Here is a 47,187-nt window from a genome sequence, read left to right on the forward strand (position 1 = left end):
CTTGCCGGCAAAGCCTGGATAGAGACCTATGCCGAATCCCTTCCTGGGTTTTACCCATCAGGAACCTGGAACTGCTCCCATAACATCTGGCTTGCCAATGCCTACCGGGCGGCAGCAGAAATTGGTCATAACGAGGCACACTGGGAGATTCATCAGTATCTCACCGACACCCTTCTGATGAGGGACACCGACCTTGACGGTGGCATTCCGGCAACCTGGACCGACCCAAATACTCAGGACCAGACCTGGGTCTCAACCTATCTTGACTTTATGGGTCTGGATGTGCTGTTTGATACGATTTATCCCAACGACCTATGCCTATATGAGTTTATTTCACCGAGCCCAAGCGGCTTCTACATTGAGGGCGATACTGTCACCCCAAAATTTCCGATAGAGAATGTCGGCTTGACCCCGGTTTCTGGTTATGTCCATTGCCGGGTTGACAGCGGTTACGAAGAACAAAGAGAGATTGCAGGATTTCCGCCCGAGGATCAAGACACCCTATCCTTCCCACCGGTAGCCCTGGAGCGCGGGGTTCGCCGGTTTTGGGCTTACTTTACCGGCGATAGTAACCCCAAAAACGATTCCATATTTGCCAATATCAAGGTCTATGGCAGATTTACCCTTTCCGGTCTTCTCCTTGACTCTGTTTCGTCAATACCAATTCTTGCCTGGGTCAAGGCATACCTTGGGAATGACACAACGGTGTGGGACTCCTGCCTGACCAATCGCTCCGGCGGATTTTCACTCAACCTGATTGACTCAACCTTCAGGGTTACGATTGAACCAGAACCGCCCTATTACCGGCGCTCTTGGACCATCCCCCTTACCGGGGACACAAACATTGTCCTCTTAACCTCACCTGCCGAGGTGATGATTGTCAATAATGATAGCCTTGAAAATTACAGCAGTTATTACACCTCAAGCCTTGACAGTCTAAATGTCTCCTGGTGCCTGTGGAAAAAGCCGAGTCAGGGTCCTGTTCCCTATGACCTGTTTGACAGACTCGAGAAAAGGACCGTTATCTGGTTCACGGGCAACACCAGGACCCAGACCGTTCCTGTTTCCGACCAGGAAAGCCTTGCCAACTTTATTCTGCGGGGCGGTAACCTGCTCTTAACCGGTCAGAACATCGCTGAGGAACTTGCTGGAACCCATTTTCTTGAAAATATCATTGGCTGCCGGTTTGACTCTTCAGGCTATAGCGGGTTTCTTGCCTTTGGCAACCGCTCAGACTCGCTTGGTCGCAATGTCATCGGCACCGCCACTGCAGGTGGTAATGGCGCCAACAATCAGACATCAAGGGACATTATCCTACCCCTTTCCAATGCAACCCTTTTTATGGTTTATGACACCGTCACCAACCTTGGCGCCGGCATCAGAAGAGAAGCCCCCTTCGGTGCCAAGGTCATTTTCCTTGGCTTTGGATTTGAGGCGGTTAACCGCCCGGCATCACGACCCCAATACTGGACCCGAACCCAACTGATGGGTTTGATGCTTGACTGGCTATTTGCCCCGACCGGCATTGCCGAAAAACCTCTAAGTGAAAGTTCGGCGCCCAGATTGACCATTTTACCGAGGGTGTTTCAAAACCATCTCTTGGTCAAAACCGCTACGCCTGTGCAAATAGCCTTATTTGACATAACCGGGAGACAGGTAGCGACCTTTTACCCTGGTTCAGGAACCGCGGTCTGGAATCTATCTTCACTACCTGCCGGTATCTACTTTGCCCGCACACCCGATTCCAAGGCTGTCTCCCTGGTCAAAGTCCGCTAAAACAGAAACCATAGGGGTTTGAGCGGTGTCTAATTAATATGGATGAAGAAAATGTGAAGTTGACTTTTAAAAACTTTTACTTAAAATATAAACGAGAATATGCAGGAAAGGTTTACTGAAAGGGTTCGTAAGGTAATGAACTATGCCCGCCAGGAGGCGGTGAGGCTTCATCACGACTATATCGGCACCGAACATATCCTTTTGGGAATAGTTAAAGAGGGGGAAGGGGTTGCGGCGGTTGTATTAACCAACCTTGGCATCAACCTTGACGACCTGCGCCGGGCGGTTGAAAATGCCGTTCCCACTGGATTTGAAACCCTGGTTTTGGGTGATGTGCCCCTGAACCAGGAGGCAAAGTCAGCGCTTAACTATGCGGTTGATGAGGCGCGGAAGATGAACCACTCCTATGTGGGAACAGAACATCTCCTCCTTGGGCTTTTGCGCGAAGAGCGAGGAGTTGCCTGCCAGGTGCTCCAATCGCTTGGTGTTGACATTGACCTTGTCCGTCAGGAGACAATCAGGCTTTTGAGTGGTGACAAAACGACCGGTGCACCCAAAGGCAGGTCAAAAACACCGGCTTTGGACTACTTCTCCCGTGACCTTACCCAGCTTGCTCGCGAGGACAAACTTGACCCCATCATCGGCAGGGAAAAGGAGATCGAGCGCATCATTCAGATTCTTGCCCGGAGAAAGAAAAACAATCCAGTCTTGATTGGCGAAGCCGGCGTAGGCAAGACCGCCATTGTTGAAGGACTCGCGCAGCGGATTGTTGCCGGTCGTGTTCCCAATGTGTTAAAGAACAAACGGGTTTTGGCGCTGGATATGGCAGCAATTGTTGCCGGCACAAAATACCGCGGTCAATTTGAGGAAAGGCTCAAGTCAATTCTCAACGAGATCCAGCACCATGGTGACTGCATCATCTTCATTGATGAGATTCACACCATTGTTGGCGCCGGTGCTGCTGAAGGTGCCATTGACGCCTCCAGCATACTGAAGCCGGCGCTGGCAAGGGGTGAAATTCAGGTCATCGGTGCTACCACGCCAGAGGAGTATCGCCGCTATATTGAAAAGCATTCTGCGCTGGAGCGTCGTTTCCAGAAGATTATGGTTGAACCGCCGACAGTTGCTGAGACGGTCCAGATTCTCCAGGGTCTGCGGGAAAAATATGAACTGCACCATAATGTTACCTATGAAGACAGCGCACTTTACGCCGCTGCCTATCTTGCTGACCGCTACATCACCGACCGCTTTTTGCCAGACAAGGCGATTGATGTTATTGACGAAGCCGGCTCAAGGGTGAAACTGATGCGTCCGGTAATCAACCCTGAACTTGACGAGATTGAACGCAAGATTGAAAAGATCACCCGTGCCAAGGAGGAGGCGGTTCGGCGCCAGGAGTTTGAGAAGGCGGCGGAGTTGCGCGATGAACAGAAGAAGTTGACTGAGTACCTTAAACGGAAGCGCAAGGAGTGGGAAAAGAAAGGCAGTTTCCCGGTGGTTACCGAAGAGGACATCGCTTATGTTGTTTCCTCCTGGACATCGGTGCCCCTTGCTAAACTTGAGGAAAAAGAGTCCACCCGGCTTTTGAGAATGGAAGAAGAACTCAAGCAGTGGATTGTCGGTCAGGACGATGCCATCACCGCTGTTGCCAAGGCGATTCGCCGCTCCCGCGCCGGTGTTAAAGACCCTCGCCGCCCGATTGGTTCATTCATCTTCCTTGGTCCAACAGGCGTCGGCAAGACCGAGCTTGCCCGTGTCCTTGCCCGTTTCCTGTTTGGTGACGAGGAGGCGCTTCTCCGCTTTGATATGTCAGAGTATATGGAGAAATTTAATGTCTCTCGCCTTGTCGGCGCGCCTCCTGGTTATGTCGGATATGAGGAAGGCGGGCAGCTGACCGAAAAGGTCAGACGGAAGCAGTATTCGGTTGTTCTGTTTGATGAAATTGAAAAAGCACACCCTGATGTCTTCAACATCCTCCTACAGATTCTTGACGATGGCCAGATTACCGACTCTTTGGGCAGAAAGGTCAACTTTAAGAATACGGTCATAATAATGACATCAAACATCGCCTCTACAGAAATCCGCGGACTTTCCGGCATCGGCTTTACCTCTACCACCCCTGAGGTCAACTATGAAAATATCCGCAACAAGGTAATGACCGAGGTCAAACGGGTATTCCGACCTGAGTTTCTCAACCGGGTGGATGAGGTAATTGTCTTCAGACCGCTGGACCGCCCCCAGATGGAGGCGATCGTCGACATCCAGCTACGGGAACTTTCCTCCCGTCTCAAGGAGAAGAAAATAACCATTCAATTAACACCCGCGGCAAAGGAACTTTTGGTTCAGGAGGGGTTTGACCCGCAGTACGGTGCCCGTCCGATAAAACGCGCCTTGCGAAGACTCCTTGAAGACCCTCTCGCTGAGGAGCTCCTCAAAGGAGGGTTTGCCAATAATCCCAACATCCTTGTTGACCGGGATGGGGAGAGGTTGATATTCAAAGAAGCGGCAACTGAAGCAGGCGCGCCGGTTCAGGAATGATGTCATTCCTCCTGGCGCTCCTGCTTACCCTTCAGATTCCAACTGATACTGGTAAAATTGTGCTCTTAAACATCTCTGCCAAAACGAAGCACACCGACGAAAATCTGGTCATCCGCACTTCCGGACTGTTAGAAAGGCAAATCTATACGCCCAGCGGTTTTCGCTCCGCGCTCGCCAGTGCCATCAGAAAAATCTATGAACTGGGTCTGTTCTCGCAAGTTCGCGCTGAAACCACTATGCTTGCTGACGGCGTCAAACTCACCTTTATCCTTGAGGAATATCCTAAACTCAAGAATGTTGGGTTTGAAGGGTATCGTCGGGTAAAGAAAAAGGACCTGCAGACAAAGGTAAAATTCAAGGAAGGGGAAATCCTTACCGCCAAAAAGATATTTGATTGGGAACAGGAAATTCTGAAATTCTACAAAGAGAAAGGTTTTCTGTTGGTTAAGCTCTCCACCAAACAAACGCCTCCTGACTCAACGGGGCAAGTAATCCTGACATTCCAGATTGACGAAGGTGACCCGGTGAGAATTCGCAATATCGAAATCTTTGGCAACGAACGATTTAGCGACCCTCAAATTGAAATTAAACTCACCAACCGCCAGAAAACCTGGTATCGGAAGGGTCTCTTGAAAGAAGAGGAGTTTATTAAAGACCTTGATCGTATTGTCGACTTCTACAAACAGCGTGGTTTCATTGATGCCAAGGTGCTTGATTACGATATGAAGTTCGACCGCGGCTGGGTTGATATTAACATTTACATAGATGAAGGGGAAAAATACTATTTCGGCAAATATCAATTCGTCGGCGATTCAGTAATCGACTCCACCCGCCTGAAAAAGATTGTCCGCTATCGCCCCGGCGGTGTCTATAACATAAAACTTGCTCAGGCAACACTGAGTGAAATTTCCGCTATTTACGCTGAAGAGGGTTATATCTATGCGCAGGTCACCCCAGTTGAAGAAATCGTTGGCGATACCGTCAACATCACCTATGAAATCAATGAAGGCTCACCCGCGCTTGTGCGTCTGGTGAAAATTGAAGGCAATCAGCAAACCTTAGATAAAGTGATTCGCCGTGAAATCAGCTCCCTTCCTGGTTATGTCTTTAAACGCTCTGAAATCCAGCGCTCCCAGCGCGATATCTTTAATCTCGGCTTCTTTGACGATGTCGCAATTGATTATCGACCGGTTGATACATTGGGTACAATTGACCTCATCTATAAGGTTAAGGAAAAAAGTTTCTTTGGCACGATTGGTGCCGGTATCACCTATTCGGCGCAGGACAAACTGACCGGCTACATTGAACTCCAGCAGCCCAACCTCTTAGGCAGGGGCTGGCGTTCCGGACTGAAACTGGAAAAGGGCGGCAAGAAGACCAACTTTGAATTGAGTTTTACTGAACCCTGGCTTTTTGACACCCCGACCTCAGCCGGTTTCGATGCCTCATATCTAACCCGTGACTATGACTACTACAACAAGCAGGAAATCGGCGGCGGTCTATCATTCTCACGCCCGCTTGCCCTTGACTATACCCGAGCCTACCTGTCTCTCAGGCTTAGCGATGGCTATGTGCCGCCCGCTTCAATCAGTTCTGGTTATAAACCCTCAAAACTGTTCAATGTCTATCGCGATACCGTCCATAAAACATCATTCTTGCCATCAGTTACCCTCACGCGCGACTCCCGTGACTACATCTACAACCCGCTCACCGGTTCTGCCATATCGTATACCCTCAACCTCTCATTCTGGGACATCCGCTTTCACCGCCATACAATTGATTTGACCCAGCATCTGCCCCTTTTCTGGAAATTTGGCATAAAAGGCAGGACGCGTTTTGGCTATATTACAGGCTTCACCGCTGCCGATACAATTCCACTTTCAGAGAGGTTTTATCCTGGTGGCACTGGTCCTGATGGTATCCGCGGCTATGGCGAACGAACTGTTGGTCCTTATGATGGCATATATCCTGTTGGTGGCACGATGCTTGCCCTGTTTTCTTTTGAATACCGCTTAAGGCTCAATCCTCAAGTGACATTTCTCGCATTTCTTGATGCCGGCAACACCTGGGACTCACCTGCGCAGTTCAGTCTTTCGGACCTGAAGCGTGGCGCCGGAATCGGTGTTCGTCTTGAAATACCTATGCTCGGTCTAATTGGCTTTGACTTCGGCTACGGATTTGACAAAGCCCGCCCGGGTTGGGAACCACACTTCCAGTTGGGCACGACCTTTTAGCCTGAATTACCGCCTGACAATTACCTTCTCGCCCTTAGGATTGCCCTGAGTAACAACGAAATAAACTCCCGCTGGCAGATGCCTGATATCATTTTTGCCCATAGTAAGCCGCATCCTCATCCTGCCAGTAATATCAACCAGTTCTGCTGATTCAGCACCGCTCAAAGTGATAAAACTATGCACCACTGCCGGGCATAAACCTTGACCGAGGTTATGAGCCGGTTGCTCGTAAACCCCTTGCGGATAGGTCTCAATCGGTCCAATCGGGTCAAGGTTGCGACCAGCCAAACCAGGATAATCAGGCGGATACCTGCGTACTTTAAAAACCGAATTTGAACCACGGGGAAGAACCTGACCCTGCTCTTGTGGACCCCTGCTTGTTACCGGATTAATATATTTCCAGACCAATCTGCCTTCTGAAGTAACCTCAAGAAATGTCCCTTTTCCGGCATCACAGATAAGGGTGTTGCCATTGGGCAAACGCTGGCACCCGGACATAAAGGGCGAATATAAACTTTCCCGGGGTGTGGCGGTATACCGCCAGACCGGTGCCTCTGGTCCGTAGGCAGAGTCCTCACCCAGATGATAAAATCCAAGAGAGTCCATCGGTGGCACAAACTCATCAACACTTGAATACATCCCCATATTCCGACCGGTTCCATTGTTAAAAACCAGCATATTACCAGCGCCGGGAAGGCCTGGTGCAATCCACTGGGCATCATGCTGGACAAAAAGGGTCTGAGGAATCGTTCCCTCCCGACGATAGGAAGCAGGGTTACCCCAGCGATAGAGCAAATCACCGCCCTTGCCATACCTGCCACCGGAATGACTTCGAGACTCTTCTATCGTTGTGCTGTGGTCAATGACCCATATTTCGGAAAGATGGCGTGAACTTATTACCACCTGGTCAAGTTCCGGGTTATAGGCGACACTGTTGCAGTGGTTCCAGTCTGATTGCGGTCCGCCAGGGGTGAAGTTGATATCAACCAATTCAGGATGCTCACGGGGGTTGCCATAATTTGCCTTGGTGGAGTCGTAATCCTGAATCAGATGGTCCCACAGATGCCACTCCCAGACAATTCCATTGTTATCCGGGTCAACCTCAACCAAATGGTCGGGCCAGAGAGCGTTTGGTATCAGTAGATTGGGGTCTCTACCTGCAGCAATTGCTTCGGAGCGTGTCTTCCGCTCCCAGGCAATCATCAGGATATTGCCATTGGGCAGCATTATTGCATCGTGATGCTGGCAAACATTATAATTTGAATAGTTGTAAGACCAGACAACATTACCATCCCAGTCAACCAGTTCAACCCTGCCGCCAAGGGCACCGAAATAATTATCAATAGCGCAGGTGCGCAAAAGCAGCCCGTTTTCACAGAGATTAACCGAAAGACCGGGGTTGTACCTTCCTGTCCAGGAGTGAACAAGCATACCATCCATATCAATCAGATAGGTAACATTATAGTATTGTGGTTGAAATAGCGTATAACCCAATTCTGTAGAGGAGGAATCCCGGTAAATGAGCCCCATTGTCCTTTGGGTATTGGATAATGCCGTGCCGCAAAATAAGGCAAGGGCAATGAAAAGATAGGACAAAGACCTGAACCTCACCGGTAGTTGCATAAACTCCTCTCTTTTACTGTTTTTTACCAACTAAGCAAACTATTGCCTCTTCCACAGAAATTATAACCTGGCAATAATTTAAGTCAACAAAGAAATTTCCAAAGCAGGGTTGAAATAAACATCCGATAAAACTGAGGAGATCAACCAACACCCTAAGGAAAAACCTGTTTCAAGACCCATATGAAAAGGGCTTGAAAAAATCTCTCGAGGGATTACCCCGGGGTTGGGGTCATCAAAAACGAAAAATATCTGTTAATGCATCTAAATACGAAACTTAACCCCGATTTTACCAAACCAATTTTGTATACCTATAGGTAGACAACCTTTGGCGTTACTTCGTTCCTTTATAGAGGATAAACCGGTAAAAATTGGCAAAAAGCCTCTTACCACTTACACCTGACCGCTCAGGATGGAACTGGACACCGTATAGGGGCAGATCAGGATGGCGAATCGCCTCAACCGGACAGGAGGAAGAAACGGCGCCAATTTGCCAGCCAATTTCCTTAATTGATTCTGGTGTAACATACTCTTGATGGCTCTCGCGCATCACCACTTTTCCATCAAAACCATTAAATATCTCCCAATCTTGCACAATCTCAATAGTCTCATCCCTTTCAATAAACCCCTCTCCCCTTTTCACCACAGCGCCAAATGAGCAGGCAAGCAACTGATGTCCAAAACATATGCCCAGTGTCGGAATCTTAATCTTTCTGATAAAACCCTTTAATTCCTCATCCGGCTCATCTTCAGAAATCATCCATTGCGAACCTGATAATACCACCGCATCAAACCCGGTGAGATTGAACCCCGGATTCCAATCCGCAAGTTTCACCTCAAAAATTTCTGAATGCGCTCCGCACATCTCCCGATAAAACTTCATTTTCGGTTCAGAGTCGCGCAGATAGCAGTCAACCAAAAGGGTCTTCAAATCTCAAAACCTGCTGATGTAGGCATAAGCCTCGTGGTGATGGATGGACTCAAAACTCTCCACCTCCACCTCATATCCGGTTATCAAAGGATGGACGTCAAGCCTTTTGGCAACATTGCGCACCACATCCTCAACAAAAGCCGGATTGTCAAAAGCCTGGGCAGTTAAATGCCTTTCATCCTCCCGCTCCAAGAGTGAATAAACCTCACTTGAACCGCACTCTTCAAGGATGTCAATCAAATCCTCAATCCAGAGAAAACCCTTGAACTCTACCACCGCCCTTATCTCTGCCCGCTGATTGTGCCCACCTTTTCCCGACATCTCCTTTGAACAGGGACAGAGCGTCGTCACCGGCACCGCGACACCTAACCGCAGCCGAAACCTATCCTTCAAACTGGCGTTGATCCAGCAGCGATAATCCATCTGCGAACGGACCCCTGAGATTGGTGCCTTCTTTTCCACAAAATAGGGAAAATCCATTTCCAGATGGGCAGAATTTGCACCCAGCCTTTCCCGCATCTCCTTGAGAATAGTTCCTATCTTATGAACATCAATCTCCCGGTGATACCGGTTGAGAATCTCCACAAACCTGCCCATAAATGTTCCCCTTTGCTCCTTGGGGAGGTCAACAAACATACTGATTGTTGCAATCGTGTGCTGCTTACGGTGCGCCTTGTCCAAAAGGACAATCGGATAGCGCAAACCCTTCACCCCAACCTTATCAATCGGCACCGCCTGTTCTGCCTGCTCTTTGCGAATGTCTCCCATTAAAAACGGCTATGCCCCTTGAAGAGGCCAGCCCAACCTTCCCTCCTTGTGCCTTTTACCTAAAGTCTCCAGCATATCCTTGACCATCGCCTTCAGGTCATAATCAGGCTGCCATCCCCATTCCTCCCTTGCTGCTGAATCATCAATTGACTCAGGCCAGGAATCGGCAATCGCCTGGCGAAAGTCGGGTTCATAGGTAACCTCAAACTCAGGGATGTGCCTCTTAATCTCGGCAGCCAACTCCTCAGCAGAAAAACTCATTGCGGTAACATTGAAGTCGCAGTGATGCCTAAGTTTCTCAATGGGTGCTTCAGCCAGCATTATGGTGGCTTTAATACAGTCGGGCATATACATCATCGGTAACCTGGTATCAGCCCGGAGAAAACACTTGTAACTCCTGAATTTTATCGCCGCATAAAAAATTTCCACCGCATAATCGGTTGTCCCGCCACCGGGCAGGGTAACATTGGAGATAATCCCAGGGTAACGCAAGCCGCGCACATCCACCCCAAACCGCCGGAAATAGTAATCGCCAAGAAGTTCGCCAGCAACTTTGGTGATTCCATACATTGTGCGCGGTTTGAGAATGGTTTCGTTTGGTGTGTTCTGCCGCGGGGTCTCCGGTCCAAAAACGGCAATGGAGCTGGGCACAATTACCCTTGCCATATTGTGCTCCCGTGCCACCTCAAGGACATTGTAAAGCCCGTTAATATTCACATCCCAGGCAAGTTGCGGATTCTTCTCACCCGCAGCCGAAAGAATTGCTGCGAGGTGAAAGATGGTATCAATGTTGTGCTTCTTGACCACCTCCTCTATCGTTTCCCGCTTGGTGACATCAATAAAATAAAACGGACCCGACTCCAAGAGCTCTTTACTCGGCTGGGTCTTTCTACCGGTGGCGATAACATTTTCGGCACCATAGCGCTGGCGCAGCGCCAGTGTCAGTTCCGAACCAATCTGCCCTACGGCGCCGGTCACAAGTATTCTCTTAATCTCTCTTGTTTTGGTCATAGAGTTACTCCTTTGATTATAATTTTAAAATAATATTCCCTTACAAGCCAAAGTCAAATGCCGAAGTGGACAAAAAGGCAAATTCCACTATAATAGAAAAAGGAAATTTAATGAGACCAATTGCATCTGGTGAGTGTAGCTCAACTTGGTTAGAGCACCTGACTGTGGCTCAGGATGTTGGGGGTTCAAGTCCCCTCACTCACCCTGAATTTGCGTCCGTAGCTCAACTGGACAGAGCGCCGGGCTTCGAACCCGTAGGCTGCGCGTTCGAGTCGCGCCGGGCGCAGGTTTAAGGAACAATTGTGCGCCCCGCTAGCTCAACCTGGCAGAGCAACGGATTCTTAATCCGTGGGTTGCAGGTTCAATTCCTGCGCGGGGTATTTTAATTTCATTAATGTACGAACTTGTTCACCTCTTACTTATTTTTACTACTCCTGTATTTGTGCGCACCCAGGAGAAAACCGCGCCCCCGAGTACAAAGACCAACAAAGTCTGGGTATTTTTCACTGATAAAGGCATCTACACTCAAGAACAGTATCAGGCAGCAGTTGCCCAACTGGAACAAACTGCAACCGCTGTTCAGTGGCAACGCCGCCAGAATGAGCAGATTAATGGCTATGATTTTGATGACCTACCGGTAAGAGAGGATTATGTCCGTCAGATTGAGGCAATGGGTGCGCGATTACGCACAGTGTCCAACTGGCTCAATGCCGCCAGTTTTGATATGCCCCCAGAAATGGTGCCAAAGGTCTACTGGCTCCCATTTGTTTATTCCATCACGCCTGTAGCGACCAGGTCTGAAACTGAGTTGGATATGACCGTCCCGATAAAACAACCCCAAGCGGCTCGGACTCTGCGCAAGGTTGACAGCGCCGATGCTCACAGATTTTATGGTGCCGCCTGGGATCAGGCACAGATGTTGGGTGTGCCGGAAATCTTCTTTCAAGGCTGGTTCGGCTCTGGGGTTAGACTTGCACTTTTTGACACCGGTCTAAAACTAAAACATACCGCCGTAAAAAACCTGAGAATAATAAAACAATACGATTTCATCTCTGGTGACAATTTCTATATCGCCCAGGGCAATTCAACACCTGAACCAATTAATACTCTCCGCTATCTTGGACTGGTTAAAGATCCGGTATTAAGCCTTAACGGTAATAATGCCATCCTTGCCTTTGTTGCTGACAGTTTCAACTACACTTACAACCTGCCGGTCCGGGCGGTATTCTATTCATTTTCTACCGACAGAGGTGCAAATTGGTCTTCCGCAATACCAATTACCATCTCTCGGCCCTATTACTACACCTATGAAAATCTTTGTATGCGTGTAAAGGATTCGGTTACCTATCTTGCCTTCACCGAAATCGATTTACACCAAGGCGCCTCCCCTACCTGTCACCTTGGTTATCTCATCAATACACAGTGGGCGAATCGGCTGACAATCGGAACTGGTAAACAGCCTTCATTAGCAACCTTTTTGGACACCCTTTATCTCGCCTATCTCAAAAACGACTCAGCCATCGTTTTTCGTAAAGCGGTAATCAATCACCCTGAACCCAACTGGCTTCTCTTCACTGAAATCAATCTCACCGAAACAATAACTGCGCCACAAATAACCGCTGGTCCAGATCGAGAGGTAAACATTTATGCCTGTGCAAAAAATTCAGGCAGAATAATCCATCTCCAATCGGATGACGGTGGCGAGAACTTTACACCCCAGGCGGACATTGTTTCCAATGGTGCTCATATGCCAAAGTTATTTTCACACACCCCAGCCGATTCCATCAAGTTTCTAATTTATCAGGACAAATCTCAATTACCATTTACCAGACTTAAAATTGCTCGTTCCTTTGACTGGGGTAGAAACTGGGATACTGGTTATACCATTGATAGCGCTCTCACAATAGGCAATTACACATTATCTTTAAACTCTAAGATAACAATCATCTATGAATCTGCCGGTATTTTACATCAATTGACCAGTACTGATCTGGGTAGAACCTGGCAGGATAATGGCATCATCGATACCACCGGTTTCTCTTATTCGCCAAACCTCAGTCCTGACAACAGTTTCTGCCTCTGGTTTAAGCGGGGCGATGATAATGTCCTCTGGGAAGAATCAGATTCCCTTAAATTTTCTCCGGAACAACCCAATCATGGCACCAGAATGGCATCAATCATTGCCGGTTACCAGCCCTATTCGCTAATGGGCATCGCCCCTGGTGTTGACCTAATTGTTGCCAAAACCGAGTTTTATAAAACCTCAAGTAGCCGGGCATATGAATACAATATGGAAGAAGACACCTATATTCAGGCCCTTGAATGGGCAGAGAGATGCGGTGCTGATGTTGTTTCTACCTCACTGGGTTATCGCGGCTGGTATCGGGATGAGGAGTTTGATGGGAGAACCGCTCCCATATCAATTGCTTGTGACCTTGCTGCAAAAAGGGGGATGCTCATCGTTACCGCGATGGGGAACCGCGACACCACCGTATACCCCTGGCCTAAACCCTATATCGTGGCACCAGGAGATGCTGAAGGGGTTATCACCTGTGGTGGGGTAGAAAGAAACCTCTTGCCCTGGCGGGGTACTGGCACTGGTCCGACTGCTGATGGCAGAATCAAACCTGACCTTGTTGCCCTTTCTGATACAGTTGCGGTTGTCGCACCTGATTCAGTAAACTTTCTTGAAGGCAGTGTGGGCACATCCTGTGCTACTGCACTCATTGCCGGTTGCTGTGCTCTCCTGAAAGAGGCGCATCCCAATTGGAGCGCCGAATCAATCAAAGCCGCACTCTTCTCAACCGCTACTTTATCGGTAAAGAGTTGCACATTCGGCTTTGGCGTCCCCCGCGTTGACTCTGCATTCAAACTCTACCATCCGGTTTCTCACCCACTTCTCAGAGACCAGATAGCTCTGATTTATCCTAATCCGTTCATTCTCGGAGAACACGAAACGCTTTATTTTGCCATCAACTTTCACCGCCCCACCCCTCAAGCATCAATTACTATCTATACGGTTAGCGGCATAAAGATTAAAACCATTGAATTAAACACTATTGGTTTGGCAATCGGAAAATACAAAGATAAAGAGACGCTCGTAAAGATGGGTGCCTTCTGGGATGGAAGAAATGAGAATAACAAACCAGTTAGTTCTGGACTCTACCTCGCTGTACTTAACACCACCTTTGGCAAATCGGTTGCCAAATTTGCCCTTATTCGCAAAGATTGATTTTAGTTTGAATCTTAATTATATTAAGTTAATTCCAGCGTAGCTCAATGGGTAGAGCATCCGGCTGTTAACCGGAGGGTCGCAGGTTCGAGCCCTGCCGCTGGAGTAAAAATAAAACTGGGCTGCCCTTTCGGGCAGCCCAGTTGATTTAGGAGGTATTTACTGAAGAAGTATCGCCTTGGCAGAAACCGACCTGCCGTCAATAGTCAGACGGTAGAAATAGGTCCCTGCAGCAACCGGTCTGCCCTGAGCATCTTTGCGGTCCCAGGTAACTGAGTAAGAACCAGGCTGGAAATCGCTGTTAACAAGCATCTTCACAAGCGAACCGGTTGCGTTGTAGACACCGAGTGCAACCCTTCCTGTTTTCGGCACGGTAAACCTCAACAGTGCACGACCCTTAGCAGGCGTTACCGCATCAATCGCATACCCTTCACCTAAATCTAACCTGTACTCCTCAATCCCGCTCATCGGAATGATACCTTCCTCAAGGTTGGTAAGATATGTAGGAGTGGTACAGTCAGAACCATAGGCAACCCAGATGGAACCGCCAACCACATTAGCCATTTCCCAGCCACGGCGGGTATTCATTGGGGTCTCGGTTCTCCAGGTATTGGAGGGGATATGATAGCGATAAACCAGGTTATCAGCAGGTGTTGAACCGGTAACAGAGCCACCAAGGACATAGATAATAGTATCCTGATATGCTACTGCCGTATGATATATCCGGGTGCCCGGCATATTCGCCTTCTGGCTCCAAGTGTTTGTCGCCGGGTTATATTCCCAGCAATCCCGAAGTTCAGCATTAGATGGGTCGGCACCACCGCACACATATACCTTGCCACCTGCTCCAACTGCCGCCGCCCAACCTCGACCCACAGGACAAGAAGCCTTTGTTGACCAAGTATTGGTTGCTGGGTCGTATTCGTAAGTGGTTCCGGTCCTGTTTTCGTTCCCGATAACATAAAGTTTATTGTTTGCTACCGCACCACAACATGCCCAAGCACCAGCAGGCATATTTGCCTTCGCAGTTACCGTCTTTGTGTCAACATCAAACTCCTCGCAGGTATTCAAGGTTGTGCTTAAAGAATCGCGTCCACCGGCGACATAAATCTTGTTACCGATTCTGCCGCCCGCACCTGCCCGCCTTGGTGTTAAAAGGGTAGGTAAACCAGAGGTAATCCAGGTATCATTCTGAATGTCATAAGCGGTGATAGTGCGCACCGAGGTGGCGTTCTGCTGTCTGCCGCCGCAGAAATAAATCGTGTCTCTTACTGCACCGGTTCCAGGACACCAGTATCTGCCTGGCGAAGGAGCGGATGTCCGGTTATACCAGACAAGGTTTGCCGACCTCACCTCGGTAGTGCCGCGCAGAGTGTCATTAGCACGGTTCTCATCACCAGAAAGGTCGGTAAACATCGTCACATTATAGGTACCGCCAACCGCAGTCCACTGGGGTGAAAATTCAACATCCGCGGTTGCACCCGGCTCAAGAGGTCCGGCATAGGTGGCACTGCGCTGGTAAACCCTGGTTCCTGCAGAATCAATCCAGCAGTAAACTGGGATATCGGATTGAGGGTTGGTGCCGAAGTTCTTTATCCTTGCCTTCGGGGTGATGCTACCGGGTTGAATAATGCTTCCTGGTGCAACAATCTGAATCACGCCAACATCATCGGCATAGCCCGTGGTAATCTGCTCATACTGGCAGGTGTCGGTAGGGGTAAATCCACCAGTAGAACCACCGTAAACCACCGCCTTGCCATCGGCATTGCCCACACCGGTGCTGCGATAAACCTTGAGAAGAACAGAGGGCGTTACTGTCCAAGTGCGTGTCCCGAAGTCAAAGTACTGGGTAGTGTCCATCAACTGCATCGCCGCGCTCACACCAGAGTGGACAAACATTGTCTGACCAACAACGCCACTCGCCGCTCCCCAAGTGGCAATCGGCATATGCGGAAAGATGGTGGTATCAACTGTCCAGGTGTTTGAAGCCGGATCGTAGAATTCAGAGTGGTTGATCACCGTGTCATTTCGGACCCCACCGGTAACCCAGATGGTATCATGATACACACAGCCCATTGCAAAAACCCGTCCCTTATTCATATCAGCAACCTGTGACCAGCCAGCACCAGGTGTATAACACCAGACATTGCGGGTGGGATTGCTCGCACCCGGCTGGTTACAGCCGCTGATGTAATAAAGTTTGCCACCACAAACCAGAACTAAAGGCTGCCAGTTATAGGTTGTACCGGTAAAAGGTCCTGGTCCACTTGTCCAGGTATTGGTGCTGATGCAGTACTTGAACAGCGTATCAACCGTTCCGCCCATCCCATAAGAATAACCCGAACAGTAATAGAGCGTATCACCGATGATGCCAGCACCACCATTGGATATGTCAAGCGGACAGGACGCTCTTGTCTCCCAGGTGGTTGAGCCAATTGCATGCCGGTAAAGGGCATTGCTTGTACCATACCCAGCAAGGACATAAACATAGTTGCCATCAGTGGCACAGGCGTTGTCCATCATTCTGCCTGGCATTTCGCTATGATACAACCAGGCATCTGTCGGAAGCGAACTGTTAACCGTTCCCCAGAAATAGTCGTTTGAGCCATAGGTGCCATAGTAGAGTTTTACCTTCTGGGGTTCACCCTGGCTCAGATCGCTCGTGGTTGCCCAGGGTCCAGCCAGTGCCAGTCCCAAGAGGCATACCAGAGTGATTACCGTTACCTTACTCTTCATTATGTCTCCTCCTCGGTCGTTTATTGCTTACCTTCTTTTTAGAGTCTATTCAACCGGACCGAACGATTGCAGACTCTTTTTTCATTATATAAATTCATTATACCCCTTTGAAAACCCAAAGTCAAGAAAATACTTAATAAATCATTCCTACCAGCCCCAATTCCCACCTTCATACTTACCTTTCATATCACACCGCGAGCAAGACCAAAATTACCCCGGGGATTGTCCCCCGGCAAAATTGATCCTCGGCTAAGTTTTGAAACTGCGATACATAACTTAATTTAACGCCTTGAGTTTTGTTTATCTTTATATACACTTAACTTCTGTCAGAAATAAAGAGCGTTTTCTTGACCTGGATAGTTTTTCATGATATTATTAAAATCTATGATAAAAAAGACCCCATTTTACCCGAGACATCTTGCTGCTGGCGGCAAGATGGTTGAGTTTGCGGGTTACCACTTGCCTTTACAGTTTCGGGGCATCATCCCTGAGCATCAAAAGGTGCGCACCGCGGTGGGTGTATTTGATGTCTCCCATATGGGCAGAATCAAAATATCGGGCAAAGATGCCCTTGCCTTTGTGAACAAGATGACAACCAACGACGCCGCTGCCCTTGCCTTAAATCAGGCCCAGTATTCGGTGATGTGCTATCCTGATGGTGGCATTGTTGATGACCTGGTCGTCTACCGGTTTGAGGATTACTTTCTTTTGGTGGTCAATGGTGCCAATAACGAAAAGGATACCAACTGGCTCAAAGAGCATCTTCAGGGGGATGTGCACTTGGAGAACATTACCGAGGAGGTGGCGCAACTGGCGGTTCAGGGACCAAAGGCGGAGCCCTGCCTCAAGAAAATCTGCTCAATTGACCTTGAACCCATCGGCTTTTACTGGGCAGCAATGGGAAAGGTTGCCGGTGTTGAATGCCTCATTTCCCGGACCGGGTATACCGGTGAAGACGGGTTTGAGCTCTACATTCCCGGGGAAAAGGCGTTAAATGTCTGGGATGCCTTGATGACCGCCGGCAATGAGTTTGGAATAGAACCGATTGGTCTTGGTGCCCGCGACACCCTGCGCCTGGAGATGAAGTACTGTCTTTATGGCAATGATATCGACCAGAACACCAATCCGCTTGAAGCCGGCTTGGGATTTGTGGTAAAACTGGAAAAACCAGGCGGGTTCATCGGTGCCGATGCCTTAAAAAAGATTGCGGAGGAAAAACCCAAGCGCCGGCTTGTCTGTCTGGAGATGAAGGACCGCGCAATTCCCCGACCCCACCAGCAGGTCTTTGCTAACGGCACTGAGGTCGGTTTTGTAACCTCCGGAACAATGTCACCATCATTGGGAAAAGGGATCGCCCTTGCCTATGTTCAGAGGAGATATGCTGCCACCGGCACCGAGGTTGAGATTCTAATCCGCAACGGTCGCTTTAAGGCGGTTGTGGTCAGTCCGCCCTTTTACAAAACTGGCTCAAGAAAGAAATAAGGAGGAGAAATGACAGAAATCCCCGCTGATTTGAGATACACCAACACCCATGAATGGGCAAGGATTGAAGGCGATATCGCCACAATTGGCATCACCGACTTTGCCCAGAAGGAGCTCTCCGATGTTGTTTATGTGGAAATTACCGCACTGGGCAAAACGGTGAAACAGAATGACCCAATTGGCTTTATTGAAGCGGTCAAGGCAACCGCAGACATCTATGCACCCTTATCCGGCGAGGTGATTGAGGCGAATTCGCAGATTAATAAGGCAGAAGGCGAGGCGCCGGCAATGGTCAACCGCGACCCTTATGGTCAAGGATGGCTCTGCCGCATCAAGTTGAGCAATCCTGAGGAAATCAACGGGTTGCTTGACCACCAGGCTTACGCCGAACTGGTGAAAAGGTCGGAGCACCATTGAACTTCACACCCCACACACCTGAAGATAAACGCCTGATGCTCGAAAAAATCGGCGTCAGAAGTATTGAGGAGCTTTTTGATACCATCCCGGATGACCTGAAACTGAAAAGAGAGCTGCAATTACCCCCTCCCCTTTCCGAACCCGAGGCTATTAGAGAACTCAACCACCTTGCCCAGTTAAACACCACCACTGATAAACTAACCTGCTTTGCCGGTGCCGGTGCCTATGACCATTACCGCCCCCAAATAATTGATGCTATTATCTCCCGTCCAGAGTTTTACACAGCTTATACACCCTATCAGGCAGAGGTCAGTCAAGGGACTTTGCAGTCAATCTATGAGTTTCAGTCGCTTGTCTGCCGGTTGTTAGAGATGGAGGTTGCCAACGCCTCAATGTATGACTGTGCCTCCGCCCTTGCCGAAACCGTTCATATGGCAAGGGACATAACCGGCAGGCAGAAAGTCATTATTAGTGAAACCGTCAACCCGGTTTATCGCGAGGTCGTCGCCACCTATGCCCATGGCTTAAATGTGCCCATTACTACTATCAAAGCCACCGATTTCCTCACCGATATCAAGAGTCTTAAAGATACTGTCAACAACCAGACCGCAGCGATAATTGTCCAAGAGCCTAACTTCTTCGGCTATCTTGAACCTATGTCAGAAATTGCCCGAATTTGCCACGATGCCGGTGCCCTCTTAATCGTTGCCGTTGACCCGATTTCCTTAGGGATAATCAATCCGCCCGGCTTTTATGATGCCGACATTGCTGTCGCTGAAGGTCAGCCGCTCGGAATTCCTCTTTCATTTGGAGGTCCATACCTTGGCATCCTCACCGCCAAAAGGAAGTACATCCGCAATATGCCGGGCAGGATTGCTGCCCGAACAGTTGATATGAACGGTCAAACCGGTTATGTCCTTGCGCTCCAGACCCGAGAGCAACACATCCGGCGAGAACGCGCCACCTCCAACATCTGCACCAATCAGGCGCTGTGTGCACTTGCTGCTGCGATTTATCTCGCCTGGATGGGCAGGGAGGGAATTAAAGAGGTAGCAAAGCAGTGTCTGGCAAAAAGCCATTACCTTGCCGACCGGATCGCCCTCATTAACAATTTCAAGGTCTATGCGGACAACCGCTTTTTCAAAGAGTTTGTCGTGGAAACACCGGTTCCTGCTCGGGAAATAATAAATGCTGGCGTCAAACATAATATCCTTGCCGGGGTTGACTTGGGCAGATTCAACCCCAACTGGCAGAAACTCCTCCTGATTGCAGTAACCGAAAAAAGGACAAAGGCTGAACTTGATAGATTTGTCCAATTTTTGCAAGAGTTTCAAAGCTAATTATGGAATGTAACATTAAACAAAATCTCTCAAGGTGCACCTGCACCTACGAACCCTGCAGCCGGAAGGGCAGGTGTTGCGAATGCATCGCCTATCACCGGCAAAACAACGAACTGCCTGGCTGCTTCTTTCCGCCGGAAGTGGAAAGAACTTATGACCGTTCAATAACTATGTTTATTTCCTGCCAGAGGAGAAAATGAAGCGAACAGAAAGGTTGATATTTGACCTGTCAAAAACAGGGAGGCGTGCCTGGTCATTACCACAACTGGATGTACCCGAGGTTGACATAGAGAAATCTCTTGGGGAGGAAATCCGCCGAGACAACCGGTTGCCAGAACTATCAGAAACTGATATCATCCGCCATTTTGTCCGGCTCTCAATTCTCAATCACCATGTTGACAAGGGTTTCTATCCGCTCGGCTCCTGCACGATGAAATACAATCCCAAGGTAAATGAATATGTATCCCGCCTGCCCGGATTTACCAACCTCCATCCTTATGAACCAGAAGAACTTGTTCAAGGGGCGTTGCAATTGATGTTTGAACTGGGCGAACTGTTAAAGGAAATTACCGGTTTTGATGCTATCACCTTGCAACCCGCAGCCGGTGCCCATGGTGAACTTACCGGGATTATGATGGTACGCAAGTTCTTTGAGAAAAAAGGCGAGGACCGCAAGATTGTTCTTGTACCCGATTCAGCACATGGCACCAACCCCGCCTCCGTGGTGCTCTCCGGCTTTCAAACAGTGCAGATAAAATCCAATTCCCTCGGTTTAATTGACCCGGCAGAACTAAGGCGCGCCTGTTCAGATTGCGTCGCCTGCCTGATGGTGACGAATCCCAACACCTTAGGAATGTTTGAGACCGAAATCAAAGAGATTTGTGAAATCATGCATTCTTACGGTGCTCTGGTGTATCTTGACGGTGCCAATCTCAATGCCTATCTTGGTGTTCACCGCCCTGCTGATGCCGGCTTTGACCTTATGCACATCAACCTGCACAAAACCTTTTCCACTCCTCACGGTGGCGGTGGACCTGGCTCTGGACCAGTGGCGGTTAAAAAACAGCTTGAGCCGTTTTTACCTAAGCCGGTAATCAGGTTCGACAACGGTAGGTACTATTTTGACTATGACTTACCTGACTCAATCGGACGGGTCCTCGGGTCCTACGGTCAGTTTCTCGTCCTGGTGCGTGCCTACACCTATATCAGGATGCTGGGTGCAAGGGGATTGAAGGAGGTTGCCGAATGTGCTGTCCTCAATGCCAATTATATTCGCAAAGAACTGGAAGGAACCTATGACCTGCCTTACCCGCGCCGTTCATTGCACGAGGTGGTCTTTGCCGGGACCAATCTGAAACAGTATGGTGTCAAAACATTGGATGTTGCCAAAAGGCTCCTTGACTACGGGCTCCATGCGCCGACAATTTACTTTCCGCTGATCGTTCCTGAGGCGCTGATGATTGAACCAACGGAGACCGAATCCCTTGAATCGCTCAATGAGTTTGTTGAAGCAATGAAGGCAATTGCTCAAGAGGCGCAAACCCAGCCGGAAACTCTCCGCAACGCACCTTTCACAACACCAGTGCGCCGGCTGGACGAGGCACGTGCCTCAAGGCAGCTTGATGTTAATTATCAGGACTGATGTTTGCCGCTGACATAAGCCCAGAAAGAAAAACCGAAATCATCTTTAAGATTGCCCGAAAGACCGTTGATTTGCGTCTCTCACCGATTGCCATCGTGTTACTGGAATCTGCTAAACCACTCTCCTTTGTCGGCTCACAACTGATGGTTTTTTTCCAACCAATAGTTACCGCCCTCTTTCCTTTTTATCAATATGAGGAGATTGCCGCTTTGTTTGAGGAACGCAGCAATGTGGAACTCTTAATTCAGACCATTGAAAAACTTGAGGATGAGCGCAAACAACCCAACGTAACAGATAAGGAAAGTAAAAATGGAAAAAACAAAGTTTAACAAGGAAAAAATCACCCGTATCCTTGCCACCGACTGCGGCTCAACAACTACCAAAGCGATTCTGATTGAGAAGCGGGGTGATGAGTACCGGTTGATTGTCCGCGGTGAAGCACCGACAACAGTGGAGGCGCCTTTTGAGGATGTTACTAAAGGGGTGCTCAATTCAGTTATGGAGGTCGAAGAACTCTCCGGCGTCAAACTGGTTAAAGGTGATGGCATCTTTAAACCGAAGGCAGGTGAAAAAGAAGGCACCGATATTTATATCTCCACATCCTCAGCCGGCGGCGGTTTACAGATGATGGTTGCCGGTGTTGTTCTCACAATGACTGGCGAAAGTGCTGCCCGTGCCGCGCTCGGTGCCGGTGCAATTGTAATGGATGTCATCGCCTCCAATGACGGTAGACTGCCCCATGAGAAGATTGAACGCATCCGCACCCTGCGCCCGGATATGATTTTGTTATCTGGTGGTGTTGATGGCGGCACTATTTCCCATGTTGTTGAACTCGCCGAGCTGATCGCCGCTGCTGACCCGAAGCCGCGGTTTGGCATTGGTTATAATCTGCCAGTGATTTACGCCGGTAACAAAGACGCGCGGGAGTTAGTTTTAAAAACCCTGAAAGACAAGACGAGCCTGGTTATTGTGGAAAACATCCGCCCCGTTCTTGAAAGGGAAAACCTAGGACCCGCCCGACATAAGATCCACGACCTCTTTATGGAGCATGTGATGGCTCATGCCCCCGGGTACAGGAAACTTATGGAATGGACCGATGTTCCGATTATGCCCACACCAGGTGCAGTTGGGCTTCTAATTGAAAACATCGGCAAGAGTCAGGGTATCGCTGTTCTTGGAGTTGACATTGGCGGCGCCACAACCGATGTTTTTAGTGTATTTCAAGGCATTTTTAACCGCACGGTCTCGGCAAACTTAGGGATGTCATACTCAGTATCAAATGTCCTTGCTGAAGCGGGTGAAGAAAACATCATCCGCTGGCTACCGATTGAGATCCCGGCAAGTGAGGTCCGCAACCGCATCCGTAACAAGATGATTCGTCCGACGACGATACCTTCCACCCTTGAAGACCTAAAACTCGAACAGGCAATTGCCCGCGAGGCGCTGCGCCTCGCCCTTGAACACCATAAATCAATGGCCGTTGGATTGAAAGGAATCCAGCAGGAGCGAACCATCTCTGATGCCTTTGCCCAGGCTCGAACCGGTGAGACTTTAGTCAATATGATGGAACTTGCCCTGATTGTCGGCTCTGGCGGTGCCCTCTCTCATGCCCCACGTCGATCACAGGCAGCACTGATGCTCCTTGACGCATTTCAGCCCGAAGGTGTTACCCGCCTGACTGTTGACTCCATCTTTATGATGCCACATCTTGGTGTTTTAACCGAGGTTCATCCTGAGGCGGCACAGGAGGTATTTGAAAAGGACTGCCTGATTCATCTGGGTACCAGCATTGCCCCAAAAGGACAGGGAAAAGAGGGAAAACCCTGCGTGGCTGTCCGGGTTTTAAGGTCAACCGGGGAGCAGTTAGAGGTTAAGGTTAACTACGGCGATATCAAATGTCTGCCATTGCCTGTTGGTGAATCTGCCCGTGCAATAATAGTTCCGGAACGGGGTTTTGATGTTGGCGCTGGCCCTGGCAAGACAGTTGATGCTAAGGTTGAAGGCGGACTGTCCGGAGTGATAATTGATTGCCGCGGGCGTCCTCTTGTTTTACCTGAAGATGATAACCTCCGGCGTCAGGTTTTAAATAAATGGGCTGGGCAGATTAATGCCTATCCTGCTTAACAGCCTGGCGAAAATCCCGAAGAATTTTCTGGTGGTCAAATGCCAATTTAATTTCCTCTACCTCATCCAAATCCACCAACATAAAATCGCTGGCATCATCCCCCGCGAGCAACCTACCTCTTCCTTTCGCAACAAACACAACCGAAACGCAGTGCCATCTTGGATCACGCTTCGGGTCTGAATAGACCCGAAACTGACGCAAATCCACAAGGGTTAACCCGGTTTCTTCCTTTATCTCCCGTCTTACCGCCTGTTCAACACTCTCGCCATAGTTTACAAACCCGCCTGGCAAAGCCCAACCTTTGGGCTTATTTTTCCGCCTAATCAACACTACTTTATTGTCAACAAGAACAATACAGTCAACCGCCAGTTTTGGTTGCCGATATCTCATCTAAATAGCTCCTTAATGCCTCCTGCCAAGGTCTTAAAACAGCGCCAAACCTTTTTCGGTAATTATAATTATCAAGAACCGAAAATTCCGGTCTTGGTGCCTTACGACCGCATTCAATACTTCCAATCGGCACCACCTCGCAATCCGCCTTAATCAGGCGAATAACCTCTCGCGCAAATTCAAACCACGAGCACTGACCAGAATTTGTCAGATGATAAATTCCATAATACTCAGAAGAGGCAATTGTCAAAAGCGGTGCACACAAATCCCTTGCATAGGTGGGCGAACCGGTCTGGTCACTTACCACAAAAATCCTTGACTCCATTTGCGCCTTCTGCCTGATGGTATCAACAAAATTCCTGCCGTATCTCCCAAAAAGCCAGGAGGTGCGCACAATGAACCGCCGCGGGCAGTTTTTGATAACCGCCTGCTCGCCCATAAATTTACTTCTACCGTAAACCGATATGGGATTGGGCTTATCATTTTCCCGGTAGGGTCTCTTTGTCTTACCATCAAACACATAATCAGTAGAGATATAAACCATCTTGCAACCTAACTCTGCCGCTCCTAACGCCACTGCCCAGGTCCCCTGAAAATTCACCATCGTCGCCTTTGCCGGATTTTCCTCACAACCGTCAACATCGGTCCAGGCGGCAAGATGAAAGATGACATCCGGTTTAACCCTGTGAATCTCGTTAATAGACCTTTCAATATCAGTAACATCATTGTCAGGCAAATCCCAGGCAATCAACTCATTACCCTCTTTTCTTAAATACTGAACCAGTTCCGAACCCAAAAGCCCGCGCGCACCGGTAACAAGACACTTCATAAAATCTCTTTACTCACACTTGATCAGTTTTAAGCGTCTACTATTGTCCCTTGTGCTAATAATATACACACCTGGTGGCACTATTTTCCCGCTCTCGTCCCGTCCATCCCACTCCGAATCCAAATTAATTCTGCGCACATATGCGCCGTTAGCGCTGAATACTTCTGCCCATTTATTACAGTTAGCCTGAAGCCACACCCGATTGCGAAAGGGATTGGGGAAAGCAACAATCTCCTCTCCCCTATTTACCCTATTTCCAATCTCATTCAGCCCTATTCTGCCGGATGAGTCGGTTCGAATCAGATAAATATCATACCGGTTTACTGAATCCACCCAGGTCCTGCCGGTAATAGCAAAACCACCGTCATCCAAATAGGCAGCCATAACACCGCGGTCATAACCATCACCACCATAAAATCTCTGCCAGACAAAATTACCCGCTGTATCGGTTCGCAGGAGTAGCAATTGTGCCTCCTCCCCGGGCAAAAAACCTTCGCCCACAAGAACAAATCCTTCAGGTATCTGTGTTAAACCATAAGCCTTTTGCAAACCAGGAATGGCAAATGTCTGAAACCATACTAACTCTCCGAGCGAATCTGTGCGCAAGAGATAAAAATCCATATCCGCACCATAGGATGAAGAAAAACCGGCAATGGTAAAACCGAATTCAGCCGTCGCCAAAATTGCCCTTGCCTCATCCCAGGACCAGTCCCCGTATTGCCGCCACCAAACAAGTTCACCCCAGTAGTTAACCTTAAACAGAAGCACATTGGAAAAACGGGAACCAGCAGGATATGTTGCCCCCGCAATAACAAACCCGGCATCACCGGTTCTTGCCACCGCATAGGCTAAATCGGGTTGCAAACTCCCCATAACCCTTGACCACAATTCATTACCCTCATAATCCAGTTTCACCAGTCTAATATCATACCCCCCGCTCCGCAGCGTATTGCCGACAACAACCCAGCCGTCATTAGCATCGCAGACCGCGGTTGCGACATCATCAGAAGTTGTCCCTGAGGTCTTCTGCCATAACATTGCACCTGAGGAGTCAACCCGGATAACAAGCATATCCCAGTCGCCCCGACTGGTTCGCCTCTGCCCGACCATCACACAGCCGCCATTACCATCACCTATGGCACTATGAAGAACTATCGTAACTCCAGAATCAACTATCATCCTTGTCCAGAGCGTCTCGCCAAAATCATCGGTTCTGATAATGAAAGCCGCACCGAACCCTGGAACCGACTCCATAAAACCGGCAATATAAAACCCAGTATCTCTCGGCACAACCAAAAGACCGGTCTGGTCTCCCCTACCGCCATAACTTTTAATAAAATAGTTCCCCTGCGCCCAGCCTGAACATAAACCTGCAGCAAAAATGGCGAATAAAAAAGCAATCTGCATCATTAGATTATACAAGTTTAAGCCGAATCCGGTAAAATGCAAACGCTTCCTATTCCATTATCGCCTTAGACGTGTTCAAAATGACATACTAAAGCTGCTACTTTCTGGGATAACAGAAATATATCAAAAAAGGGCGGCATTAACTGCCGCCCTTTTTCTTTATATTCAGCCTACTCTGTCAGCACCAACTTCTGGCTCAAGCGCCTACCTTCGGTCTCAAGTTGATAGAAGTAAACACCCGCACCTGCTCTTTCTCCCTTTGTGTCCTTCCCATCCCAGACCGTGGAATATTGACCCGGCTTTGCCCTGCCGCTCACAAGGGTTCTCATTAGTTGACCCGCACTGTTATAGACCTTCAGGTTTATTTCTGTCTCCTCAGGCAGAGAATATTTTATCCGCACCCGCTCTCTTGCTGGGTTGGGCAGCGCCTGCCCAAGGTTAATAGCAGTGCCTCCGGCACTCTGACTTCCACTTCGTTGCTGAATGCCAGTGCGGTAAACGCCGTCTGGTCGGACATAGATTGCTGCGGGTGAGAAGGCAACAACTGAGGTGGTATGCGGGTTTTCTCTGTCAACCTCATCGTCGGTTAGCAGTTCATACCCGCCGTCTGAATTCACAAGACAGATGGCACTGCCGGTTGTGCCCCATCGGACACAATGGATGGTCGCACCATCATCACTTATTGACGGGTCAGTGAAGTCATACTCGCCGCTGGTCAGGATTTGTTCTGCCCCACCGCCAACAGAGACAATGCCAATCTGGGAGAATCCATTAGCATCACTAACCTCAAACACGACCAGCCCGGCATCTACCGCAACCGCAGGATTCTCATGGTCGGCATCAGAGAATGTCAGTTGATTCTCTTGAGCACTACTGAGGTCCAGCCGGTATATCTGACTGAAACCATTTGTTCCCTCACGCTGGTAAATGATACTACCGGTTGAGGAGAATTTAGGCTTTTCGTGGTCAACCGGCTCACTTGTCCACTGTGTTCGTGCGCCGTCATTTGCGGAAATGGTATAAATCTGGGTGAACCCGCTGGTATCATCTGCCTGATATGCAATGAGCGCTCCATCCGGAGACCAGTCCGGATACTCCTTATCACAACTGTCAGTAGTTAGAAATGACACCATCCCTGAAGTATCAACCACACCTATCTGGCTGTAAGGTGAAGTTAATGGTGTGAACTGAAAGGCGATTCTGCTTTCATCCGGGGACCAGACCGGGTATTCGCAGTCCCCGCTCAGGCTGGTTAACTGCCTCTCATCATTGCTATCGGTCTGCGCCATCCATATCTGCAGATTGCCATTGCTATCCGGTCTGGAAAATACCACCCACTCAACCGAAGGGCTCCAGCGGGGCCCACCAAGGTCTACTCCCAGTACCACGGGTATTTCGCACGGACTTGGTGTGGGTTCGGGCTGGGGCGACGGTTCGAGTTGTATGTAACGCTTTGGGGTCAGCCGGTAGAAATCATTTGAGTTTTTGCCCCGGAGCACCCAGAGGAAACCTTCTGCACTGGTCATACCCCCGTCACATCTTGTCTGGCCACTTGGACCGGCAACCATCGCCGGCAACGGGCTCCAGCCATTTAAGTCCTGCAAATAACACCATACCTCTGGAGGGTCTGATTTTCCTCTAAGAACATAAACCTTGTCACCTATTACCACCATACCTGACCCGTCTTTTGCCTTCCCAGTTGAACCCCTTGATGACCAGTATGGCAGGTAGGCGCGCTGGTGCCAGGTGCTGGTTGAAAGCGAATAAGCCCAAAACTCGTTATAATACCCTTTCAGAAGAAAAATAGTGTCGCCACGGTCCCACGCCATACACGAACCTTGCCGTAAAGGCCTATTATTAGGACCTGGTGGGACATCTGCCAGCACTTCCCAGGTATGGGAGGAATTATATGGTATACACAACCGATACATCTCGCGAGTTTTGGTACCCTTGACAAGATAAATATAAGAAGTGTCACCGATGGTAACCGCAGCAGTCGCTGTGCCATACTTAAGGACCTTTCCACTTGGTCCATAAGGGACAGATGGCATTAATTCCCACACACCTGTCCCTGGGTCATAGCACCAGAATTCCAGACACCTTCCTCTTGTGGCATAAAGTTTGCCATCTTGACCGGCAACAAGCGTGGCACCATTATCCCACTTCTTCTTTCGGCCACTCAGCTCCCATGGGAGTGTCTCTTTAGCAGCCCAGGAATCACAATCAGGATAATATGCCCAGAATTCGTTTGTCTTTCCCTTCAGGACAAAAAGCACCTCAAGCGTCTCGTTACCGACAGTCATTGGAACTGAAGCAATTGCAGTCCCAACACGGGCTTTTTTTGTCCCGGGAATGCTTGAGAGGACGCGCCAGAATGAACTGGGTGTGTGCATTACCGGTTTGTCTTGCTGCGAATCAAATGAATCGGCATAAATAAACGCCTCCTCCCAGCTGACATTGCCGTCGTGATTGTAATCAGCACGGGCTGGGTGAAGTGAATCGCTACTTCCCGGTGGCCAGGGCACCTTACCCCGGAGGGCGTTCAAGAAATGAAATGAGAACTCTAAGTGATGGAAGGTGTCACCCTGAACAATTTCATGCTCAGGAACTGGCGAACCATATTTTGAATCATTATCCGCAGAATATGCCTTTCTCCCTGCTGCGGATGCACAGATAATATATGTTAAACTGTCGGACAGGTCATCAATAAAACCACCGCCAAAACACTGATTCATTATAAACACCCGGTTACAGTTCAGAGAATTGGCGATGCGTCCAAAGGTCGTATCCCAGAGGTCAACACCGGTATCCCTTCTTATCGGTCTGACCTGAATTGAAAAGTGGGATGCCAGATATCCAAAATACTTCTCTTTATAATCGTGGTCACCATGCCCTGCAGTATAGCAGAAGAGCGTATCCGCTGGCGCCATCTCCTGAGCCAGTTTCGCAAAAGTGCTTTCAATCGTCTGAATGCAGGCAGAATCATCGGTGATTGTCCGAATTTCCAGCCTTTCCCATGGGTCATACCTTGGTCCCTTCCTTCCATAATCCTGCCCATCTGCCCATAGTAGATGTATCTTGCTGGGATTTGTGTCAATCCCGGGTCTGGAGCAGAATAGTTCATAGGCAAGATAGCAGTCGTTCCAGAGTTCATCCTTGATTCTGTCACCATTACCCCAGTCCAGTCCAAAAGCCTCCTCTGGGGTCCAACCTTGGATGATGACCCCTTGGTCAGCAGCCAGTGCAACACTTATCAGCGTAAAACAAACAACCGTGGAAACTTTCATTTCAACCTCCTTTCATTTAACCTTTACACACCTCCTTGTCAGGATGACCGGACCTGCGATGAGCCGGACAAAATACAACCCGGCACAGGGGGCAGGCACCCTGAGTTTATACCAACCGGACTTTTGTTTTCCAACCCGTCTCTGCCAGACACACCGACCCTGGACATCAAACACCTCCAGCAAAACCTCAGTCTCCTTAGAAATAATATAGCCTACTTCTAAGCCATTTTTCGTCATACCCGGCACCATAAGACGGGGAGAATTATCTATATTATTTAATAGACCATTTTCCTCCACCCCTTCACTCAAATTATGGGAGAGGTAATACAGGCAAAAACCACTGAGACGGGTTGCTAAATGCAGCGCCTCAGTGCCGGCAGTTAGAGCCAACAATCCGGAGCGTTCGGTAACCACAATCGGTCCAATCCAGCCGGTATCGGCCTTGATTTTATGGCGCAGACCATAATCACATGCCCAGACCACATGGAGCCGATTGTATCTATCGCAGACAATCTGGGGCCTGCCGCCTCCCTCTTCGTAAAGCAAAAAAGGTGTGCTCCAGCTATCCCCATCAAACATGGAATAATAAATCCAGTAACCTCCAGAACGCTCCTCCCAAACCACATGGGGACGCCCCAGCGAATCACAGGCAACTGCAGGATAACAGGATTGATGCGACCCGCTCGGGTCTGGCAACCGCATCGGTTCTGACCAGCCAGAACTGTCCTTATATGAATAGCCCAGCCCATAAGTCTGGTAGTCCATCCAGACCGCATGCAGACGGTCATAACGGTCAACCGTGATATTTGACCAGCCCAGCCCTCTGCTCGGACAGAAGGCAACCGTGCAGGGCTCTGCCCAACTGTCCGCATCAGATATGTAGTAACTGTACCAGATGACACCCTCACTGGTACCAGGCGACTCACAGAGGAGATGGATGCGATTGTGGTGGTCAACAACCAGCCTCGGGGTAAACGCATAGATAGGAAAAACCAGTTTGGGAACAGACCAGGTATCACCCACCAGTCTGCTGTAGCGGATGCGCGCCTCATACTCCTTGGACCATACCACTATCGGCACACCAAAAGTGTCTATGGCAATCGCCACAACGAGAAAATCTCCAGAGTCACGGGAAACATTAACTGGAATTGTCCAGGTATCACCGTCCCGCCTGGCATACATCACCTTCTCATAATAGGTCTCACGCTTGCACTCAGACCAGACGATATGCGGGGTGCCGTTCCTGTCAACCGCAATGTCATTATCATAGGTTACATAGTTATCAGGTTTGCGGTCAACCCGCTCCGGCGGTGTCCAGGCTGACGCCAGTGAAATAAATAATATCAGCCCGCTCAGTAACAATCTCTTCATCCTTGCCTCCTTTTCGGCTTCAATTTAATTATACCCCCCCCACCATTCTGTCAAGGAGAAAATATCAAGGGATTCCTCGGCTGCGCTCGGAATGACACCCTGACTTTATATTATATATCTCTCAGGAAGAGGAAGGAGGGGAAAAGATTTCCTCAAAATGTTATTCTTTTATGGTGTTGTCCAGGTGGAAAAATCCCGGAATCTGATAGGTGAATTGCCCTGACACAACACAGTACTCTGCTGTTGGACCGGATCCAGAAGTTTCCAGAAACTCAGCCTGGGTGTTATAGCAATCAACCCCTTGAATAGGCACCTGTGCCCACATCGCGCTGTCCTCGTCGCTCAGGATGTAGAAATGGCTCATCCAATGCTGCCAAAGACTTACAGTGTCAGACTGGCTCAATAGTGTATGAACTGTAACCATATAAGGTCCTGCGCTCTCAACTATCAGTTGCATATCACAAATAACGGTATCATTTGCTTGAATAGTCCGTTCAAACATAGTGCTGTCCAATGCCCTCATTCCGGAAGGAACTTCAACAAAAATCCTGACCGAGCCGAGGTCAAAGAATGCGAGCCCCTTGAATTGCAAAGTGAAGGTATCCCCAGTCTTCGGAATTCCACTAATAACATCAAGCCCGGTGTAAAGGACAGGCAGCGTGTCACTTGGTTCCGCACCTGCGCAGAGCACAGTGCTAAAAATTGTGATAAATACAATTTTCAGCATCCTTCACCTCCTTTCTTTTTGAAGTTCCTGTAAGGCATTTTTAAGCCGCCATATCTCAATAGTGCTCGGTTGCCCCCATGCTGAAAACACTATGTCCTTGCCATCCCTACTCCAGTTAGGCCAACCAACACTCCCCAGCCGATAAGGTTGACCTGACTCCCAGTAAAAGACCGTATCCGCTGAGCGGTCGTGAATTCTCCAAACCCAGCTGTAACTTATAAAGGATTTTACATGAATTGGAAAAATCGCCCATCGGTAATCACAGGGATTTACCGCTGGGGATTTAGGGGCCCACACACCTCCGCGTGCATAGATTGAGTCACCATCAAATACATCAAAACGGCAGTCTCCCGATGGAATCGCATAAATGGCGGTTGTGCCGGTATCATTACCAAACCGTTTGAGGTAGAAGTAGGTGTGAAATGCCCGGTAGAGTTCATTCCACTCTATTCGGCTGAATATCATCCCATCCCCCGCGGCATTGAATGAGATGTCATCGTAATTTACTGACATAGAATCCAATACATTGCCTGAGGTATCAATCAGGAGAACATAAGAATAAAGAGAGGGATAATACTGATCCCTGAAACCCGCAAGTAGTTTAGTCCCGTCCGGGGAGAGGTCTATATCAGACACCGTTCCCTCATACAGCAGTCTTTGATTTCTATCGGAAAACGAATAAACATAAATACCGCCTTTCAGTTCCGTAGGGTTTGTGCGAGGGTCGGATCTTGTATCATCTATGTAGTATAGCAAGTTACCGTCTGGCGATAGAATCGGGTTAATGAAGCGGTGTTTTTCATTCCTCAAAAGGAGCTCAAAATTGGGGTTTGTGAAATAAGGTTCTTTCTCAAACAAACAACTACCTGAGAGCAACAATATCAGCCCGGTCAGAATACCCTTTGACAAACAGCTCCTTTTTCTCGTATCACTCCCTTTTTGATGTATATTTTCATTATACCCCTTACAGCATTCTGTCAAGGAGAAAATATAAAGTGATTCCTCCTGCACAAGACCGAAGACCGGAGACCAACGGACGGAAAAATCACCGAGGTTCTACAACCAGAGAGCCGCTAATTGTATTGAGAACAGAAACAGGAATAGCCTTGGTAATAGCCTTTAAGACCGTCTTACGGGGTGTTCGGGATAGAACTCAGGAGATAACCTTAGATAGAGCCTGACAGGCGGATTTGGATGGGGATTAAGAAATCGCCCTGAGTATAAGAGAGAAAAGGCTCTAAAGGGCAGCCATAGCCAGGCATAAGGATATGCTCTTAAGGGCTTAATGGTAAGGGGTAAAGGAGATAATAAGGGGGATGGTGGAGGGGACTGTCCCCGGGACGACCCCTGGGCTGGTCACTGACCGGGATTTTGGCACATTTTACCATTTTTGCGTATTATATAATGAGGCTATTAACTGCTTTTAGCCTTCAGGAAACAGGGTCTGCGCCAGTTCTGTTATCAGCTCTTCTTTTGCTAAATTCAAGATACTGTCAAGCGAAAGGTCAATCTCCTCTTTGCCTTTACGGATAATCGCGCCTCCTGAAATTGGCACCGGCTCACCCAATTTTGTCCCAAGTTGTGAACCGAACCTCGCCCTATCGTTTTCAGAAAGGTGCACGGTTGCATCCGCTCCAGCATATTTCTCCAACAACCTTTTCAGAATCGCTACATATTCCGGGTTTTTGAGAATGGCATCCCTTGCCCTTTCACAAATCTTTTCAATCACCCGCCATTTCGCCTCAAGGAGAATCTTTTTTGCCTCCAGACGCGCCTTGCTTTTGGCGTTTTCCAGAATCACCCCGACCCGTTTTTCAACCCTTTCCCTTTGCTCCCTTATCAGCCTCTCCTCGGTCTGCTTTAACCGCTCCTCAATCTCTTTTATCTCCTTTTCCCTTTCGGCATCAATGGCCGCAACCCTTTCGCGCGCGTCCGCAAGGATTTTGTCAACCAGTTCCTTTGTGCCCACTTTTAACCCAGTTTCACGCCCATCTGCAGAAATATCGTTGCTAACAGACCAAGGACCGCATAGGTCTCAACCAGCGCACCGAATATCACCGCCTTGGTTGCCTCGCTCGGACGCTTTGCCACCAGTTCTGCGCCTGCTGCACACACCTTTCCCTGCAAAATGGCGGTTATCAACCCGGCAATTCCCACAGGCAGACAGGCGGCAAACATCTGCACACCCTGACCAAAGGTTATCGGCATCAGTTCGCCCAAAAGACCAAGTTTCATAATCGCCAAAAAGGCACCAAGAAACCCGTAGAAACCCTGGGTGCCGGGAAGGGCGACAAGGATAAACAGGTTGCCGAACTTCTTCGGGTCCTCAGCCATAACCCCGCTTGCAACCTCGGCAACCATGCGCACCCCCAATGCCGAACCGATTCCCGCTACCAATGCCGCTACCACGCATCCTAAAAGTGCTATTGCCAGACCAAATGGGTCAACCATTAACTCCTCCTTATGATTTCAATGAAACAAACTGATTAACCTCTTTAAAAGGTTGAAACGGCTCACCCCCGCCGGTATAAAAACGGGGGAAAAACTCAACATACTGCAGCCTTAATGAATGGACAAACGCTCCCAAAACATTCACAGCAATATTATAGGTATGCCCAATCACTAAAACAACCAGCGCAAGAAGAACACCGATAACAGGTATGGGCAGCAACATCCAGGCGATAACATTGATTGCCATCGCCACACCGCCGGTGCACATCCCCAAAGCCATCAGCCGGATATAGGATAACAGGACCCCAAGATAACTGGTAGCACCGTAAAGGGCATAGCCACCCCAGATGAACTTCTTCAAAAGCCTCTGCCCGCTTGGACAGAGAAAATAGAAAACTGTGCCCAAGACACCGGGAACAAATGCTGGCAAAATCCTTAAAAAATAAAGCACAATACCAATAAGGGTGGCAATACCCAGGGTAAGCCTTATCGGTGTCCAGCCCTTTTTCTCAAATACGGTAAATACCGCATATCCCATCATTGTTAAAAACACCGCCAAAACCGCCCAGCGGGCAAAACCGAACTCAGACGGTAGCCAACCCAGCCTTGCAGCGAAAAATACGAGAATTGTGCCCAAAAGCCCGAACCATAGCCACTGGGAAACCATCGTCTCCCTTTCTCTGCGCGTGAAAACAACTATTGCCGCAATCGCAAACAAAATCAGGACTAAGAGGAAAGCGTTCACCTGCTCAGAAAGCATTTTCCCAAAAACCAGCCGAACCGCCAGCCCATTTAAAAGAACAAACCAGGGCAACTGCCCCAAAAGCGCCTCATCAAATCTTTTTACCCGCAGGCAGTCCGCAATCTCAAACCCAATACCGGCAATCAACTGGCAAAAACCCAAGGCAATGGAAAGTATAAAAAACTTCATCGGCTCCTTCATCGGGTCAAACCACAAAAGCCGGTTTTTAAAAGCGGCAAGCCAGCTAATACCCAAACGGTCAGGGATGTCACCAAACCAACCGCCGACCATTGCTCCGGCAGGGATGGTCAGAATTGCGCCGATAAGGACAATACCCAAAAGTTTATTGCTCATACCCATTTTCCTCATCAAAAGAAAGGTGATAATCGCCAGGACAATGCCATAACCGGCATCGGTCAAACACAATGCAAAGAATATCCCGAAAAATGGGGCGATCAGCCAGGTCGGGTCCATCTCCTCAGGCAAAGGCAACTGATACAACTCCAAGACCAGTTCAAACGGTCGCCAGAGCCGGCGATTGATAAGGGCAACCGGTGGCTTTTCATCAGGCTCAGGCTCAATGGGGACAAATGCTGCCAACCCGAAATCATCAATCAGTCTTTGCAACCTTTTGATGTCCCTATCCCTTATCCAGCCGTAAATCAGAAAAACAGCATAACTCTTAACAAAATTTGCCTCAACCTCTCTTCTTTTCTCCTCGTTCAAAAGCGCATCCGCCTTTACCTTCAGTTTTGGCAACTCCTCTGTCAGGCGCCTGATTTCCTTCTCAACCTCGGCGAGATCCTGCATAATCTGGCGTTGCTCCTGCTCAATTTTCGCTATTATCTCAGCCGGCTTTGCACCAATCCCCTTCAGGTCAATATGCTCCCATTGTCCCTGTGCCAAAACCGCGCCTATCTCCTCGGCATACTCACTAACGAACGCCACTAACGCATAAATCCCGCCATCACCCTCACTTATTTTCTGGAGGCTTGCCGGCTTACCCTCTAACCCTGTGCGCACAATCTCATATCGGTCGTGATCGGACACCCTGCCAAAAACCACCTTTACCCCCGCAATCCTCTCCAGTTCTCCAGGTGCGTATTGTAATGATACCCAAGGCCTCAGCCGCTTAATTTCATCATCGATATTTTTCAGACGGTTCTCAAGTTCGCCCCTTTTTGCGCTCAGCCGCTCTATCTTTAATAGATGTTCCTTGGGGTCATAACCTCTCGCAATCGCCTCGTATTCACTCCGGGAAATTGTAACCTTTGGTGCCACCTTCCTTCCCGCAGCAGCGCTTAACACCTCAATCGTACTCAACAACTGCTTGAGCCTCTCACCCCTTTCCTCGGTTTCTGCCTGAACGGTCTTGGTGATATGAAACACCCCTAACCGCTGTAACCTTGAAAGAAACTCATCCTTACCATCAATGTGGACCGCAATAACCGCCTTGCTTACCCGATCTATTGCCACTTCTCCAGCATCCTTCTCATTAGCATTGCTACCGCCTGATGCAGCCGCTGTTCAGGAATATTCTCCAAAACCTGTGCCTGTTTTTTAGCATCTTCAACTATCTGGGAAAAGAGATTCTTTGCCTCAATTTCTGCCTTTGCCAATGCCTCATTAAACTCCCTTTGCAAACGCTCGCGCAGTCCCTCAATCTCCACCTTAGCCTTAACCTGAGCCTGTTCAACCGCTTCAATCTTCTTTTGTTCGGCAGCAGTAATCAGCATCTTCGCCTGCGCCTCTGCCGCCTTAATCTCCTTTATGACATCCAGCTCCTCTATCGCCATAAAACCAACCTCTCAGCACACCATTTCTCAGTCCTGAACCAGGAACTGCCTTACCTGCATCAACTACCGCCTGTCTCTTCCTTATCACCCTCTTCATCAGGCACCGGCTGGACAACAAAACCAGCCTTAACCTTGATTGACTCTGAGGGCACCTCCCCGCCGCTCAAGTAAAATTCAACCGCCGGACCAGCAATCACCAAATCCTGTTCATCAATCCAGTTGGTTAGTTTGTCATAGGTTTCAGAGATTTTTTCCAACCCGCCGGTATGAATGGTAAAGGCAACAGTTATCGGTCCGAGCGCGGTAATATCTATTCCTGACTTCTCATCCCCCTTGGTCTCAGGAGGCACAGGCACGCACACCGCCCAACTGCAACTTTCCGGTGACACATCTGCTGGTGAATCGTAGTAAAGTGTAAATGGTTGACCAGCAGGTGTTACCTTATTTGCCTCAAGCCAGGTCATTAAATCGGCCATTGCCTGCTTGACTTCAGAATATGGTCCGGTCCTGTTCAAAGTGGCAACTGTCATTGCCGGCAAGGTCTCTAACTTAACAGCAAACTGCTCTACCGGCTTTGCCTTTTCCTCTTTTGCGCCACAACTGATTAAGAACACTACCACAGCGAAGACAAACACTATTTTCCAACTTTTATTGAGCATTACTTCTCCTTTCAGATTACATTGATTATAATCGGGCTTACGATTATAAACCCATCCCCTCCTCTGTCAAGAAATTGTATAAGTCAAATACATTGGCGACATTTTGGTTTTGAAGTTCGTATAATCAGGTCTCTTATGATAAACCCTATCCAGTTTTAAAAATTGCCTTCTTGGATTTCAAAAAATTACCAGTCAAACTATCTCAATGTCAGCATTAAGTAAAGAAAGAAAACCGCAGACACATCCAAGGAGAATCTTGGCTAACTTTTCATCTGATGACGGTAAACTTCTGGACCAGGGTGCGGCTATGTTCTTCTATTGTGGCAAAGTATATTCCCGGTGCGAGGTTGCGGGCATCAAGGGTGTTCTGATTTGGCTTGAGGTTTTTCACAATTCTGCCACAGGCATCAACTATTTTTATTTCGCCTTTTGCCCGCTGTTGCACGATAAAGCGGCTGCCAACTGAAGGTGAAATCAGCACCATCTTGGGCTTGGTTTCATTTGCGGGTTTATCCTGAACCCCAATCAGATTGTCCTTTACCGCCACCACCCGCGCATACCGATAGTCGTTAATATAAACCACATTGTTTATATAATTCCATTGCATTATCTCTGGCTTGATTGGCGAATAAAAGGAGTCAATAATTGTGTTTGTCCGACAGTCAATTACCATAATCATCGGGTTGCGGGTCTGAGTTAATGAGGTGTCATAATTGGGGAGGTAGAATCGGTCGCTGATCGGATTCCATAAGCATTCTTCTAAGAAATGTCCATACCTAATTCCACAAAAGAGAATCGTGTCCATTATCTGATTTGCAGCGCAATCAATGACAATGATACCACCAGAAGAATGAGGATAGTAAATCCGGTCGTCAATTGAGTCATAATAGAAGAAGGGCTCACTGGTAATAGGCACATCCATAACCGAGTCGATCACCGTGTCAGCTTTGGCATCAAGGACATAAACCCGGTCCTGGTAAGGACAGCCCATATATATTTGATGGATGTCGCCCTTATTGCGAAAGGCAAGGGGTCTGCCAATGGAATCAATTACCTTTATCACTGTATCACCTTCGCCATCTATTATGAAGGTTTTTAACCCTGAGGGCATATAGGTAATGGCAGCATAGACCTTGTCGGTATAAGGATTGACATAGCCATCGCCGCTTTCACCAACATCAATTACATTTTTTATCTCATCATTCTCGCAATCAATGATATAGATGTAGTAGTTGCGCATGAGCTCACTGAAGGGAATGGTATACAACTTGTTCCTTCGAGAACTGTAGAGGAGATAGTGCCCGCCGATATAACCAGGGATGAAATTGATGAGTGAATCAGTTTCACCATCTAACACATATACCCCGCGGTATTGAGCTGAGGTCAGGTAGATTTTATTCTCACGGGTGGCGGTGGTGAAATGGAAGAACCATTCTTCACTTGGAACACGGGACGAAAGGTCAACAACTTTTAAAGGAAGGTTGGTGCTGGCATCATAGACAGTAAGGATTGAGGAGAATGAGTCCCCGTAGATGTCGTTGATGTAGAGACGGTTGGTAACCGGTTGCCACATTATGTGGCTATTTATATAACCGATTTTCAAACAGGTTTCCAGCTGTCGCCGGTTGCAGTCAATGATAAAGAGATTGGTTCCATCATTCAGATACAGTCTGTTCGCAGTTGGGTGGAAAATATAACCGCCATTTAAATGACCCGGAACCGGGATTTCTTCAATCAATGAGTTTGTTTCGCCGTCAAACACCCTGACCCAGGCTATAGGTGGCGGTTCCGGATTTAACGAAATTGTATAAAGATGGTCGGTATTGGGATTGTAAAACAGGTCACGCAAACTGGATCGTGGAAACAGGAGGGAATCGGTAAGTTGGACTGTATTTAAGTCGATGATATATATCAAATCATTGGGCCAGTGGGATGGCACACCCGCATACAATTTATTGGCGGAGGTGTTATGAACAAGCCACCAACACCCCGTTGGCAGTTGCAGCTCACCGAGAACCTGATTGGTAAGACAGTCAATAATCTCGATTTGTGTGGTCTGGGATGAAGTAGCAGTTGCAAACAGCCGTTCACTTTCCGATGAGAGAGAAATATTCTGATAACCAAGATTGGGCGGGGCGCTGATTGAGTCGGTAATTGTGTCATTGGTGCAGTCAAAATAATATATTGCTGTTTGAGTGCAGATGTAGGCGCAACTACGGAGAGAATGAAATACGGTTCTCCAGTGCAACCCCGGCATTTCCTTTATCACCTCGTTATTTCGGCAGTCTATCACATAGGTAACAGGCTCACTCTCGTAAAACCACACGGTGCAGTAAATTTTATTGGCGGGAATGCTGATGTTAAGTCGGACATTACTACCGGACCGGGGTCGCAATCCACCGGTGGGAAGGGTGATGGTATCAACTATTGCCTGAGTGGAGCAGTTGATAACATATAAATTTACTGCCGTATCAGAAGGAAGAACTATCGAACCCATATATAGGGAGTTGTTATCGGGATTGAAGATAACAGGTCCGGTGATGTTGCGGAGCGGTTTTAACCTCGTTTTTGTTGCACAATCTAAGACCACCGCGTTGTTGTGTGAGATGATATAAAGCCTGTTCATAACCGGATTAAATAAGATGTCGTCGAACTCGCCGCAGCCGCCTAAGGTGTCAGGAATATAAAGAGTGTCAAGGAATTGGGACTGGGCTGGACCGGCAAGCAAAATCCCGACAGCAAGGAAAAGGATTGTATTTTTCATATTTCACCTCCAATCCTGCGGCAGGGTGTCATATTTTTTACTTTACTATCAACTTGCCGCCTGTTTCTGCGGCATTTATCTTGATTCTGTAGAAATAGACACCAGCAGGAACTTTTTTGCCCTCAAAGTCCTTCAAATTCCACATGCACTTGCCGTTCTCAAGCTTCAACTGGTTGACAAGTGTGCCGTTTTCAGAATAGATTTTTAGGATGATATTGTGAGGGGCTCCAAGAATCTGGAAGGAGGCACTTCTTTGTGCCGGATTGGGCAAGGCGATAAAGGTTTTAGCCGGGGTGAGTAACGAGGAAGAGGGTTGGCTGCCCTTTAGTTCAGTGGGAAATTCAGTATAAAAGCCGATGCGGTCATTGTTGTAGCCGAAAGACGCCCAGATACCGGGCAGGGAATCGGAGGGGTTTTGGGAATACCAGTAGGCGCCAAAAACAAGGTCTGAGCCATAGGCAACAATGTAAGGCGGGTCTTCACCATCAGGCGACCAATTGTCAGGGACATCATAACAGTTAAACACATTATCGTAGCCACCGTGAAAACAGTGAAGGATGGAAGCCCTTTCTGCAGTAGGTTCTTGCGTCAGGTTTCCCCAGGTGTCGTGAGAAACCAAGGCGCCACCAATACCTGCTCCTGGGCGGATTAGATTATCGCGTGCCTCCCAGGTCATACTGGAAATTTCATATCTGCTGAAGCGCCTACCAGTATTTGACATCCAAGAGTAGCCCTGCATCGCATAGATATGTGTAGGTGAAAGTGTTAAATAAGGAACAGGTGGCCACATCGCCAAGTCTGCACCCTCATAAAAGCAGGTATCCGTATACCCTGGTTCATTAGTGGTGAACGGGGGTAAGAGTTGCCATACGGGAATCGGTGGCGGTGACTTGATTGACCCCTGACCTCCGTAAACCCGGTTATAGACCCCAAATTCAGGACTTCCGCCTCCTTTTATTAGATAAAACTTGGTGACCGGCCACCCAGGGACCATTGCAAAGCCCCCGAATTTCAAACTCCCACCCGCACCTATTGGAACCTCTCCAGGGATAAATGTTTCCTTGCTCCAGGTTTGCGTTGGAACATCAAAAGCCCAGAGTTCATTTCTGCCACCAAAAACGGCAAGGACCTTTTCCTCAGGTGGGTTAGTATACGGGTTGAAGAAATAGCAGATGGAGGCATCATGACAGGGTGCTATTTCACGGGGTGGACCTGGTAATTGGTGCCAAACTATTGTTCCTCCAAAACCAGCATACGCCCAGAAAAAGCCATAAGGAGCTCTATTGCAAGAGTCTACCAGAAGGAAAAGTTTGCCATATGGTTCGCCGGGTCTATGTCCGTAGGTTAAAGCGCTCCCCATCCCGGTTCGATTGTATGGGTAGGGGGGTATTAAAATAAGCCCATTCTCCTCCTGTGGCTACCAAGGGGAGAGAAAGCATTAAAAACCCTTTGATTATGAGGTGTTTCATCTTAGCCTCCTTTTTCCTTATATAGTGGAGAGTTAGACACCCTGCCGCATAACTAATCATACTACAATTCAGCCTCGTGTCAAGCAGATGTATAATTCAATTTGCCACCTGTGCCACGGATGTTACCAAAAACCGCTTGATTTCCATAAATAACCCCTAACCCCTAATGTCGCATAGGTATCTTAACTTTTCCTAAATCGTCACAACCCGGTCGCTTGTTGACAAAGGAATTATTATCTGTATAATAAACCGATGCCGAATCGGATAAACTCCATCTTTACTCTTGAAGACACATTTATCGCCTATGCAGCGGGTGATAACGGCACGCTTCTTAAGAGCACCGATGCCGGTGCCACTTGGGAGAAACTATCTGTGCCTGTTCAGGTTAACCTCTATAGCGTCTGCTTTCCGGGACAGGCGGTTATTGGCTATGCCTGTGGTGACAGGGGCATCATCCTCAAAACCGAAAATGAAGGCAGAACTTGGCAGGTGCTTGATTCTGGAACCGATGTTGACCTAAGGGCGATAAAATTTCCAGTTTCACCTGAAATTGGCTTTGTTGCCGGTGATAAAGGAACGGTTCTGCGAACCACCGACAGTGGTACCACCTGGGAGAGATTAATCACCGCCACCGAGGAAAAGATTATGGATGTCCATTTTCCCGCTGATGTCATCACCGGCTATGCGGTCGGTTTGAATGGCACGGTGTTAAAGACAACAACCGGGGGCTCAATCTGGTTCTCCCAGGCAGAAAATGTTGCCGAACTTACCGCCAACACCCATTTTACCGCTGTCCATTTTCCTGCTGATGACCTCGTCGGATTTATGACCACAACCCTGGGCAGGGTCTTCTTTACCCCTGATGGCGGTGAGGTCTGGCGTCCCTTACCGATTGAGTTTTTCGTCCCGCCACTTTACTCACTTGATATCCGGCATGATACAATGGCGGGCTTCTGTGTCGGGGCAAAAGGAACTGTGATTCACACCCTTGATGGCGGTAACACCTGGGAGAAAATTGACCCCGGTACCGAAAAGGACCTTTTCAGCATCCGCTTCTTTGCCGACGGAATTATTGGCATCATCGGCGGTGATGAACACACCCTACTTTTGAGCAATAACGGTGGCTACACCTGGGCTCCAGCAATCATCAAAGATTAAAAAAATCCCTAAAATTCGCTTGACATTGCTTGTCTTTGTAATATACTAAAAATTCCAGTTTGTTATTTAGTAACATAAAAATACAAAGGAGGAAAGAAAATGGCAGATGAGCCAAAGTTTTATGAGCCGTCAGCGGAGTTAGTAGAAAACTCCAACATTATGGCTTTTATGAAAAGGCATAACATTAAAACGCTCGACGAACTTCTTAACCGCGCAAAAGACTTGGAGTGGTACTGGGGCGAAATGGCAAAGGAACTGGAATGGTTCAAACCTTGGAATAAGGTGCTGGATGAATCCCAGGCGCCCTTTTACAAATGGTTCATCGGCGGTCTTTTCAACATCGCCCACAACTGCCTTGACCGGCATATGAAGACTGATGTTAAGGACAAGGTCGCCTATATTTATCACTCTGAACCCGGTGAAGTTGAAAGATGGACCTATCAGAGGCTTTATCAGGAGACAAACAAACTGGCAAATGCCTTAAAAAGTCTCGGTGTGAAAAAGGGCGACCGGGTAACCATATTTTTGCCGATGATCCCCCAGTTACCTATCGCGATGCTCGCCTGCGCCAAGATTGGTGCAATTCACTCGGTGGTTTTCTCCGGTTTCTCATCCGCATCCCTGCGTGACCGGATTCAGGATGCTGAGGCTAAGGTCTTAATAACCGCGGATGGTGCCTATCGCCGGGGCAAACTGGTAACCCTGAAGGCAAATGCCGACCCGGCACTTGCTGAATGCCCTTCAATAGAGCATTGCATTGTTTTCAAACGGGCGGGCAATCCGGTTGAGATGAAACCCGGCAGAGACCTCTGGTGGCACGAACTGACCGAAAAAGAACCGTCTGAATGTCCAACCGAACAGATGGACTCTGAAGACATCCTTTACATCCTCTACACCTCAGGCACAACCGGTAAACCCAAGGGTGTTGTCCATGTCCATGGTGGTTATGCGGTTGGCACCTACACAACCCTTAAATTTGTGTTTGACATCAAGCCCAACGACATTTACTGGTGTGCGGCTGATATCGGCTGGGTAACCGGACACTCCTATATCGTTTACGCGCCACTTATGCTTGGTGCCACCTCCATACTTTACGAGGGTGCACCCGACTATCCTGCACCTGACCGCTGGTGGTCAATCATTGAAAAGGAAAAGGTAACAATCCTTTATACATCGCCAACCGCAATCAGAATGTTTATGCGCTTTGGCGAGGAGTATCCGGCAAAGCACAACCTCACATCTCTCCGTCTTTTAGGCTCGGTGGGCGAACCTATCAACCCTGAAGCCTGGCGCTGGTACCGCAAAAACATCGGCGGTGACAAACTTCAGATTATGGACACCTGGTGGCAGACCGAAACCGGAACCTTTGTGATTTCGCCTCTGCCCATCACACCGCTAAAACCAGGCTCAGCAACCCTCCCTCTCCCCGGCTTTGCTGCTGATGTTGTCTCCTCTGAAGGTAAGCCGATAAAGCCTAATGAGAACGGTTTTGCTGTCATCCTTCGTCCCTGGCCAGCAATGCTCCGCACCCTTTACAAAGACCCCGACCGCTATGTTCAGGCGTACTGGTCACGCTTCCCTGGAAAATATCTTACTGGTGACTCCTGCACAAGAGACGAGGACGGTTATTTCTGGTTCAGAGGGAGAGCAGACGAAGTCCTTAATGTGGCTGGACACCGGCTCGGCACCGCCGAGATTGAATCTGCCTTGGTTGCCCATCCTGCTGTTGCTGAGGCAGCGGTCATCGGTATCCCTGATGAGGTCAAGGGTGATGTGCCCAAAGCCTATGTTACGCTCAAGGTTGGTTTCCAGCCCAGCGAGGCTTTGGTTGAAGAACTGAAGAAATGGGTCTCTCAAGAAATTGGTCCAATTGCCCGACCAGAGTCAATCGAATTCAGAGACAAACTACCCAAGACCCGTTCCGGCAAGATAATGCGCCGACTTCTAAAAGCCGAGGCATTGGGCAAGCCCATCGGCGACATCTCAACCCTTGATGAGTAAATCAAAAAGGCAGGGGTGCCAGCAAACACTATGGCACCCCTGCTAATGTAATTTTATCATAAAAGGAGGCTCACTGTGAGCGAAAACAAGATGTTCAATCGCTGGCTGATTGTTGTCGGCGCCCTTTTAATCCAGTTATGTCTTGGTGCAATCTATGCCTGGAGCGTCTTCCGCAAACCGCTTGAATCCACCTTGAACATAACCTCCACCCAGGCTTCCCTGCCCTTCTCCTTTGTTTTGGTCTTCTTTGCCCTTGCCACAGTTATTGGCGGCAGGCTCCAGGACCGGTTTGGACCCCGTATCGTTGCCATCATCGGTGGCTTTCTCCTTGCCCTGGGAATGATTCTTGCCAGTTTTGCCCAAAACATCGCAATGCTTGTCATCGCCTATGGTGTTATCTCTGGAATTGGTATCGGCTTCGCCTATGTCTGCCCGATATCTGCCGGTGTCAAATGGTTTCCGGACAAACGCGGCTTGATTACCGGGCTTGCTGTTGCTGGATTCGGTGCCGGGGCCCTGATTGTTGGACCCCTTGCCCGCGCAATGATTGACTCTACTGGCGTATTTGCCACCTTCCGTTATCTCGGTATCGCCTATCTTATCCTGATCTTCATCGGCGCTTTGATTCTCCGCAACCCACCATCAGGCTACAAACCTTTAGGCTGGAACCCACCTCAGCCCGCAGCCGGAACAACAGTGCGCACCGATTTCTCTGCCGGACAGATGCTTAAAACCGCTCAGTTCTGGCTCATCTGGCTCACCTATTTTGCCGGCTGCGCTGCCGGTCTGATGATTATCGGTCAGACCTCACCGATTGCCCAGGAACTTGCCCGTTTCAGCAAGGAGACCGCTGCGCTCGGTGTCAGCATCCTTGCCATCTTCAACGCCCTGGGCAGAATCTTCTGGGGCAGAATCTCAGACACCATTGGCAGGACCCGTGCCCTGCTTTTGATGTTTCTCATCAACGCCGTTGCCATTTTCGGCTACTTCTTAATCCCGTCAATTCCCTTTATCTTCTGGATTGGCATTGCCCTTGTTGGCTCAAGTTTTGGCGGCTACCTCGCAATCTATCCAGCGGTAACCGCCGATTTTTATGGCACAAAATATTCCGGGATTAATTATGGTCTGGTATTTACCGCCTACGGTATTGGCGGACTTTTGTCCAACATCTTTGCCCCAAGGATGAAGGAAATCACCGGCAACTACAACGCCGCATTTCTGATTACCGCCCTTTTGTGCCTTGCCGCGGCAGTAGTCATTATTTTAGTCAAGCCGCCTGCCGTCAGGCAAAAACCAGCCACATAAAAAGGAGTAAATAAAATGAAAAAACTTTCACCGGCAGAAATAGAACAGTTAATCACCAAGGCAAAAAAGCCAGCAGAGGATGCCTTGAAACTTCACCCCTTTTATCGGGGGAAGTATCAAATTGCCCCAAAGTGCTGCATCCGCGACTTTAACGACTTTGCCATCTGGTATACCCCGGGTGTTGCCGCACCCTGCAAAGAGATTCAAAAGGATGTCAACCTTTCCTTTGTCCATACCAATCGGGCAAACACCATCTGCGTTTTAACCGATGGCACCAGGGTCTTAGGGCTCGGTGACATCGGACCAGAAGCCTCAATGCCGGTAATGGAGGGCAAGGCGCTACTCTTCAAATACCTCGGCGGTGTTGATGCGGTGCCAATCGCCATCCGCACCAAGGATCCGGATGAATTCATCCGAACCGCCAAGCTCCTTGAGCCCTCTTTCGGCGGATTTAACCTTGAGGACATCGCCCAGCCCAAATGCTTCAGAATCCTTGACACTCTGCGTGCCGAGATGGATGTCCCGGTCTGGCACGACGACCAGCAGGGAACCGCAGCAGTTACCTATGCCGGTCTGGTCAATGCCTTAAAGATTGTCGGCAAGGACATAAAAAAGGTCAAGGTGGCGATGCTTGGTGCCGGCGCCTCCAACATCGCCATCGCCCGGGTTATCATCAAAGGCGGTGTTACACCGGGAAATATCATTATGTGTGACTCCAAAGGAACTCTGCACAGGGGTAGAACTGAACTACAGGACCAGTTCAAGGAAAAATGGCATATGTGCGAAATCTCCAATGCGGAAAATGTCCGGGGCACAATTGCCGATGCGATGAGAGGTGCCGATGTTTTGATTGCCCTTTCAACACCCGGACCAGGAATTGTCAAGCCGGAATGGATTAAAACGATGGCGAAAGACCCGATTGTCTTTGCCTGTGCCAACCCGATTCCAGAAATCTGGCCTTGGGAGGCGATTGAGGCGG

Annotated in this window: 34 protein-coding genes and 4 tRNA genes; 19 read left to right on the top strand and 19 right to left on the bottom strand. The window is 48.8% G+C overall.

The window, feature by feature from the left end; translation table 11 throughout:
- The 3 genes from ABIK47_01605 to bamA form a co-directional block, all read left to right on the top strand.
- On the top strand, positions 1-1,776 hold a 1,776-nt coding region (locus tag ABIK47_01605; GenBank protein MEO0019324.1), incomplete at its 5' end, for a T9SS type A sorting domain-containing protein.
- A gap of 99 nt (positions 1,777-1,875) precedes the next feature.
- Complete coding sequence (locus tag ABIK47_01610) at positions 1,876-4,314, top strand: ATP-dependent Clp protease ATP-binding subunit (protein MEO0019325.1); 2,439 nt, start codon at positions 1,876-1,878, stop codon at positions 4,312-4,314.
- Entirely contained in the window at positions 4,311-6,548 is a 2,238-nt protein-coding gene (gene bamA, locus ABIK47_01615) for an outer membrane protein assembly factor BamA (protein ID MEO0019326.1), read from the top strand. The genes ABIK47_01610 and bamA overlap by 4 nt, the downstream gene beginning before the upstream one ends.
- A gap of 6 nt (positions 6,549-6,554) precedes the next feature.
- On the opposite strand, the gene ABIK47_01620 is transcribed toward bamA, so the two are convergent.
- The 4 genes from ABIK47_01620 to ABIK47_01635 all read right to left on the bottom strand — a co-directional run bounded on the left by ABIK47_01620 (position 6,555) and on the right by ABIK47_01635 (position 10,860).
- Positions 6,555-8,159 (bottom strand): aryl-sulfate sulfotransferase, encoded by a 1,605-nt coding sequence (locus tag ABIK47_01620; GenBank protein ID MEO0019327.1) that lies wholly within the window; start codon positions 8,157-8,159, stop codon positions 6,555-6,557.
- Positions 8,160-8,502: 343 nt separating this feature from the next.
- Positions 8,503-9,099, bottom strand: coding sequence for a gamma-glutamyl-gamma-aminobutyrate hydrolase family protein (locus tag ABIK47_01625; GenBank protein MEO0019328.1), 597 nt, complete (start codon positions 9,097-9,099; stop codon positions 8,503-8,505).
- Positions 9,100-9,102: 3 nt separating this feature from the next.
- Complete coding sequence (gene folE2, locus ABIK47_01630; GenBank protein ID MEO0019329.1) at positions 9,103-9,867, bottom strand: GTP cyclohydrolase FolE2; 765 nt, start codon at positions 9,865-9,867, stop codon at positions 9,103-9,105.
- 9 nt (positions 9,868-9,876) lie between these two features.
- Entirely contained in the window at positions 9,877-10,860 is a 984-nt protein-coding gene (locus tag ABIK47_01635) for an L-threonine 3-dehydrogenase (GenBank protein ID MEO0019330.1), read from the bottom strand.
- Between the two features lie 147 nt (positions 10,861-11,007).
- Here ABIK47_01635 and ABIK47_01640 point away from each other — a divergent pair.
- The 5 genes from ABIK47_01640 to ABIK47_01660 all read left to right on the top strand — a co-directional run bounded on the left by ABIK47_01640 (position 11,008) and on the right by ABIK47_01660 (position 14,216).
- Positions 11,008-11,082, top strand: a tRNA-His gene (locus tag ABIK47_01640).
- An 8-nt stretch (positions 11,083-11,090) separates the two neighbouring features.
- Positions 11,091-11,164 (top strand) — tRNA-Arg (locus ABIK47_01645).
- 20 nt (positions 11,165-11,184) lie between these two features.
- A tRNA-Lys gene (locus tag ABIK47_01650) sits at positions 11,185-11,258 on the top strand.
- A 14-nt stretch (positions 11,259-11,272) separates the two neighbouring features.
- Complete coding sequence (locus tag ABIK47_01655) at positions 11,273-14,110, top strand: S8 family peptidase (protein ID MEO0019331.1); 2,838 nt, start codon at positions 11,273-11,275, stop codon at positions 14,108-14,110.
- 33 nt (positions 14,111-14,143) lie between these two features.
- Positions 14,144-14,216: transfer RNA gene (locus ABIK47_01660), tRNA-Asn, on the top strand.
- Positions 14,217-14,269: 53 nt separating this feature from the next.
- On the opposite strand, the gene ABIK47_01665 is transcribed toward ABIK47_01660, so the two are convergent.
- Positions 14,270-16,846 carry a kelch repeat-containing protein gene (locus tag ABIK47_01665; GenBank protein ID MEO0019332.1) on the bottom strand — a complete coding sequence of 859 codons (2,577 nt, stop codon included), beginning with the start codon at positions 16,844-16,846 and terminating at the stop codon, positions 14,270-14,272.
- A 384-nt stretch (positions 16,847-17,230) separates the two neighbouring features.
- Here ABIK47_01665 and gcvT point away from each other — a divergent pair, with 384 nt between their 5' ends.
- From gcvT to ABIK47_01700, 7 genes are read left to right on the top strand one after another with little or no spacing between them, the layout of a single operon-like run.
- On the top strand, positions 17,231-18,328 hold the full coding sequence (gene gcvT, locus ABIK47_01670) for a glycine cleavage system aminomethyltransferase GcvT (protein ID MEO0019333.1): 1,098 nt from the start codon (positions 17,231-17,233) through the stop codon (positions 18,326-18,328).
- A 9-nt stretch (positions 18,329-18,337) separates the two neighbouring features.
- On the top strand, positions 18,338-18,745 hold the full coding sequence (gene gcvH / locus ABIK47_01675) for a glycine cleavage system protein GcvH (protein MEO0019334.1): 408 nt from the start codon (positions 18,338-18,340) through the stop codon (positions 18,743-18,745).
- Positions 18,742-20,085 (top strand): aminomethyl-transferring glycine dehydrogenase subunit GcvPA, encoded by a 1,344-nt coding sequence (gene gcvPA, locus ABIK47_01680; protein MEO0019335.1) that lies wholly within the window; start codon positions 18,742-18,744, stop codon positions 20,083-20,085. The genes gcvH and gcvPA overlap by 4 nt, the downstream gene beginning before the upstream one ends.
- Positions 20,086-20,087: 2 nt before the next feature.
- Positions 20,088-20,285, top strand: a complete 198-nt coding sequence (locus ABIK47_01685) for a DUF6485 family protein (protein ID MEO0019336.1) — start codon at positions 20,088-20,090, stop codon at positions 20,283-20,285.
- A complete protein-coding gene (gene gcvPB, locus ABIK47_01690) occupies positions 20,282-21,727 on the top strand; it encodes an aminomethyl-transferring glycine dehydrogenase subunit GcvPB (protein MEO0019337.1) in 1,446 nt (481 codons plus the stop codon). The genes ABIK47_01685 and gcvPB overlap by 4 nt, the downstream gene beginning before the upstream one ends.
- Positions 21,727-22,056, top strand: coding sequence for a hypothetical protein (locus ABIK47_01695; protein MEO0019338.1), 330 nt, complete (start codon positions 21,727-21,729; stop codon positions 22,054-22,056). The genes gcvPB and ABIK47_01695 overlap by 1 nt, the downstream gene beginning before the upstream one ends.
- Positions 22,037-23,851, top strand: coding sequence for a glutamate mutase L (locus ABIK47_01700; protein MEO0019339.1), 1,815 nt, complete (start codon positions 22,037-22,039; stop codon positions 23,849-23,851). Before ABIK47_01695 ends, ABIK47_01700 begins: the two co-directional genes overlap by 20 nt.
- Here the strand turns inward: ABIK47_01700 and ABIK47_01705 are convergent.
- The 14 genes from ABIK47_01705 to ABIK47_01770 all read right to left on the bottom strand — a co-directional run bounded on the left by ABIK47_01705 (position 23,832) and on the right by ABIK47_01770 (position 41,635).
- A complete protein-coding gene (locus ABIK47_01705; GenBank protein ID MEO0019340.1) occupies positions 23,832-24,242 on the bottom strand; it encodes an NUDIX hydrolase in 411 nt (136 codons plus the stop codon). The genes ABIK47_01700 and ABIK47_01705 overlap by 20 nt on opposite strands.
- Positions 24,211-25,071, bottom strand: coding sequence for a dTDP-4-dehydrorhamnose reductase (rfbD, locus tag ABIK47_01710; protein MEO0019341.1), 861 nt, complete (start codon positions 25,069-25,071; stop codon positions 24,211-24,213). The genes ABIK47_01705 and rfbD overlap by 32 nt, the downstream gene beginning before the upstream one ends.
- Positions 25,072-25,080: 9 nt before the next feature.
- A complete protein-coding gene (locus ABIK47_01715) occupies positions 25,081-26,481 on the bottom strand; it encodes a hypothetical protein (protein ID MEO0019342.1) in 1,401 nt (466 codons plus the stop codon).
- Between the two features lie 167 nt (positions 26,482-26,648).
- Complete coding sequence (locus ABIK47_01720) at positions 26,649-29,765, bottom strand: FlgD immunoglobulin-like domain containing protein (protein MEO0019343.1); 3,117 nt, start codon at positions 29,763-29,765, stop codon at positions 26,649-26,651.
- Between the two features lie 12 nt (positions 29,766-29,777).
- Positions 29,778-31,136, bottom strand: coding sequence for a T9SS type A sorting domain-containing protein (locus tag ABIK47_01725; GenBank protein ID MEO0019344.1), 1,359 nt, complete (start codon positions 31,134-31,136; stop codon positions 29,778-29,780).
- 160 nt (positions 31,137-31,296) lie between these two features.
- Complete coding sequence (locus tag ABIK47_01730; protein ID MEO0019345.1) at positions 31,297-31,863, bottom strand: hypothetical protein; 567 nt, start codon at positions 31,861-31,863, stop codon at positions 31,297-31,299.
- A 3-nt stretch (positions 31,864-31,866) separates the two neighbouring features.
- Positions 31,867-32,376, bottom strand: coding sequence for a hypothetical protein (locus ABIK47_01735; protein ID MEO0019346.1), 510 nt, complete (start codon positions 32,374-32,376; stop codon positions 31,867-31,869).
- 910 nt (positions 32,377-33,286) lie between these two features.
- Positions 33,287-33,832 carry a V-type ATP synthase subunit E gene (locus ABIK47_01740; GenBank protein ID MEO0019347.1) on the bottom strand — a complete coding sequence of 182 codons (546 nt, stop codon included), beginning with the start codon at positions 33,830-33,832 and terminating at the stop codon, positions 33,287-33,289.
- Between the two features lie 2 nt (positions 33,833-33,834).
- Positions 33,835-34,314: a V-type ATP synthase subunit K gene (locus ABIK47_01745; GenBank protein MEO0019348.1), complete on the bottom strand. Its 480-nt coding sequence runs from the start codon at positions 34,312-34,314 to the stop codon at positions 33,835-33,837.
- Positions 34,315-34,324: 10 nt separating this feature from the next.
- Entirely contained in the window at positions 34,325-36,532 is a 2,208-nt protein-coding gene (locus ABIK47_01750) for a hypothetical protein (protein MEO0019349.1), read from the bottom strand.
- Positions 36,523-36,852 (bottom strand): hypothetical protein, encoded by a 330-nt coding sequence (locus ABIK47_01755; protein MEO0019350.1) that lies wholly within the window; start codon positions 36,850-36,852, stop codon positions 36,523-36,525. The genes ABIK47_01750 and ABIK47_01755 overlap by 10 nt, the downstream gene beginning before the upstream one ends.
- 59 nt (positions 36,853-36,911) lie before the next feature.
- Positions 36,912-37,511 carry a GyrI-like domain-containing protein gene (locus tag ABIK47_01760; GenBank protein ID MEO0019351.1) on the bottom strand — a complete coding sequence of 200 codons (600 nt, stop codon included), beginning with the start codon at positions 37,509-37,511 and terminating at the stop codon, positions 36,912-36,914.
- A gap of 268 nt (positions 37,512-37,779) precedes the next feature.
- Positions 37,780-40,275, bottom strand: coding sequence for a T9SS type A sorting domain-containing protein (locus ABIK47_01765; protein MEO0019352.1), 2,496 nt, complete (start codon positions 40,273-40,275; stop codon positions 37,780-37,782).
- A gap of 37 nt (positions 40,276-40,312) precedes the next feature.
- Complete coding sequence (locus tag ABIK47_01770; GenBank protein MEO0019353.1) at positions 40,313-41,635, bottom strand: T9SS type A sorting domain-containing protein; 1,323 nt, start codon at positions 41,633-41,635, stop codon at positions 40,313-40,315.
- Between the two features lie 361 nt (positions 41,636-41,996).
- Here ABIK47_01770 and ABIK47_01775 point away from each other — a divergent pair, with 361 nt between their 5' ends.
- The 4 genes from ABIK47_01775 to ABIK47_01790 all read left to right on the top strand — a co-directional run.
- Positions 41,997-42,902: a YCF48-related protein gene (locus tag ABIK47_01775; protein MEO0019354.1), complete on the top strand. Its 906-nt coding sequence runs from the start codon at positions 41,997-41,999 to the stop codon at positions 42,900-42,902.
- Positions 42,903-43,001: 99 nt separating this feature from the next.
- Positions 43,002-44,903, top strand: coding sequence for an acetate--CoA ligase (gene acs / locus ABIK47_01780; GenBank protein ID MEO0019355.1), 1,902 nt, complete (start codon positions 43,002-43,004; stop codon positions 44,901-44,903).
- Positions 44,904-44,978: 75 nt separating this feature from the next.
- A complete protein-coding gene (locus tag ABIK47_01785; GenBank protein MEO0019356.1) occupies positions 44,979-46,208 on the top strand; it encodes an OFA family MFS transporter in 1,230 nt (409 codons plus the stop codon).
- Between the two features lie 15 nt (positions 46,209-46,223).
- Positions 46,224-47,187 (top strand): NADP-dependent malic enzyme (locus ABIK47_01790; protein MEO0019357.1); only part of this gene is annotated, 964 nt, incomplete at its 3' end.

It is taken from the genome of candidate division WOR-3 bacterium, from assembly GCA_039801245.1.
Classification (GTDB): domain Bacteria; phylum Hydrothermota; class Tepidihabitantia; order Tepidihabitantales; family Tepidihabitantaceae; genus JAOABP01.

Excerpts from the sequence above, each read along its gene's own strand:
- ABIK47_01665 (MEO0019332.1), bottom strand. The coding sequence starts at position 16,846 with ATGAAGAGTAAGGTAACGGTAATCACTCTGGTATGCCTCTTGGGACTG.
- ABIK47_01700 (MEO0019339.1), top strand. The coding sequence starts at position 22,037 with ATGGAAAAAACAAAGTTTAACAAGGAAAAAATCACCCGTATCCTTGCC.
- ABIK47_01725 (MEO0019344.1), bottom strand. The coding sequence starts at position 31,136 with ATGAAGAGATTGTTACTGAGCGGGCTGATATTATTTATTTCACTGGCG.
- ABIK47_01720 (MEO0019343.1), bottom strand. The coding sequence starts at position 29,765 with ATGAAAGTTTCCACGGTTGTTTGTTTTACGCTGATAAGTGTTGCACTG.
- rfbD (MEO0019341.1), bottom strand. The coding sequence starts at position 25,071 with ATGAAGTGTCTTGTTACCGGTGCGCGCGGGCTTTTGGGTTCGGAACTG.
- folE2 (MEO0019329.1), bottom strand. The coding sequence starts at position 9,867 with ATGGGAGACATTCGCAAAGAGCAGGCAGAACAGGCGGTGCCGATTGAT.
- bamA (MEO0019326.1), top strand. The coding sequence starts at position 4,311 with ATGATGTCATTCCTCCTGGCGCTCCTGCTTACCCTTCAGATTCCAACT.
- ABIK47_01745 (MEO0019348.1), bottom strand. The coding sequence starts at position 34,314 with ATGGTTGACCCATTTGGTCTGGCAATAGCACTTTTAGGATGCGTGGTA.
- ABIK47_01770 (MEO0019353.1), bottom strand. The coding sequence starts at position 41,635 with ATGGGGAGCGCTTTAACCTACGGACATAGACCCGGCGAACCATATGGC.
- ABIK47_01705 (MEO0019340.1), bottom strand. The coding sequence starts at position 24,242 with ATGAGATATCGGCAACCAAAACTGGCGGTTGACTGTATTGTTCTTGTT.
- ABIK47_01695 (MEO0019338.1), top strand. The coding sequence starts at position 21,727 with ATGTTTGCCGCTGACATAAGCCCAGAAAGAAAAACCGAAATCATCTTT.
- ABIK47_01715 (MEO0019342.1), bottom strand. The coding sequence starts at position 26,481 with ATGATGCAGATTGCTTTTTTATTCGCCATTTTTGCTGCAGGTTTATGT.
- gcvT (MEO0019333.1), top strand. The coding sequence starts at position 17,231 with ATGATAAAAAAGACCCCATTTTACCCGAGACATCTTGCTGCTGGCGGC.
- ABIK47_01730 (MEO0019345.1), bottom strand. The coding sequence starts at position 31,863 with ATGCTGAAAATTGTATTTATCACAATTTTTAGCACTGTGCTCTGCGCA.
- ABIK47_01755 (MEO0019350.1), bottom strand. The coding sequence starts at position 36,852 with ATGGCGATAGAGGAGCTGGATGTCATAAAGGAGATTAAGGCGGCAGAG.
- ABIK47_01655 (MEO0019331.1), top strand. The coding sequence starts at position 11,273 with ATGTACGAACTTGTTCACCTCTTACTTATTTTTACTACTCCTGTATTT.
- gcvH (MEO0019334.1), top strand. The coding sequence starts at position 18,338 with ATGACAGAAATCCCCGCTGATTTGAGATACACCAACACCCATGAATGG.
- ABIK47_01775 (MEO0019354.1), top strand. The coding sequence starts at position 41,997 with ATGCCGAATCGGATAAACTCCATCTTTACTCTTGAAGACACATTTATC.
- ABIK47_01765 (MEO0019352.1), bottom strand. The coding sequence starts at position 40,275 with ATGAAAAATACAATCCTTTTCCTTGCTGTCGGGATTTTGCTTGCCGGT.
- ABIK47_01735 (MEO0019346.1), bottom strand. The coding sequence starts at position 32,376 with ATGTCAGTAAATTACGATGACATCTCATTCAATGCCGCGGGGGATGGG.
- gcvPB (MEO0019337.1), top strand. The coding sequence starts at position 20,282 with ATGAAGCGAACAGAAAGGTTGATATTTGACCTGTCAAAAACAGGGAGG.
- acs (MEO0019355.1), top strand. The coding sequence starts at position 43,002 with ATGGCAGATGAGCCAAAGTTTTATGAGCCGTCAGCGGAGTTAGTAGAA.
- ABIK47_01685 (MEO0019336.1), top strand. The coding sequence starts at position 20,088 with ATGGAATGTAACATTAAACAAAATCTCTCAAGGTGCACCTGCACCTAC.
- ABIK47_01610 (MEO0019325.1), top strand. The coding sequence starts at position 1,876 with ATGCAGGAAAGGTTTACTGAAAGGGTTCGTAAGGTAATGAACTATGCC.
- ABIK47_01760 (MEO0019351.1), bottom strand. The coding sequence starts at position 37,511 with ATGCTCAATAAAAGTTGGAAAATAGTGTTTGTCTTCGCTGTGGTAGTG.